The 54390-nt window shown below is 67.6% G+C and carries 57 protein-coding genes and 4 tRNA genes (2 of these 61 cut by a window edge); 26 read left to right on the plus strand and 35 right to left on the minus strand.

Annotated features, from left to right (window positions below):
• The 3 genes from cysS to ACCD06_RS13825 all read right to left on the minus strand — a co-directional run.
• Positions 1 to 502 carry the beginning of a cysteine--tRNA ligase gene (cysS, locus tag ACCD06_RS13815; RefSeq protein WP_413341284.1) on the minus strand. The gene continues 878 nt to the left of window position 1, outside the view, so the window shows 502 of its 1380 coding nt (coding positions 1-502); it begins with the start codon at positions 500 to 502; the stop codon falls past the left edge of the window.
• Between the two features lie 28 nt (positions 503 to 530).
• Positions 531 to 1874: a glutamate--tRNA ligase gene (gene gltX / locus ACCD06_RS13820; protein WP_413341286.1), complete on the minus strand. Its 1344-nt coding sequence runs from the start codon at positions 1872 to 1874 to the stop codon at positions 531 to 533.
• A gap of 90 nt (positions 1875 to 1964) precedes the next feature.
• Complete coding sequence (locus ACCD06_RS13825; protein WP_413341288.1) at positions 1965 to 2477, minus strand: MarR family winged helix-turn-helix transcriptional regulator; 513 nt, start codon at positions 2475 to 2477, stop codon at positions 1965 to 1967.
• A gap of 294 nt (positions 2478 to 2771) precedes the next feature.
• On the opposite strand from ACCD06_RS13825, the gene ACCD06_RS13830 reads away from it, so the two are divergent.
• The 4 genes from ACCD06_RS13830 (at position 2772) to ACCD06_RS13845 (ending at position 5505) form a co-directional block, all read left to right on the plus strand.
• Positions 2772 to 3605 (plus strand): alpha/beta fold hydrolase, encoded by an 834-nt coding sequence (locus ACCD06_RS13830; RefSeq protein WP_413342505.1) that lies wholly within the window; start codon positions 2772 to 2774, stop codon positions 3603 to 3605.
• 148 nt (positions 3606 to 3753) lie between these two features.
• On the plus strand, positions 3754 to 4422 hold the full coding sequence (gene elbB / locus ACCD06_RS13835; protein ID WP_109075613.1) for an isoprenoid biosynthesis glyoxalase ElbB: 669 nt from the start codon (positions 3754 to 3756) through the stop codon (positions 4420 to 4422).
• Between the two features lie 137 nt (positions 4423 to 4559).
• On the plus strand, positions 4560 to 5129 hold the full coding sequence (locus ACCD06_RS13840) for a hypothetical protein (RefSeq protein ID WP_109075612.1): 570 nt from the start codon (positions 4560 to 4562) through the stop codon (positions 5127 to 5129).
• Positions 5130 to 5280: 151 nt separating this feature from the next.
• Positions 5281 to 5505 carry a hypothetical protein gene (locus ACCD06_RS13845; protein ID WP_109075611.1) on the plus strand — a complete coding sequence of 75 codons (225 nt, stop codon included), beginning with the start codon at positions 5281 to 5283 and terminating at the stop codon, positions 5503 to 5505.
• Positions 5506 to 5559: 54 nt separating this feature from the next.
• Here ACCD06_RS13845 and nadE read toward each other — a convergent pair whose 3' ends face one another.
• Entirely contained in the window at positions 5560 to 7227 is a 1668-nt protein-coding gene (gene nadE, locus ACCD06_RS13850) for an NAD(+) synthase (protein WP_413341291.1), read from the minus strand.
• Here nadE and ACCD06_RS13855 point away from each other — a divergent pair.
• The 3 genes from ACCD06_RS13855 (at position 7226) to ACCD06_RS13865 (ending at position 9039) form a co-directional block, all read left to right on the plus strand.
• A complete protein-coding gene (locus ACCD06_RS13855; RefSeq protein WP_413341293.1) occupies positions 7226 to 7435 on the plus strand; it encodes a hypothetical protein in 210 nt (69 codons plus the stop codon). The two genes, nadE and ACCD06_RS13855, sit on opposite strands and share 2 nt — an antisense overlap.
• 56 nt (positions 7436 to 7491) lie before the next feature.
• On the plus strand, positions 7492 to 8475 hold the full coding sequence (locus ACCD06_RS13860; protein ID WP_109075609.1) for a hypothetical protein: 984 nt from the start codon (positions 7492 to 7494) through the stop codon (positions 8473 to 8475).
• Positions 8476 to 8628: 153 nt separating this feature from the next.
• A complete protein-coding gene (locus tag ACCD06_RS13865; protein WP_247871174.1) occupies positions 8629 to 9039 on the plus strand; it encodes a nuclear transport factor 2 family protein in 411 nt (136 codons plus the stop codon).
• A gap of 13 nt (positions 9040 to 9052) precedes the next feature.
• On the opposite strand, the gene ACCD06_RS13870 is transcribed toward ACCD06_RS13865, so the two are convergent.
• From ACCD06_RS13870 to ACCD06_RS13880, 3 genes are all read right to left on the minus strand, one after another.
• On the minus strand, positions 9053 to 10276 hold the full coding sequence (locus tag ACCD06_RS13870) for a serine hydrolase domain-containing protein (protein ID WP_109075607.1): 1224 nt from the start codon (positions 10274 to 10276) through the stop codon (positions 9053 to 9055).
• A gap of 170 nt (positions 10277 to 10446) precedes the next feature.
• Entirely contained in the window at positions 10447 to 12195 is a 1749-nt protein-coding gene (locus ACCD06_RS13875; RefSeq protein WP_413341295.1) for a glycosyltransferase family 39 protein, read from the minus strand.
• Positions 12192 to 13316, minus strand: a complete 1125-nt coding sequence (locus ACCD06_RS13880; RefSeq protein WP_413341297.1) for a glycosyltransferase — start codon at positions 13314 to 13316, stop codon at positions 12192 to 12194. The genes ACCD06_RS13875 and ACCD06_RS13880 overlap by 4 nt, the downstream gene beginning before the upstream one ends.
• A 414-nt stretch (positions 13317 to 13730) precedes the next feature.
• Here ACCD06_RS13880 and ACCD06_RS13885 point away from each other — a divergent pair, with 414 nt between their 5' ends.
• The gene (locus ACCD06_RS13885; protein ID WP_413341299.1) at positions 13731 to 15740 is read left to right on the plus strand and encodes a methyl-accepting chemotaxis protein; all 2010 of its coding nucleotides are present in this window, start codon (positions 13731 to 13733) and stop codon (positions 15738 to 15740) included.
• A gap of 160 nt (positions 15741 to 15900) precedes the next feature.
• Positions 15901 to 16575, plus strand: coding sequence for a hypothetical protein (locus ACCD06_RS13890; protein ID WP_413341301.1), 675 nt, complete (start codon positions 15901 to 15903; stop codon positions 16573 to 16575).
• A gap of 212 nt (positions 16576 to 16787) precedes the next feature.
• On the opposite strand, the gene ACCD06_RS13895 is transcribed toward ACCD06_RS13890, so the two are convergent.
• Positions 16788 to 16862, minus strand: a tRNA-Gly gene (locus tag ACCD06_RS13895).
• Positions 16863 to 17007: 145 nt separating this feature from the next.
• Here ACCD06_RS13895 and ACCD06_RS13900 point away from each other — a divergent pair.
• From ACCD06_RS13900 to ACCD06_RS13920, 5 genes are all read left to right on the plus strand, one after another.
• Positions 17008 to 17580 (plus strand): prolyl-tRNA synthetase associated domain-containing protein, encoded by a 573-nt coding sequence (locus ACCD06_RS13900; protein ID WP_413341303.1) that lies wholly within the window; start codon positions 17008 to 17010, stop codon positions 17578 to 17580.
• Positions 17581 to 17770: 190 nt separating this feature from the next.
• A complete protein-coding gene (locus tag ACCD06_RS13905) occupies positions 17771 to 18727 on the plus strand; it encodes a thioredoxin family protein (RefSeq protein ID WP_109153027.1) in 957 nt (318 codons plus the stop codon).
• Positions 18728 to 18784: 57 nt separating this feature from the next.
• Positions 18785 to 19453 (plus strand): LON peptidase substrate-binding domain-containing protein, encoded by a 669-nt coding sequence (locus ACCD06_RS13910; RefSeq protein ID WP_413341305.1) that lies wholly within the window; start codon positions 18785 to 18787, stop codon positions 19451 to 19453.
• Between the two features lie 46 nt (positions 19454 to 19499).
• Complete coding sequence (locus ACCD06_RS13915) at positions 19500 to 19730, plus strand: Trm112 family protein (RefSeq protein WP_109075600.1); 231 nt, start codon at positions 19500 to 19502, stop codon at positions 19728 to 19730.
• The gene (locus tag ACCD06_RS13920) at positions 19727 to 20110 is read left to right on the plus strand and encodes a gamma-butyrobetaine hydroxylase-like domain-containing protein (RefSeq protein WP_109075599.1); all 384 of its coding nucleotides are present in this window, start codon (positions 19727 to 19729) and stop codon (positions 20108 to 20110) included. The genes ACCD06_RS13915 and ACCD06_RS13920 overlap by 4 nt, the downstream gene beginning before the upstream one ends.
• A gap of 51 nt (positions 20111 to 20161) precedes the next feature.
• On the opposite strand, the gene ACCD06_RS13925 is transcribed toward ACCD06_RS13920, so the two are convergent.
• The 6 genes from ACCD06_RS13925 to ACCD06_RS13950 form a co-directional block, all read right to left on the minus strand.
• Positions 20162 to 21673: a UbiD family decarboxylase gene (locus ACCD06_RS13925; protein WP_413341308.1), complete on the minus strand. Its 1512-nt coding sequence runs from the start codon at positions 21671 to 21673 to the stop codon at positions 20162 to 20164.
• A 107-nt stretch (positions 21674 to 21780) separates the two neighbouring features.
• On the minus strand, positions 21781 to 22137 hold the full coding sequence (locus tag ACCD06_RS13930; protein ID WP_146207481.1) for a type II toxin-antitoxin system RelE/ParE family toxin: 357 nt from the start codon (positions 22135 to 22137) through the stop codon (positions 21781 to 21783).
• The gene (locus ACCD06_RS13935; protein WP_109075596.1) at positions 22118 to 22390 is read right to left on the minus strand and encodes a type II toxin-antitoxin system ParD family antitoxin; all 273 of its coding nucleotides are present in this window, start codon (positions 22388 to 22390) and stop codon (positions 22118 to 22120) included. Before ACCD06_RS13935 ends, ACCD06_RS13930 begins: the two co-directional genes overlap by 20 nt.
• A 182-nt stretch (positions 22391 to 22572) precedes the next feature.
• Positions 22573 to 23295, minus strand: coding sequence for an acetoacetyl-CoA reductase (gene phbB, locus ACCD06_RS13940; RefSeq protein WP_063635164.1), 723 nt, complete (start codon positions 23293 to 23295; stop codon positions 22573 to 22575).
• 148 nt (positions 23296 to 23443) lie between these two features.
• Positions 23444 to 24619 carry an acetyl-CoA C-acetyltransferase gene (locus ACCD06_RS13945; protein ID WP_109075595.1) on the minus strand — a complete coding sequence of 392 codons (1176 nt, stop codon included), beginning with the start codon at positions 24617 to 24619 and terminating at the stop codon, positions 23444 to 23446.
• Between the two features lie 113 nt (positions 24620 to 24732).
• Positions 24733 to 26049, minus strand: a complete 1317-nt coding sequence (locus ACCD06_RS13950; protein WP_413341311.1) for an alpha/beta fold hydrolase — start codon at positions 26047 to 26049, stop codon at positions 24733 to 24735.
• Between the two features lie 584 nt (positions 26050 to 26633).
• Here ACCD06_RS13950 and phaR point away from each other — a divergent pair.
• Together phaR and ACCD06_RS13960 are read left to right on the plus strand one after the other, a co-directional pair.
• Positions 26634 to 27281: a polyhydroxyalkanoate synthesis repressor PhaR gene (gene phaR, locus ACCD06_RS13955; RefSeq protein WP_109075593.1), complete on the plus strand. Its 648-nt coding sequence runs from the start codon at positions 26634 to 26636 to the stop codon at positions 27279 to 27281.
• Between the two features lie 208 nt (positions 27282 to 27489).
• Complete coding sequence (locus ACCD06_RS13960) at positions 27490 to 27708, plus strand: hypothetical protein (RefSeq protein WP_109075592.1); 219 nt, start codon at positions 27490 to 27492, stop codon at positions 27706 to 27708.
• Between the two features lie 83 nt (positions 27709 to 27791).
• On the opposite strand, the gene ACCD06_RS13965 is transcribed toward ACCD06_RS13960, so the two are convergent.
• From ACCD06_RS13965 to mepA, 6 genes are all read right to left on the minus strand, one after another.
• Positions 27792 to 28907: a glutathionylspermidine synthase family protein gene (locus ACCD06_RS13965; protein WP_413341314.1), complete on the minus strand. Its 1116-nt coding sequence runs from the start codon at positions 28905 to 28907 to the stop codon at positions 27792 to 27794.
• A gap of 448 nt (positions 28908 to 29355) precedes the next feature.
• Positions 29356 to 29727 carry a hypothetical protein gene (locus ACCD06_RS13970; protein WP_136704470.1) on the minus strand — a complete coding sequence of 124 codons (372 nt, stop codon included), beginning with the start codon at positions 29725 to 29727 and terminating at the stop codon, positions 29356 to 29358.
• Positions 29728 to 29965: 238 nt separating this feature from the next.
• A tRNA-Ala gene (locus tag ACCD06_RS13975) sits at positions 29966 to 30041 on the minus strand.
• Between the two features lie 38 nt (positions 30042 to 30079).
• Positions 30080 to 30166: transfer RNA gene (locus ACCD06_RS13980), tRNA-Leu, on the minus strand.
• 115 nt (positions 30167 to 30281) lie between these two features.
• Positions 30282 to 31223: a methyltransferase domain-containing protein gene (locus ACCD06_RS13985; protein ID WP_413341316.1), complete on the minus strand. Its 942-nt coding sequence runs from the start codon at positions 31221 to 31223 to the stop codon at positions 30282 to 30284.
• 205 nt (positions 31224 to 31428) lie between these two features.
• On the minus strand, positions 31429 to 32343 hold the full coding sequence (gene mepA / locus ACCD06_RS13990; protein ID WP_413341318.1) for a penicillin-insensitive murein endopeptidase: 915 nt from the start codon (positions 32341 to 32343) through the stop codon (positions 31429 to 31431).
• A gap of 362 nt (positions 32344 to 32705) precedes the next feature.
• Here mepA and ACCD06_RS13995 point away from each other — a divergent pair, with 362 nt between their 5' ends.
• On the plus strand, positions 32706 to 33296 hold the full coding sequence (locus ACCD06_RS13995; protein WP_109153770.1) for a hypothetical protein: 591 nt from the start codon (positions 32706 to 32708) through the stop codon (positions 33294 to 33296).
• Positions 33297 to 33316: 20 nt separating this feature from the next.
• On the opposite strand, the gene ACCD06_RS14000 is transcribed toward ACCD06_RS13995, so the two are convergent.
• Together ACCD06_RS14000 and ACCD06_RS14005 are read right to left on the minus strand one after the other, a co-directional pair.
• Positions 33317 to 34450 carry an ABC transporter permease gene (locus ACCD06_RS14000; RefSeq protein WP_413341320.1) on the minus strand — a complete coding sequence of 378 codons (1134 nt, stop codon included), beginning with the start codon at positions 34448 to 34450 and terminating at the stop codon, positions 33317 to 33319.
• 68 nt (positions 34451 to 34518) lie between these two features.
• Positions 34519 to 36312 (minus strand): ABC transporter transmembrane domain-containing protein, encoded by a 1794-nt coding sequence (locus ACCD06_RS14005; RefSeq protein ID WP_413342507.1) that lies wholly within the window; start codon positions 36310 to 36312, stop codon positions 34519 to 34521.
• Positions 36313 to 36545: 233 nt separating this feature from the next.
• On the opposite strand from ACCD06_RS14005, the gene rpmE reads away from it, so the two are divergent.
• Positions 36546 to 36770: a 50S ribosomal protein L31 gene (gene rpmE, locus ACCD06_RS14010; RefSeq protein ID WP_012974887.1), complete on the plus strand. Its 225-nt coding sequence runs from the start codon at positions 36546 to 36548 to the stop codon at positions 36768 to 36770.
• A 91-nt stretch (positions 36771 to 36861) separates the two neighbouring features.
• Here the strand turns inward: rpmE and ACCD06_RS14015 are convergent, their stop codons facing one another.
• Entirely contained in the window at positions 36862 to 37287 is a 426-nt protein-coding gene (locus ACCD06_RS14015; RefSeq protein WP_085090096.1) for a DUF1465 family protein, read from the minus strand.
• 278 nt (positions 37288 to 37565) lie between these two features.
• Here ACCD06_RS14015 and ACCD06_RS14020 point away from each other — a divergent pair, with 278 nt between their 5' ends.
• Positions 37566 to 38042, plus strand: coding sequence for an Hsp20 family protein (locus ACCD06_RS14020; RefSeq protein ID WP_136704476.1), 477 nt, complete (start codon positions 37566 to 37568; stop codon positions 38040 to 38042).
• 101 nt (positions 38043 to 38143) lie between these two features.
• Here the strand turns inward: ACCD06_RS14020 and ACCD06_RS14025 are convergent, their stop codons facing one another.
• From ACCD06_RS14025 to ACCD06_RS14035, 3 genes are all read right to left on the minus strand, one after another.
• Positions 38144 to 38743, minus strand: a complete 600-nt coding sequence (locus tag ACCD06_RS14025) for a PDC sensor domain-containing protein (protein ID WP_413341324.1) — start codon at positions 38741 to 38743, stop codon at positions 38144 to 38146.
• 154 nt (positions 38744 to 38897) lie between these two features.
• Positions 38898 to 39560, minus strand: coding sequence for a hypothetical protein (locus ACCD06_RS14030; RefSeq protein WP_413341326.1), 663 nt, complete (start codon positions 39558 to 39560; stop codon positions 38898 to 38900).
• Between the two features lie 235 nt (positions 39561 to 39795).
• Positions 39796 to 39885: transfer RNA gene (locus ACCD06_RS14035), tRNA-Ser, on the minus strand.
• A 208-nt stretch (positions 39886 to 40093) separates the two neighbouring features.
• On the opposite strand from ACCD06_RS14035, the gene rplU reads away from it, so the two are divergent.
• From rplU to ACCD06_RS14060, 5 genes are all read left to right on the plus strand, one after another.
• Positions 40094 to 40411, plus strand: a complete 318-nt coding sequence (gene rplU, locus ACCD06_RS14040) for a 50S ribosomal protein L21 (protein ID WP_012974890.1) — start codon at positions 40094 to 40096, stop codon at positions 40409 to 40411.
• Between the two features lie 55 nt (positions 40412 to 40466).
• Positions 40467 to 40754, plus strand: coding sequence for a 50S ribosomal protein L27 (rpmA, locus tag ACCD06_RS14045; protein ID WP_413341328.1), 288 nt, complete (start codon positions 40467 to 40469; stop codon positions 40752 to 40754).
• Positions 40755 to 40902: 148 nt separating this feature from the next.
• Positions 40903 to 42183 (plus strand): GTPase ObgE, encoded by a 1281-nt coding sequence (gene obgE / locus ACCD06_RS14050; RefSeq protein ID WP_413341330.1) that lies wholly within the window; start codon positions 40903 to 40905, stop codon positions 42181 to 42183.
• Positions 42173 to 43312, plus strand: coding sequence for a glutamate 5-kinase (gene proB, locus ACCD06_RS14055; RefSeq protein ID WP_136704479.1), 1140 nt, complete (start codon positions 42173 to 42175; stop codon positions 43310 to 43312). Before obgE ends, proB begins: the two co-directional genes overlap by 11 nt.
• Positions 43313 to 43317: 5 nt before the next feature.
• Complete coding sequence (locus ACCD06_RS14060) at positions 43318 to 43962, plus strand: HAD family hydrolase (RefSeq protein ID WP_413341333.1); 645 nt, start codon at positions 43318 to 43320, stop codon at positions 43960 to 43962.
• A gap of 22 nt (positions 43963 to 43984) precedes the next feature.
• Here ACCD06_RS14060 and ACCD06_RS14065 read toward each other — a convergent pair whose 3' ends face one another.
• The 9 genes from ACCD06_RS14065 to ACCD06_RS14105 all read right to left on the minus strand — a co-directional run bounded on the left by ACCD06_RS14065 (position 43985) and on the right by ACCD06_RS14105 (position 53387).
• Positions 43985 to 44563 (minus strand): hypothetical protein, encoded by a 579-nt coding sequence (locus tag ACCD06_RS14065; RefSeq protein WP_413341335.1) that lies wholly within the window; start codon positions 44561 to 44563, stop codon positions 43985 to 43987.
• Between the two features lie 136 nt (positions 44564 to 44699).
• Complete coding sequence (locus tag ACCD06_RS14070) at positions 44700 to 45869, minus strand: divergent polysaccharide deacetylase family protein (protein WP_109075578.1); 1170 nt, start codon at positions 45867 to 45869, stop codon at positions 44700 to 44702.
• 15 nt (positions 45870 to 45884) lie between these two features.
• Complete coding sequence (locus ACCD06_RS14075; RefSeq protein WP_109075577.1) at positions 45885 to 47306, minus strand: S41 family peptidase; 1422 nt, start codon at positions 47304 to 47306, stop codon at positions 45885 to 45887.
• Positions 47307 to 48890, minus strand: coding sequence for a murein hydrolase activator EnvC family protein (locus ACCD06_RS14080; protein ID WP_413341338.1), 1584 nt, complete (start codon positions 48888 to 48890; stop codon positions 47307 to 47309).
• A gap of 3 nt (positions 48891 to 48893) precedes the next feature.
• Positions 48894 to 50456 (minus strand): 2,3-bisphosphoglycerate-independent phosphoglycerate mutase, encoded by a 1563-nt coding sequence (gpmI, locus tag ACCD06_RS14085; protein ID WP_413341340.1) that lies wholly within the window; start codon positions 50454 to 50456, stop codon positions 48894 to 48896.
• A gap of 90 nt (positions 50457 to 50546) precedes the next feature.
• Positions 50547 to 51005, minus strand: a complete 459-nt coding sequence (gene rlmH / locus ACCD06_RS14090; RefSeq protein WP_109075575.1) for a 23S rRNA (pseudouridine(1915)-N(3))-methyltransferase RlmH — start codon at positions 51003 to 51005, stop codon at positions 50547 to 50549.
• Between the two features lie 48 nt (positions 51006 to 51053).
• Complete coding sequence (gene rsfS / locus ACCD06_RS14095; protein WP_014248611.1) at positions 51054 to 51500, minus strand: ribosome silencing factor; 447 nt, start codon at positions 51498 to 51500, stop codon at positions 51054 to 51056.
• A complete protein-coding gene (locus ACCD06_RS14100; RefSeq protein ID WP_413341343.1) occupies positions 51497 to 52132 on the minus strand; it encodes a nicotinate-nucleotide adenylyltransferase in 636 nt (211 codons plus the stop codon). The genes rsfS and ACCD06_RS14100 overlap by 4 nt, the downstream gene beginning before the upstream one ends.
• Complete coding sequence (locus tag ACCD06_RS14105; RefSeq protein ID WP_413341345.1) at positions 52113 to 53387, minus strand: glutamate-5-semialdehyde dehydrogenase; 1275 nt, start codon at positions 53385 to 53387, stop codon at positions 52113 to 52115. The genes ACCD06_RS14100 and ACCD06_RS14105 overlap by 20 nt, the downstream gene beginning before the upstream one ends.
• A gap of 166 nt (positions 53388 to 53553) precedes the next feature.
• Here ACCD06_RS14105 and ACCD06_RS14110 point away from each other — a divergent pair, with 166 nt between their 5' ends.
• Positions 53554 to 54297, plus strand: a complete 744-nt coding sequence (locus ACCD06_RS14110) for a sulfite exporter TauE/SafE family protein (protein WP_413341347.1) — start codon at positions 53554 to 53556, stop codon at positions 54295 to 54297.
• Between the two features lie 20 nt (positions 54298 to 54317).
• Positions 54318 to 54390, plus strand: partial view of an RNA pyrophosphohydrolase gene (locus ACCD06_RS14115; RefSeq protein WP_413341349.1) — the start only. 419 nt of this gene lie beyond the right edge of the window; 73 of the gene's 492 nt are visible here — the first part of the coding sequence; its start codon is at positions 54318 to 54320; its stop codon lies beyond the right edge, outside the window.

Here is a 54390-nt window from a genome sequence, read left to right on the forward strand (position 1 = left end):
GCGCGCCGGCGATCATGTCATCCAGCGAGCGGCGCGACAGCTGGCCATAGCTGGGCATCGACGGCACGGAGAACAGCACATGCCCCTCCGCCGCATAGGCGTTGCCGCGTTCGATCAGCGTGGCGATCAGCGCGATCATCTGGCCGATATGCTGGGTCGCCCGCGGCTCGATGGTCGGGCGCAGCGCGTTCAGCGCATCCATGTCGGCATGGAACAGGTCGGTGGTGCGCGCGGTCAGCGCGTCGATCGGCTCGCCGCTGTCCCGCGCCCGGTCGATGATCTTGTCGTCCACATCGGTGATGTTGCGGACATAGGTCACCGCCGGATAGAGCCGCGACAGCAGCCGGAACAGCAGGTCGAACACCACCACCGGCCGGGCGTTGCCGATATGGGCGGTGTCGTAGACGGTCGGACCACAGACATACATGCCGACATGGTCCGGGCGAAGCGGCTCGAAGCGCTCCTTACGGCGGGTCAGCGTGTTGTAGAGGTCCAACGGCACGGTCCGAACTCCTGAATGAATATGGGTGTCAGGCGGTTTCGCCGGCCAGTCGCCGGAGGCTGCGCGCCCGTCCGATCAGGGGTAGCAGGTTCTTCAATTCCGGTCCATGGTCGCGCCCGGTCAGCGCCCGGCGCAGAGGAAGGAAGAGATCCTTGCCCTTTCGCCCCGAAGCATTCTTCACCGCATTGGTCCAAGCGCCCCAAGTGCCGAGGTCCCACGGCTCGTCGGGCAGCAGCGCCGCCGCCTGGGCCAGGAAAGCGGCATCCTCCACCACCGGCGTCACCGGCGCATGGGTCACCGCCCACCAGTCGCGTGCGTCGCTCAGCCGCGCCAGATTGGGCCGCACCGCCTCCCAGAAGGCGGCATCGGCGCCGGTCAGGCCGAGATCTTCCAGCCGCGATGCCACCGCCTCGAAGGGCGTCAGGTGGAGGATACGGGCGTTCAGCCGGCCCAGTTCGTCCGGATCGAACTTCGGCGTGCCGCGGGCGATCTTCGACAGGTCGAACTCCGCCACCAGCTCGTCCAGCGTCAGCCGCGCCTCGATCGGGTCGGAGGTGCCGAGCTTCGCCAGCAGGCTGTTCACCGCCATCGGCTCGATGCCGTCCTCGTCGCGCAGGCTGCCGACCGACAGGCTGCCCAGCCGCTTCGACAGACCCTGCCCGCCGGCATCGGTCAGCAGCGGCAGATGGGCAAAGGACGGCACGGCGGCACCCAGCGCCTCGAAGATCTGGATCTGCACGGCGGTGTTGGCGACATGGTCCTCGCCGCGGATGATGTGGGTGATGGCGAAGTCGGCGTCGTCGACCACGCTGGTCAGGGTGTAGAGCGGCCGGCCATCCTCGCGGATCAGCACAGGGTCGCTCAGCGCCGTGCCTTCGAACCGCACCGGCCCGCGGACCAGATCGGTCCATTCCACCGGAGTCGGGTTCAGCTTGAAGCGCCAATGGGGCTTGCGCCCCTCCCCTTCCAGCCGCGCGCGGTCCTCGTCGGTCAGGCGCAGCGCGGCGCGGTCGTAGATCGGGGGGCGGCCCTGCGACACCAGACTGGCGCGCTTGAGGTTCAGCTCCTCCGGCGTCTCGTAGCAGGGATAGAGCCTGCCGGCGGCCTTCAGCGCCGCAGCCGCCTCGTCATACCGTGGATAGCGGTCGCTTTCGCGGGCGAAACGATCCCAGCTCAAGCCAAGCCACGTCAGATCGGCGGCGATGGCGTCGGCGAACTCCTGGGTGGAGCGTTCCTCGTCGGTGTCGTCCAGCCGGAACATGAAGCTGCCGCCGGTCTTGCGCGCGAACAGCCAATTGACGAGCGCGAGGCGCACATTGCCGACATGGATGCGGCCGGTCGGGCTGGGGGCGAAACGGACGGCGGTGGACATGGCAGGACTCGGGTTGGAGACGGGACAGGCGGGCAGTCCTAGCACGGCCGGCGCGCCTTCCGAAAGCGGTCCGCACTCCCGGATGCAGCCTCAGGGGCGCTCCCCGGCGTCCAGCGCGGCAGGGTCGGCCGACGCCGACTCGTCCCAATCGCCCAGCGCCCGGAGCAGCGACCGCACCTGCCGGTTCAGCGAACCGATCTGCGCCAGATCCATCCCCGACCGCTCGACCAGCGTCCGGCTCAGGCAGGTGCTTTCATCCACCATCGCACGGCCGGCATCGGTCAGCCAGACCTGAACCTGCCGTTCATCCATCCGGCTGCGCCGTCGTTCGACCAACCCCGCCTGCTCCAGCCGCTTCACCGGCGGCGTGACCGTGCTGGATTCCAGCGCCAGCCTTTCGGCGATCGCGCCGACGGTCGCGCCATCCGCCTCCCCCAGCACACTCAGGATGAGGTACTGCGGATAGGTGATTCCCATGGCGTCCAGCATCGGCTTGTAGGTGCGGGTGATGGCCATGCTGGTCATATAGAGGGCGAAGCAGAGCTGGTCGTCCAACGGAACGCGGTACGGGACCGGGGGGCGATTTTCGGACGGTGCGGACATGGGGCGTCCTCCTGGCTGATCGGGTCCGGCATTTTTATCACCGGAATAGATATCGCGATAACGATTTGTCTGGACAAGCCCCAGCCTAAGGCGTAGGGATTTGTTTATCGCGATAAACGATATCGCAAAATCATTCCTCGGGAGATCGACATGACCTCGTTGAAGACCGGCGCCTCGCGGCGCGGCATGCTGACTGCTGGCCTGGGCCTTTCCGCCACCGCCGCCGCCCTGCCCTTCGTCCAGACCGCCCAGGCGGCCCAATCAACCACGGCGGCCGCATCGGGCGCGAAGAGGATGGGCAGCGGCACGGTCACGGCAAAGGACGGCACGCAGATTTTCTACAAGGACTGGGGATCGGGTCAGCCGATCGTCTTCCATCATGGCTGGCCGCTGTCGTCGGACGACTGGGATGCCCAGATGCTGTATTTCCTGTCGCAGGGCTTCCGGGTCATCGCCCATGACCGGCGTGGTCATGGCCGGTCGACGCAGACCGCCACCGGCAACGACATGGACACCTACGCCGACGATGTCGCCAGCCTGGCCGCCCATCTCGGCCTGAAGAACGCCATCCACATCGGTCATTCGACCGGCGGCGGCGAAGTGGCCCGCTATGTCGCGCGGCATGGCGGCAATGGGCGGGTGGCGAAAGCCGTGCTGATCGGAGCGGTGACGCCGATCATGCTGAAGACCGCGGCCAATCCCGGCGGCCTGCCGCTGGAGGTGTTCGACGGCTTCCGCGCCGCACTGGCCGCCAACCGCGCGCAGTTCTTCCGCGACATCCCCTCCGGCCCCTTCTATGGCTTCAACCGTGACGGCGCGAAGGTTTCGCAAGGTTTGATCGACAATTGGTGGCGGCAGGGCATGATGGGCGGAGCCAAGGCTCACTATGATTGCATCAAGGCATTCTCCGAAACCGACTTCACCGAGGATCTGAAGAAGATCGACATTCCGGTCCTGGTGATGCACGGCGACGATGACCAGATCGTGCCCGTCGCCGATTCCGCCCTGCTGGCGGTCAAGCTGCTGCGGAAAGGGACATTGAAGGTCTATCCGGGCCTCCCGCACGGCATGGCCTCCACCCACGCCGACATCATCAACCGGGATCTGCTGGCGTTCATCAAGGGCTGATACCGTCCCGCGAAAGCTCCGGACAGCGTTCGGAGCTTTCGCAGGCTCCTGGCTCCGGCTCCTGGCCCCGGCTGCCCGAAGGGAGCGTTAGGCGAAGGCAAGACTCCTGGGGTAGCGTGGCGGCAAAGCCAACCCCCGGAGAGTTTCCATGGCAGAGAAAAGCTTGCGCATCGGCGTCGTGCTGTCGGGCTGCGGCGTGTATGACGGTGCGGAAATCCACGAGGCGGTCTGCACCCTGCTGGCCATCGCCAAAATGGGCGCGGTTGCGGTGTGCTACGCCCCCGACATTCCGCAGGCCCATGTCGTCAACCACCTGACCGGCCAGGAGACCGGTGAGAGCCGCAATGTGCTGGTCGAATCGGCTCGTATCGCCCGCGGCAAGATCACCGCGCTCAGCGAGTTCTCGGCCGGCGACGTCGATGCGCTGATCTTCCCCGGCGGTTTCGGCGCCGCCAAGAATCTCAGCGACTTCGCCTTCAAGGGCGCCGACTGCTCGGTCAACCCGCAGGTGGTGGCCGCGGTCGCCGCCATGCGCGCGGCCGGCAAGCCGATCGGCGCGCTGTGCATCGCGCCGGCCATCCTCGCCAAGATCCTGGGCCAGCAGAGCGTCGAACTGACCATCGGCAGCGATCCCGGCACCGCCGCCGCGCTGGAGTCGATGGGCGCCGTCCACCGCACCACCAGCCATGGCGAGGTCGTGGTCGACCGCGGCCTGAAGGTCGTCACCTCGCCCTGCTACATGCTGGACGCCAATCTTGCCCAGATCGCCGAGGGCGCCGAGAATACTGTCAAGGCTCTGGTCGATCTGGTGAAGTGACCAAGTGAAAATGGCGGACGAAGGGGGTAGCGATACCTCCTTTGTCACCAGCAATGTCACAAAGCTGAGCAATAATTCATTAACCGCCTTCCCACACCCTTTGCCTCAGCTTCTTTTCTGTCAGGCGAGGGTTGGCGATGACCTGCATTGTGGGATTGGTGGACGGCGACCGGGTGTGGATGGGCGGCGACAGCGCCGGAGTGAACGGCCTGGACATCACGGTGCGTGCCGACACCAAGGTGTTCCGCAATGGCGACAGCCTGATCGGCTTCACCAGTTCCTTCCGCATGGGCCAGCTGCTGCATTACCGGCTGGAGGTTCCGCCGCGTGAGCACGACGCCGACCTGTTCCGCTATATGGTCGTGGACTTTGTCGATGCCGTCCGCAACTGCCTGAAGGATGGCGGTTACGCCCACCGTTCCAACGATGTGGAGACCGGCGGCACATTCATGGTCGGGCTGGAAGGCCGGCTGTTCACCGTGCAGTCCGACTATCAGGTCGGCGAGGCGGTGCGCGGCTACCACGCCATCGGCTGCGGGTCGGACTATGCGCTGGGTTCGCTGGCGTCCACCATCGGCCAGCCGCCGGAAGAGCGTGTGCTGAAGGCCCTGGAATGCGCCGAGCTGTTCAACGGCGGCGTCCGTGCGCCCTTCACCATCCAGTCCAGCCTGCGCCGTCCGCAGCTGGCGCTGACCGAAGCGGCGTGAACTCCCGTGGCTTTCGCCCCCAAACCTTCGACCAAAGTCGAAAGCAGCGGCTAAGGCTGCGCTCTGGTCATCCAAAGCATCGTGGCGTATGAACCCGTGTCCTGCTGCAGTGCGGGACAGGGAATAACCACAAAAAACTTGGGTGATAGAGATGACGGACCAAGCGGTCACCGCCGATGCTTATCTCGGTGAAGACGAGAACCCGGCCGGGTTGCTGAGCAACTGGGGAAATTCGCCCCTTTTCGTCTTTCCGGCCATGCTGCTGATTTTCATCATGCCGCTGGCAATCATCTTCCACCCGACCTGGGTGGTGCTGCCGGCCGTGCTGTGGACCTTCGGCATGATCGCCACGATCATCAAGCTGACGCGCGGCTGAGGCCGGCGCGGACGCGAAGGGGGGAAGGGGGACCGCTCCCCCTCCCCGCCCGCACTACATCAAGTCGATGAAGCCGCCGGCAATCGGAAAGCGACGCAGTCGCGCGACCGACCGGCGGGAAATCCGCGGCCCCGGCGGAGCCCTGCGGCGGCCCGCTTCCGCCTGCACCACCAGCCGCCAGACCGTCTCCACCGTCTCGGCCGCATGGCCACGCCCGGCAAGGTCGGCCGGCGACAGCCCACCATCGAGCAGGCCGGCCAGCAGATCGTCCAGCGCCTCCACCGGCGGCAGTCCGGCCGGAGTCTCCGCCTTCAACCGGCGTGCCAGCACCCGTTCCGGAACCACCCGCCCCGCCGGCCCGCGCGATCCCGCCGGCTGGTTGGCATTGCGCCAGCGCGCCAGTTCCAGAACCGCGATCTTCGGCATGTCGGACAGCACTGCATAGCCGCAGCCCGCCTCATCCATCGCAAGGCCGAGCAGCCGGTCGGTCCGGTCCGCCGTGGACAGCAGCAGGGCGCCCATCCGCTCCGCCAACACCGCCAGGGTCGCGCCCCGCAGGCGGGCATGCAGCCGGTCGGCCGCCGCGGCCGACTCGCGCCCGGCAAAGGCCGGGGCCAGCAGCGAGTCGGCGGCCTTGAGCACCGGCGCCAGCGCGACATTGTCCAGGCGGCAGCCCAGCAACTCGACGACCTCCGCCGTATCGGCCAAGCTATCGGCTAGGCCATCGGACGAGGCCCCTGCCTCGCCGGCCGGCAGCGGAGCCCGCACGGCGAGCACCCGCTCCGGCCCCAGCGCGTCGACCGCCAGCGCCGCGACCAGCGCCGAGTCCAGCCCGCCGGTCAGCCCGACCACCACGCCCGGCGCGCCGCTTTTCGTTACGGCATCGTGCAGGCCCAGCATCAGCGCCATGTAAAGCGCCTCCGTCCCCTCGGCCGGAGCAATCGTTTCGGCCTCGGAACTGTCCCAGCTGTCGTCGGCTCCGCGTTCCCACCGGGTCAGCAGCAGATGCTCGGCGAACAGCGGAGCCTGGGCGACCAGCCGGCCACTTGGGGCGAGCGCGAAGCTGCCGCCATCGAACACCCGCTCCTCCTGCCCGCCGACGAGGTTCACCGCAACCAGCGGCAATCCGCCTTCCACCACCCGCGCGACGGCGGCCTGCACCCGCTCATCGGCCCGGCCGGGGGCGAAGGGGCCGGCCAGCATCGCGACCAGAAGTTCGGCCCCACTCTCCGCCAGCGTCTCCGCCACGTCGCCGGTCGCCAGATCATCGCCGATCAGCAGGCCGATCCGCACCCCGCGGACATTGACCGGGCCAGGCATCGGACCGTTATCGAAACGGTCATCCTCCGGCGCACCGATCTCGCCCGCATCCGTTACGGCCTGGAAACGAACGGCGGCGAGCTTGCCGCCGTCCAGCAGCAAAGCTGCATTGTGACGCCCCTTGCCCTCCCGCCAGGGGGCGCCGACCAGCAGGGCGGGGCCGCCATCGGCGGTGACTTCCGCCAGCACCCGCACCGTCTCCTCCACCGCGTCGAGGAAGGCGGGAAGTGCCGCCAAGTCGAGAAGCGGGGCGCCGGACAACGCGCCGGCGGGACAGATGACGAGGTCGGCGCCGCGGGCCTCGGCCTGCGCCCGCGCGGCACGGATCAGGCCGGCATTCGCAGTGAGGTCGCCCGCGGTCGGGTTGATCTGGGCGAGCGCAATGGACAGGCGATCGGTCATGATGGTCGGCTTCCTTCTGGCGGGTCCTTTTCCGGCAAGGGTAGCAGCGCCTCACCTGCGGCGAAAGCCGCCGCTCGTCGCAGGTCATCACGCAGGCGGAACAAGTGGCGGCAAGACATGGGATGAAGTTCCACAGTCGCGATCAATTAGTAAGGTAACGAATTTATTTCAATTATTGAAAGAAAATCGCGAAATTAAGAAATGGTAAAGGTTGCCGGCGCCATGCTTCCTCTTGCGCACAAACAACGCGATGCGGGGGCATCCATGTACTACGCGGAGCTCAGCGGCCCGAACGGCAAACCGTCGGTGCTGTCCACGGCTGTGCAGAACGGTTCGTCAAAGACGGCCGGCACGGCGAAGGACGGGCTGGCCAAATCGGACGCGAAACCGGTGGACGGCGACAAGAAGACACAGTCGCCGGCCTACACCATCAGCCAATCGATGGAATCGCTGCTGGACAGCATGACCGGCAAGGGCGGCGCCCAGGCTGCGGGCGGCGGCGGGCTGGCCTCCGCCAACAGCGGCGTGGACCGCGCCAAGCAGGCGCAGTCGCTGATGCAGTCGGCGCTGGACCACGGCAAGGGTCTGGCCGACATGTTCGGCAAGGGCATCGACGCGCTGAAGCAGGGGCTGGGCGATACGCTGAGCGCACTGGGCGTTCCGCAGAACCGCATCGACGATGCCGTGAAGGGGTTCGGCGACGGTCTGAAGTCCAAGCTCGACGGCATGAACCTCAGCGATGTGTCGGTGGACATGCAGGCCACCCAGTCGCAATGGTCGATCGAGTCGCATGGGATCGACCTGGAAATCCAGGACGGCGACCGCAGCGTCAAGATTTCCTTCGCGAAATCGACCCTGGACTTCCGCCGCGACGACCAACGTCTGCAGGCGTCGCTGGGCAAGGGCGGCGACATGGCGCTGAGCGCCACCGGCATGACCACCACCGCCACCGGCAAGTCCACCGGCATGATCGTCCGCTCCGAAGGTTTCAGCGAGGATGAGATCAAGGACATCCTCGGCAAGCTGAACGACATGGCCGCCAAGAGCGGCGGCGGCGATGGGATGAAGGGGCTGGCGGTGCTGAAACCGACCACGTCGAAGGACGGCGTCACCCACCTGACGCTCGACCTGTCCACACCGATCGCAGGGCTGTCGACCGGGAAGGCCGCTGCGGCGGCGGACGGTGCGGCGACCGCTGCGACGGCCGGCACGTCCGCGAAGCCGCAGGGCGTCAACCTGACCGCCTGATCCGGTTTCCAGCGTTTATTGTCACAGCACCGGCCCGGATCCGTCCGGACCGGCGCTTGCCCATGCGGGATGGCTTCTTTACAAGCGGTCGCGGTGGCGGCCCCAGGGCCGTGCACTGTCCGTCCTCCCGGAACCATCGCCCGGATGAACGCCATGACCGACCGCGACACACTGCTGGCCCTGAACCAAGCCTTCTACCGGGCCTTCACCAATCGCGACTCCGCCGCGATGGAAGCCCTGTGGGCGGAAACGCTGCCCGTCTCCTGCATCCATCCCGGCTGGACCGCCTTGTTCGGGCGCGACGCCGTGCTGACCAGCTGGCGGGACGTGCTGCGCGCGCCCAGCGGCATCGTCGTCGAGGCGCGGAACGAGCGTGTGACCCTGCATGGCGACACCGCCCTGGTGGTCTGCGAGGAAACGCTGGGCGACGCCGTGCTGGCCGCCACCAACCTGTTCGCCCGCGAAAAGGGCAGCTGGCGCCTCGCCCATCATCAGGCCGGCCCCATTGCCCACGCCCGCGCCGACGTCGAGATTCCGGCCAAGCCGCCGCGCCGCCTGCACTGATCGATTTCGGCCCTCAGGGCAGGCTCGCCACCTCCGGCCGCGCTTCCAGGCGGCGGACGAGGTCGATGACCACGTGGTCGGCGGTGACCTGATCGGGGTCGCTGTTGGTCAGCGCCACGACGCCCCAGCGGTGCGCCTTCGAGAAGGCGATATAGGCGTTGAAGCCGCCGGTGGAGCCGGAATGCCAATGGATCGGCGTGCCGTCCGTGGCCCAGGCGACGAACCAGCCGAGCGCCATCGCCCCGCTTCCCAGACTTCCCGGCTCGGCCAGCGACCGCCCGTCCACCTGCACCGCCTGCGCCAGCGCCAGGGTGGCCGCCACCGGCGGGGCGCAGCCATGGCCCTCCGGCCCGGCAGCCGCACCCGCCGGGCAGTCACCGAGATTGGCTGAAAGCCAGCGCAGCAGATCGTCGGCCGAGGAGTAGAGGCCGAAGGCGGGCAGCATCGCCGGCGCCTCCCAATCCGGAACGATCCGGCCGCGGGCATGGCCGGCCGCCTTGCGCGCCCGCTGCTCGGCGGTCGGATGCAGGGTGGTGTCGCGCATCCCGAAACGGTCGGTCACCACCCGCTTCAGCAGAGTCTCGTAAGGCTGGCCGGCCGCCGCCGACAGCGCCTCCCCCAGAACCGACATGCCGGCATTGGAATAGCTGAAGCGCACACCCGGCGGCACCGGCAGGTGATAGCCGGACAGCCACAGCGCCAGTTCGCCGCGCGACAGCGGCTTGTAGGGGTTGCGGGGGTCCTCCAGCCGGCTCCACGAGAAACGCGGAGTCTCCGGCACGTTGGGCAGACCGGCCGTGTGAGTGGCGAGGTCGCGCAGCCGGATCGGCCGGCCCTCATACTCCGGCACATGGGCGACAGGCACCGGGCCGACACGGCGCAGATGACGCTGCAGAGGGTCGGCGGGATCGACCCGGCCCTCCCGCATCAGCTCCGCCATGATGGTGCCGGTGAAGGGCTTGGTCAGCGAGGCGATCTGGAACAGGGTGCGCCCATCGGGCGGCCCGCCGTCCGGGCGGCCGGCATCGCCGCGCCCGATCACCAGCGTCCGGCCGTCGCGGATCACGCCGACCACCAGACTGCCGGCACCGGCCGGCGGCCGCCGGTCCTCCACCGCGCGGGTCAGGTCGTCCACCAACCGGTCGGAAATCCGGTCCAGGCCGATGGCCCCGGTCGGGCCGAACGGAACGCTCCACAGCAGCAGACACAAAACGCCCCAGAGCAGCCTGCGCCGCATCCCCACCTCCGCCCGGCCTCAATCGAGAGTACGGAGAGAGTGGGCGGACGTACGGCAGGCGGACAGGGCCGCGAAGGGCGATGCGGCGAAAGACGGGGCGGGAGCCGCCGGGGTACTCCCCAACCACCCCGCCACCGCCCGACCGGTCAGGCTTGGCAGGTTTGCGGGGGCTATTCGGTGGGAATGTCGGCCCTGGGCGGGCGGCGGTCCTTGACGATGGACAGCGGAACGTCGTCGGCCGCGATCTCCAGGATCGGATGGCCGTCCAGCAGTGACGGGCAGCGCTTCACCTGGGTGAAAGCCAGGAAGAAATCGGCCTTGCGCCAGTCCGGCTCGATCCCGTTCACCAAACGCAGCCAGGGCGGCAGTTCGAACCGCACCGCCAGCGTGTTGCCGCAGACGGTCAGCGTGTACTGGCGCGGCGGGGCATGGCCGTCATTCTCGCGCTCGACATACTCGACCAGCTCCTGCAACGCCTCGTGCAGCGAGTTGCCCCAGTAATCCAGCTCGAACTTGCCGTCGGCACCCCGTACGCCTCCGACGAACTGGTTGTAGTACACGTACTGGTTCGGGTGCATGGCGCCCAGCTGCCACGCGTACACCACGCCGACCACGGTCATCGCCGCGGCGAAGGTCTGCCCCAGCGCCCGGCCGCCGCGCTGGCACAGGCTCCACAGCCGGTCGGCGGCGATGGCGGCCATCACCACCATGGGCGGGGCCAGGAACAGGAAATGGCGGATGCCGTTGTAGACCGACGGCCGCATCAGAACGAACAGCAGGATCGGCAGGAAGCCCGCCAGAACCAGCGGCGTGTAGCGGACGACCGTGAAGGCGCCGGTCCGCCGCCAGCCCCCGCGCGCCAGCCAGACCGCCGCCATCACCACCGCCACCCCGACGCCGATCACCACCGCCTCCGGCAGCTTCACCGCCAGATAGACCGGCAGGTACAGCGCGGGCGGCGTGTTGGAATGGACCAGCTCGCCCATGAACAGCGTCTGGATGTCGATGGGGAAATGGGAGACGACCCGCAGGGCCTCCAGCGGGTTGCGGAACGGCCGCTGCACCACCCAGGGCCAGAACACTGCCATGATGACATAGGCGACGGGAACCGCCGGCCACAGCGAAAGGAAGGCGCGCCGCGCATCGACCAGCGCCCAGCGCCGGCCCTCCTGCTGCGTCACCAGCGCGAAATGCATCGCCATGGCGACCGCCAGATAGAAGCCGGCCAGCACCGCGCCAACGCGGATCGCCAGCGTCAGACCCAGCACCAGCCCGAACTTCAGCACCGCGCTGCGGCTCGGCCGCGGCATCTGCTTCAGGATGCGGGTGGCGAAATAGAGCGTCCACACCATGCCGGCCGCGAAGGGCACGTCCTTGGTGTTGTTGAACATGGCGCCGTAATAGACACCGCTCAGCGACAGCAGAGCCGCCGCGATGAAGCCGGCACGCGGACCGGCCAGCAGCCGGGTGTAGCGCCATGTCCCGGCGATGCCCAGCACGCCGACCAGCGCGCAGAGCAGGTGCCGCGTCTCATACTCCTCGAAGGGAGAGAAGGGCACGATCACGGCGGTGACGAGGTCGAACAGCCCGCCGTAATAGGCCAGATCCTTGAAATGGAAGGCCGACCGGTCCTGGAAGCCGCTGAGATAGTAGGACAGCAGCTTCTTGCCGTAGATGTGCTGCACCTCCTCGTCCGTGCTGATGCCGTAGCTGAGGAAGGTCAGGGCCGCGAGGATCAGCAGGCCGAGCAGAAGCGCGCGCGACAGCCCGTCCCACAGGGCCGCCTCTCCGCGCGGCAGCGCGATGCCGGCGGCGCTGGCGGTCGACGGCGCGGCCGTCGCGACGCCGGGGCGGCGGGTGGAAGTGGAGGCGCCGCCGACGGCATCCCCGTCGCCGCGCAGGCCGGTCTCGATACTCATCGACGCGGCTCCCGCCCCACCGTTCCGCCGACGGAATCGAACTCTTGCTCATCCCGGCCATCCGCCGGGCCGAAGCCGTGGGCCGATCGCACGATGAACAACGGCCGCCCCTTCACCTCGGCGAAGACGCGGCCCAGATAGTCGCCGATGATGCCCAGCGTGATCAGCTGGATGCCGCCCAAAAACAGCACCGCGACCAGCAGCGATTCATAGCCCGGCACATCGATGCCGTGGACCAGCGTGCGGACCAGGCGGATCAGGATATAGACGAAGGCGACGCCCGACACCGCCATCCCGACCAGGCTCCACACCCGCAGGGGGAAGGTGGAGAAGGCGGTCAGCCCGTCGAAGGACAGGCGCAGCAGCTTGACGAAGCCCCATTTGGTGTCGCCGCCGGCGCGCTCCCCCTGTTCGTAGGGGATCGCAGCCTGACGGAAGCCGACCCAGGCGAAGATGCCCTTCATGAAGCGCGTGCGCTCCGGCATCCGGTTGATGACCTCGACGACACGGCGGTCCATCAGGCGGAAATCGCCGACCTCGCGCGGCAGCTTGATCTCCGACAGATGGTCGAAGACCCAGTAGAACAGGCGGGCGAACAGCCGGTGCTTCAGGCTCTGCCCGACGCGGGCATGGCGCACCGCCACCACCACGTCGAACCCCTCGCGCCACTTGGCGATGAAGGATGGCAGCAGTTCCGGCGGATGCTGCAGGTCGGCGTCCATCGGCACCACGGCATCGCCGGTGGTGTGGCTCAGGCCGGCGGACAGCGCCAGTTCCTTGCCGAAATTGCGCGACAGATCGACCACCTTCACCCGCGCTTCACGGTCATGGACGTCCAGCAGCCGGTCGATGGTGTCGTCGCGGCTGCCGTCGTTGACGCAGACCACCTCCCAATCCATGTCCAGCCCGTCCAGCACCGGGACCAGCCGGGCGAACAGGGCCTCGATGTTCGGCCCCTCGTTGTAGAAGGGAATGACGACCGACAGGCAGCCGCGTCGCGGGCGACCCGACCTGTTCGCGGGAGGCCGGTTCGCCGATGGAACGACCTCGCCCTCAGGGCGGACGGGAGCGGTGCGGACCTCCGGGGAGGCCGCGGAAAGGGGCGCGTCGGGAATGGACATGGCCAGCCGTCGGGTCAAAGCGTCAGGGACCGGGAGATGAAGGGATCGGCGACGACCCCGGTCGGCCGCTGCGCCCTTCGGCATATATCACGATACGGGGGGATGTTCAAAATGCCTCTCCTGTGACCGCCACGGCACAAAAAATGGCCTGTCCGCCCGTGAAAGCGTCCGGGTGCCAGCCAGCCGCGGTCCGACGAAACAGGCAAACATCCCCCGTTGCCGTTTATTCCATTGCAGCGGAACGACCGCATTCCCCTACGTCATCCACAGGTCTCTCCGGTTGCCGGCACACGCAACCGCACCATACCGGGGCATGTGGCACGCTTTCTGAAAACAGGTCGTGATGCCTGACCTTTTCGGATCGCCCCCGAACGAAGGTTGGGCAACGTCCCTGTGCCGATGGAGGCCTCGACCATGAGCCTTTTCAATCGCTTTTCCGTAGGAAGCAAGATCACGGCGGCCAGCGCCGGCATCCTGGTGTTCCTGGTGCTGATCGGCGGTATCGGCATTGCTGCCCTGTCGGAGGCCGGCGGCGCCGTGGACACCTACCGGCGGCTCGGCCAGCAGACCAACGAGCTGGGACGCATCCAGGCCCTGATGCTGGAGATGCGCCAGCAGGCCACCCGTTTCCTGCTGACCGGCGATGCGGAGGTCGGCGCCACCGTCCGCCGCACCGCGGAGGACGCGGCACAGACAATCGACAAGGCCCGCGCCCTGTTCTCCGACCCCGCCCTGCTGCAGACCGCCGACCACATGGCGCAGGAGATCGCCCAGTACCGGGAGGCCTTCGCTGCCATGATGGATTTCCAGGACCAGCGCAGCAAGGCCATCGCGGATCTGGACGAGATCGGGCCGCGGCTGGAGACCGCACTGGATGGCATCATGGACAGCGCCGGCGCAGCGGGCGACACCGACGCCGCCTATCTGGCGGGCATGGCGCTGCGCCACATGCTGTCGGCCCGCATCTCGGCAACCCGCTACAATGTGGACGGCTCCCCGGCGCTGGCCGCCCAGACCCGGTCTCAGTTCACCGACGCCGCCGGCCGCGGCGGCGCGATGATGGCGAAGCTGACCGACATGGACCGCCGCAAGATGGCGATGTCCTACACCGCCATGCTGCGCGTCTACATCAGCGGCTTCAATGCCGTGGTCAAGGCCACCACCGAGCGTGACCGGCTGGTCAACGAGGTGCTGATCCCCGTCGGCGATTCCATCGCCAGGGAGGCGGAGCAGCTGACGGAGGCCAGCGTCGGCGCCCAGAAGAGCCTGGGCATGGCGACCGGCGCCTTCCTCGACAAGGCGCGCGGCGGGATGGTGCTTGCCTCGCTGATTGCCGTGGTCCTGGGTCTGGCGACGGCGCTGCTGATCGGCCGTGGCCTGTCGTGGCCGGTGGTGGCGATGACCGACCGCATGACCCGGCTGGCCGGCGGCGACCGCAGCGTCGACATCCCCGGCCTGGACCGCGCCGACGAGATCGGCGGCATGGCGAAGGCCCTGCAGGTGTTCAAGGACAGCCTGATCGAGAGCGACCGGCTGGCCGAAGCCCAGCGCGCCGACCATGCGGCGCAGCGTGGCCGCGGCGAACGCATCGACCGGTTGACCCAGGAGTTCGACCGGCTGGTGCTGGACGCGCTGGGCCGGGTGTCGGCGGCGGCGACCCAGCTTCAGGCGACCGCCCAGACCATGTCGGCCACCGCGGAGCAGACCACCCGGCAGGCCGATGCGGTCGCCAACGCTTCCCATGAGGCGACCGGCAATGTGGAGACGGTGGCCGCCGCGACGGAAGAACTGACCGCCTCCATCGCCGAGATCGGCCGGCAGGTGGCGGAGAGCACCCGCATCGCCGGACAGGCGGTCGCCACCGCGGAGAAGACCGACGGCACCGTCCGCGGTCTGGTCGACGCCGCCCAGCGCATCGGCGAGGTGGTGCAGCTGATCACCGACATCGCCAGCCAGACCAACCTTCTCGCACTGAACGCCACCATCGAGGCGGCGCGCGCCGGCGAGGCGGGCAAGGGCTTCGCCGTGGTGGCGTCGGAGGTCAAGAACCTCGCCAGCCAGACCGCAAAGGCGACGGAGGAGATCGGCAGCCAGATCGCCGGCATCCAGGAGATCAGTCGGCAAGCCGCCGGCGCCATCGCCGAGATCGGCCGCGTGATCGCCGAGATAAACCACATCTCCACCACCATCGCCGCCGCGGTGGAGGAGCAGGGCGCCGCCACCAAGGAGATCAGCCGCAACGTCCAGCAGGCGGCGCGCGGCACGCAGCAGGTGTCCGGCAACATCGCCGGCGTGTCTGAGGCCGCGGCCTCCACCGGCGATGCCTCGCGTGAGGTGCTGACCGCCGCGGACGGGCTGAACCACGAGGCAACCGACCTGCGCGGCTTCGTGTCGCGCTTCCTGGCCGAAATGCGCGCCGCGTAAGAAACGGTAGCGATCTTCAGCGCTGCGGTAACAGTTATGGCGCCGGCAGGGCCCGAATGGACCGGGGCTTGCCAGCGCCCTTCTTCTGGCGGGCAGCCCTGCTCCTTTGTCCGGTTACTTTCCCCTTGCGCCATGCCGCCCCCTTGGGCACATAGGCGCGATGATCCTGACCCCCATCGCCATCGACGACATGCCGAAGGCCATCGCCGCCTTCGACGCCCATCTGGACGGCCATGCCCAAGCGCGGGCCGCCTTCCGCCGCATCGCCTCCACCTGGCCCGTGCGGCCGGCGGACGAGCCGGGCGGCGGTGTCGATACGCCGGCCCACCGGGCGGACGCGGTGCGGCTGGCCCATGCCCACGGCATCGACACGCTGGACGAACCGCCCAGCCGCTCCTTCATGTGGGACGGCAAGGTGATCCGCACCGATGTCGAGGCGACGGTGATCGTGCATGAGGTGGCGCACTGGCTGTGCGCGACGCCGGAGCGGCGGACCCTGATCGATTACGGCCTCGGTCCCGGTCCGGAGACCACCGCCCGCCGGGAAGCACGTGCCGACAAGCGCCTGTGCTTCGAGGACTGCATGCATGAGGAGCAGCAGACCTCCCTGCTCGGCGTGCTGTGGGAGGTCGAACTGGGCCAGCCGGGGATCCTGGCCTTCCTGGAGCAGAACTGGATGGAGCATTGGGAGCGGCCGAGCACCGCCGCCTTCTTCATCCGCCACGCCGAGGAGTTGTTCACCCGGGGACTGATCGACGCCGACGGCCGCCCGACGACCGCGCGCGACTGGGCGGATGCGCGGCAGGGCGCCCGGGTGCTTTCCCCGCAGCTTTAGAAATCCATGCAGTGACAGCGTGCCGTCCGACGGGGCCCTGGCTCACGGACGGCCCCTTCGCGCCCGGGATGAGGTGCAGTCCGAAGAGCGGACTGTCAAAGCGCACTCTGTCACTGAGCAGAAATGCGTCACGGAGCCAAAATGCGAAAGGCCGGCACCCGAAGGTCCGGCCTTTTGAGATCGCATGCTCCGGTGCAAAGACCGGAGAAAAATGGAGCGGGCGAAGGGATTCGAACCCTCGACCCCAACCTTGGCAAGGTTGTGCTCTACCCCTGAGCTACGCCCGCGCTCCGTACCGTCGTTCAGCGCTTTGTCAGTGCCGTCCGGCGGTGTGCGGCGGACTATACTCATCGGCCGACGCAATGCAAGGGCCTTGTTTCAGATTTTTTCACCGGCTGGACGATTTTCCGAACAGCCGGTAAAAGGGCTGTCATGGACACCGCATCGCTCCCCCTTCCGGGCGCCTCCCTGCCAGATGGCGACGCGCCTCTGCCGACCTCTCCGGACCAGTTGCTGGCGCGGCTCGACGCGCTGGGCATCCAGGCGACCACGCACAGCCACCCGCCGCTGCACACGGTGGAGGAGAGCAAGGCCCTGCGCGGCGCCCTGCCCGGCGGCCACTGCAAGAACCTGTTCCTGAAGGACAAGAAGGACCAGCATTGGCTGGTGGTGGCGCTGGAGGATGCGCCGATCGACCTGAACCGGCTGGACAAGGTCATCGGGTCGGCGCGGCTGTCCTTCGCCTCGGCGGAGCGGCTTTGGCGCTTCCTCGGCATCCGGCCGGGGTCGGTCACGCCCTTCGCCCTGGTCAACGACACCGAGCGCAAGGTCCGCGTGGTCCTGCAGCAGGCGATGATGGAGCATGACCTGCTGAACTATCATCCGCTGTTGAACGACCGCACCACGGCGATCCGGCGCGACGACCTGCTGCGCTTCATCCGCGCCTGCGGTCACGAACCAGCGATCGTCGAGTTCGGCCGCATCGAGGTCGACAGGGCGGAGTGAGGGACCGGCGGTTCCGCGCAACGCCCGCCCATGCAATGCCTGCCCACGCAATGCTTGCTTGAGCCGACTTGCGCGCTCACATATGTCGGCAACGATTAGGGTCCGGGCCGCCAGCGGCCGGATCGGCAACTCCATGGCCCACCGGGATGTCCTAATGGGCCAGGCATCACCAACGGGACCGAAACACGCCATGTTCTCCATGCCCCCCGCCAACGGGTCCAAGCCCGCCGCTCCCGGTGCCGCCCCCGGTGCCGCCGACATCGTCAAGGACAGCACCGACCGCGCCTTCATGGCGGACGTGATCGAGGCCTCGGCCGACGTCCCGGTGATCGTCGATTTCTGGGCACCCTGGTGCGGCCCCTGCAAGCAGCTGGGTCCGATCATCGAAAAGGTGGTGCGCGCCGCCAAGGGCGCGGTGCGCCTGGTGAAGATCGACACCGACGCCAACCCGATGATCGCCTCGCAGCTGCGCGTGCAGTCGATCCCGGCGGTCTACGCCTTCTTCCAGGGCCGCCCGGTCGACGGCTTCATGGGCGCCCTGCCCGAATCGCAGGTGAAGGCCTTCGTCGACAAGCTGGTGGCGCTGGCCAAGCAGGCCGGTGCAGGCGGCGGTGCCGGCGAGATGCTGGAGGAAGCCTTCGCCCAGGCGAAGGAGATGATGGAGGCCGGCGACCTGCAGGGCGCGCTCGACCTCTACAGCCAGATCATGCAGGCCGAGCCGGAGAACGCCCAGGCCTATGCCGGCATCATCCGCTGCCTGATCGCCGCCGGCGACCTGGAGAACGCCAAGCAGATGCTGGCCCAGGCCCCGGAAGCCATCGCCAAGGACAAGGAGCTGGCCAACGTCCGCGCCGCTCTCGACGTGGCGGAGCAGGCTGCCAACGCCGGCCCGATCCCGGAGCTGATGGAGAAGGTCGCCCACGACCCGAACGACCATGCCGCGCGCTTCGACCTCGCCATGGCGCTGTTCGCCGCCGGCAAGCGTGAAGCGGCGGTGGACGAGCTTCTGGAGATCTTCAAGCGCGACCGGACCTGGAACGACGACGGCGCCCGCAAGCAGCTGGTGAAGTTCTTCGAGGCGTTCGGCCAGACCGATCCGCTGACGGTGAAGACCCGCCGCCGTCTGTCGACCATGATGTTCAGCTGACGCTTTTCCGAAAGCAGGACGGCTGTTCCATCGGCGAAGGGGTTCTATCTGATTGGCATGACCAGAAACCCCTTCGACGCCGAATTCGGCCAGTTGCCGGCGATGCTGCCGATCTTCCCACTGGCCGGCGTTCTGCTGCTGCCGCGGGCGCGGCTGCCGCTGAACATCTTCGAGCCCCGTTACCTCGCCATGGTCGAGGACGCGCTGGGCAGCGGCCGCATGATCGGCATGGTCCAGCCGCTCGACCCGGCCGGATGGGAGCGCGAGCCGGCCGTCTATCCCTGCGGCTGCGCCGGCCGCATCACCAGCTTCGCCGAGACCGACGACGGCCGCCTCCTGATCACCCTGACCGGAGTCGCCCGGTTCGAGATCGGACGCGAGGTGGAGGGAGCGCGCGGATATCGGCGGGTCGTTCCCGATTGGCGCCCCTTCCAAGCCGACCTGGAGCCCGAGTCCTGCGGCGACATCGACCGCAACCGGCTGCTCGGCGCGCTGAGAAGCTATTTCCGCGTCCAGGGCCTGTCGGTCGACTGGAAGTCCATCGAATCGACGCTGGACGAGCGGCTGGTCAACTCTCTGGCGATGATCTGCCCCTTCACGCCCGGCGAAAAACAGGCGCTGCTGGAGGCGCCGACCCTGGCCGAACGCGGGAAGCTCTTGATCGGACTGGTCGAGATGGCCATTCTCGACAGTCATGACGGGGACGGTCCGCCGCCCAAGCATTGACCTTCTTCCAATCACCGCCCTTCTTCCAATCATTACGAGACACGAGATGGCGACGCCCGAGGACAAGAGCAGCGAAGCGAAAACCAACGCCCGCGTCGACCCGAAGCTGCTGGAGATCCTGGTCTGCCCGCTGACCAAGGGTCCGCTGCGCTATGACGCCGAGCGCGCCGAGCTGGTCAGCGAGCGTGCCGGTCTGGCCTATCCGATTCGCGACGGCATCCCGATCATGCTGATCGACGAGGCCCGCAGCCTGGACAAGGCGGGGTCGCAGCGATGAGTGAAGATGGCTTCGGCACGGTTCACTGGCCGACCGAAATCCGCCTGAAGAAGGAGGAGAAGCGGCTGGAGGTCGATTTCGACGACGGCCGGACCTTCTCCTACCCGGCGGAGTTCCTGCGCGTGGTCAGCCCGTCCGCCGAGGTGCAGGGCCACAACCCCAGCCAGAAGCAGACGGTGGCCGGCCGCCGCCATGTCGGCATCATGCGGCTGGAGCCGGTCGGCAACTACGCCATCCGCATCGTCTTCGACGACCTGCACGACAGCGGCATCTACAGCTGGAAATACCTCTACGAGATCGGCACCGAACAGGAGACCCTGTGGGCCGAATATCTCGAAGAGTTGCAGGCCAAGGGCCTGAGCCGCGACCCGCGTCGGTGATTATTGCGAGCAATCCCTCTCCCGGCGCGGGAGAGGGCGCTCACTTTCACCTCACTTCCAGATCGGCTTGCCGCTGCCGGGCAGGCCGTACAGGTCCCATTTGCGGCTGACCTTCTCCACGACCTCGTCGGTCATGTGGAGCTTCTCGCCCCACTCGCGCTTGGTCTCCGGCGGCCATTTGTTGGTGGCGTCCAGACCGACCTTGCCGCCAAGCCCCGACTCCGGACTGGCGAAGTCGAGATAGTCGATCGGCGTGCCCTCGATCACCGTGATGTCGCGGGCCGGGTCCATGCGGGTGGAGATCGCCCACATCACGTCCTTCCAGTTCCGCGCGTCGATGTCGTCGTCCACGACGATCACCCACTTCGTGTACATGAACTGGCGCAGGAAGGACCAGACGCCCATCATCACCCGCTTGGCATGGCCGGGATAAGCCTTCTTCATGCTGACCACCGCAATGCGGTAGGAGCAGCCTTCCGGCGGCAGCCAGAAATCGACGATCTCCGGGAATTGCTGGACCAGCAGCGGGATGAACACCTCGTTCAGCGCCTCGCCCAGCACCGACGGCTCGTCGGGCGGGCGGCCGGTGAAGGTGGACAGGTAGATCGGCTTGCGCCGCATCGTCATGGCGGTGACCGTGAAGACCGGGAAGGGCTCGACCGAGTTGTAATAGCCGGTGTGGTCGCCGTAGGGCCCCTCGTCGGCATACTCGTCCAGGCTGACATGACCCTCCAGAACGATTTCCGCCTGGGCCGGCACCTTCAGCGGCACCGTCTTGCACTCCACCAGTTCCACCTTCTTGCCGCGCAGCAGGCCGGCGAACTGGTATTCGGACAGGGTGTCGGGCACCGGCGTCACCGCGGCCAGGATGGTGCCGGGATCGGCCCCCAGCACGACGGCGCAGGGCAGTGGCTCGCGCTTTCCACTCGCGGCCCAGCGGTGATGGTGCTGGGCGCCGCCGCGGTGCTTCAGCCAGCGCATGATGGTCTTGTTCTTGCCCAGCACCTGCATGCGGTAGATGCCGAGGTTGAAGTCGTCCTCGCGCTTCCCCGTCGGCCCCTTGGTCACCACCAGCGGCCAGGTGATGAGCGGCGCCGGCTCGCCCGGCCAGCAGCTCTGCACCGGCAGGCGGCCGAGGTCGATGTCGTCGCCGGTCAGCACCACCTCCTGGCACGGCGCCGAGCCGACGGTCTTCGGCTTCATCGACAGCACGGTCTTGGCGAGCGGGATCAGTTCCAGCGCCTCGCGGAAGCCGCCCGGCGGTTCCGGCTGCTTCAGGAAGGCCAGCGTCTCGCCGACGGCGCGCAGCTGGTGCGGCTCGCGGTCCATGCCCCAGGCGACCCGCTCCACCGTGCCGAACAGGTTGACCAGCACCGGCATCTCGGAGCGCGTGCCGTCGGCCTTGACGACGTTCTCGAACAGCACCGCCGGGCCGTTCTCGGCCAGCAGGCGGGTCTGGATCTCGGTCATCTCCAGCACGGTGGACACCGGTTCCTTCACCACCACCAGCCGCCCCGCCTTCTCCAGCCGGTCGATGAAGTCACGCAACGAGGTGTAGGGCATCGCAGGGTGTCCAATGTGGTGGTGCGTCCGAAACGGACGATAACCTTCAACTCGGCGGCCGGTCCGTCAAGTGCGGTGCACATCAATCCGATCAAGAAAATCAGGCACTATCGATGCCGAAGGCGATCGACAATCTGCCGCCTGTGATCCATGCCTCCGAAGAAAACGGCGACGACCAGAACCTCGGCGCGCTCTTCATGGACGCGGAAGTAGATAACGAATTTGTTTTTGGTCACCGTGCGAAGTCCGGGACGAATCCCTGGATGCTCGGTGCCGCGATATGGAAGAGCCGCTAATTCCTGCAAGTAGTCTGCGGCTTCGTCGACTCGGGCAGCAGCCCGGTCCGCCGCCCGCTCCTCATCGTCGCCCAAAGCTTGATACGCCTCGATAAGGTGAGCTTCGATAAGGTTGAAGTCACGGGCAACAGGAGCCGCGAGACGCACTTTATAAGGATGTGCCGGCATTTCTCTTGCGTCCCCTCAGCACACGGATCTCGGCTATCCCCTCTTCAAGATCGACAGATGGACCGGCAAGGCGCTGGTCGATCAGCAGCCGGAGAGCTTCAAGCTCCAAGTCACGGGCTTCCGTCTCGTGGCGCAGCACCTCAAGGCCCCGCTGAATGACGGCGCTGAGGCTTGGATAATGCCCGGCTTCGACAAGGCTGCGCGCGTAGGCTTCCTGCTCATCGGTCAGGGAAATCGAGGTTTTAACGGTCATAGGTCACCTCCCGTTCCAAATGGTACTACTAGGTAGCACCAACGGCAAGACCCAAGCCCCACCCAAAACAAAACCCCTCCCCCACCCCCGGCGGACCAAGGGTCCGGCCGGAAGCGGGAAAGGGGCTTCGTCACAGCTCATGAACCGGGGTGCGAGACCCGGCCAGGGATCAGGGCCCGGGATCAGTACATGTGCTGGCCGCCGTTGACCGACAGGGTCGAGCCGGTCATGAAGCCGTTGTCGTCGTCGACGAGGTACAGCACGGCCTTGGCGATCTCCGAGGCGCGGCCGAGACGGCCGACCGGGATGCGGGCGACGATCTTCTCCAACACATTGGCCGGCACCGCGCGCACCATGTCGGTGTCGATGTAGCCCGGCGCGATGGCGTTGACGGTGATGCCCTTGGCCGCGCTCTCCTGCGCCAGCGCCTTGGTGAAGCCGTGAATGCCGGACTTCGCCGCGGCGTAGTTGACCTGACCGTACTGGCCGGCCTGGCCGTTGACCGAGCCGATGTTGACGATGCGGCCGAAACCACGCTCGCGCATGCCGTCGATGACGTTGCGGCACATGTTGAAGCAGGAGGAGAGGTTGGTGTGGATCACCTTCTCCCACTGATCGTAGGTCATGCGGTGCATCACGCCGTCACGGGTGATGCCGGCGTTGTTGATGAGCACGTCGACCGGACCCAGGTCGGACTCGATCGCGGCGATCCCCTTCTTGCAGGCGTCGAAGTCCGCGACGTCGAACTTGTAGGTCGGGATGCCGGTGCGGGCGGTGAACTCCTCGGCCGCCTGATCGTTGCCGGCATAGTTGGCGGCGACCTTGTAACCGGCATTCTTCAGGGCGACGGCAACCGCCTCGCCGATGCCGCGGGTGCCACCAGTGACGACTGCAACACGAGCCATAGTTCTTCTCCCCAGATTTAGTGATGGTTGGTTGGTTTCTTTGACTTTTTATTTTTGGGCGCGAGACTCCCTCCGCAGGTCCGGCGGATGTCCCAAGCCTAAAGCGAAGCGGGCCGCTTCCAGAGTTGGAAAGCGGCCCGTCCGGTCATCAGTCGCGCTGGACGCAGAGGGCGATGCCCATGCCGCCGCCGATGCACAGGGTGGCGAGGCCCTTCTTCGCGTCACGCTTCTGCATTTCGAACAGCAGCGTGGTCAGCACGCGGGCGCCCGAAGCGCCGACCGGGTGGCCGAGCGCGATGGCGCCGCCATTGACGTTGACCTTGCTGGTGTCCCAGCCCAGGTCCTTGTTGACGGCCAGCGCCTGGGCGGCGAAGGCCTCGTTCGCCTCGATCAGGTCGAGGTCGTCGACGGTCCAGCCGGCCTTTTCCAGCGCCTTGCGCGACGCCGGGATCGGGCCGGTGCCCATGATCGACGGATCGACGCCGGCGGTCGCCCAGGAGACGATGCGGGCCAGCGGGGTGACGCCGCGCTTGGCCGCGTTCTCCGCCGTCATCAGCACCAGGGCGGCGGCGCCGTCATTGATGCCCGAGGCGTTGCCGGCGGTCACCGTGCCGTCCTTCGAAAAGGCCGGGCGCAGCTTGGCCAGCGATTCCGCCGTGGTGCCGTGCTTCGGATACTCGTCCTCCGACACGACGACGTCGCCCTTGCGGCCCTTGATGGTGACCGGAACGATCTCGTCCTTGAAGCGGCCGGCCTTCTGGGCGGCCTCGGCCTTCTGCTGGCTGGCGGCGGCGAAGGCGTCCTGCTCCTGGCGGGTCAGCTGCCACTTCTGGGCGACGTTTTCCGCGGTGTTGCCCATGTGATAGCCATGGAAGGCGTCGGTCAGGCCGTCGCGCAGCATGGTATCGAGCATCTCGGCGGTGCCCATCTTGGTGCCGTTGCGCAGGTGCATGACGTGCGGCGCCATGCTCATGCTCTCCTGGCCGCCGACGACCAGGATATCGGCGTCGCCGTTCTTGATCGCCTGATAGCCGAGCGCGACGGTGCGCAGGCCCGAACCGCAGAGCTGGTTGACGCCGATGGCGGTCGCCTCCACCGGGATGCCGGCGTTGACGGCGGCCTGGCGGGCCGGGTTCTGGCCCTGGCCGGCGGTCAGGATCTGGCCAAAGATGACCTCGTTCACTTCCGCCGCGTCGGTCTTGGCGCGGGCCAGCGCTTCGCGGATCGCGACCTCGCCCAGGACGTGGGCGGGAACGGAGCTGAGAGCACCGTTGAAGCTGCCGATGGGCGTACGGGCGGCACCGGCGATGACGACTTCGGTCATTGAACGCTCCTCGAAATAGGACAGTTTTATTATAGCGCTGGTGGGACGCTCGGAGTGATTGTTACCTTAAGTCGGGCAACATGACAGGTGCAAGCTGGCCGAAGGTCGCGGCGCTAACCTGTCGCAGCAAGCCATTCGGCCAGCGGATTCCACACTCCGGTCTCGGCGCCTGCACTCACAACCATTCCGATATGGCCAAGCGGGGGACGCAGAATCCGGGCGCCGGGGATCGCGGCGCCCAGCGCCAGGGCGGAGGCCGGCGGGACGATGCGGTCGCGCTCCGGGATCAGGGCCAGGGTGGGCACGCGGATGGCGCCGGGATCCACCGGCAGCCCCGCGACCATCCAGGTGCCGGCCATGGTGTCGTTGCGCCCGTACCAGCCGGCCAGCGCGTCGCGCGCCACCCCGGCCACCAGCGGCACCCCGTCGTTCAGCCAATCCTCCAGCGCGACGAAGGCCGCCGCGGCGCGGGAGTCCGGCGCCATGCGGGCGAAGCTGGTGAATTTCTTCAGCGCCAGCAGCGGGTCGAGCTGGGCGAACAGCGCCTGCAGCGCGTCGGTCGGCAACTCGCCCCAGCGGTCCAGAACCGGCCCCCAGGGCTGGATGAAGGTCGCGACCCGGCGTGCGGTGGCGGCGTCCTCCGCATGGAAATCCCAGGGCGTGGCCATCAGCACCAGCCCGGCGACCTCACGCGGCCGGCGCTGCGCCAGCACTGCCGTCAGCAGCCCGCCCATGCAATAGCCGGCCACCGGCACCGGCGCCCCCACCGCCTCGACGACGAAGCCCAGTGCCCGCTCCAGCCGGCCGGCGATGTAGTCGGTCAGGGTGAAGCGGCGCTCCAGCGGCCCCGGCCTGCCCCAGTCCAGCAGGAGCGGCCGGAAGCCGCGCGCCGCCAGCCAGCGCATCAGGCTCTTGTCCCGCGACAGGTCCAGGATATAGCCGCGGTTGACCAGCGACGGCACGAACAGCACCGGCCGGCCGCCTGCCTTCTCGCCATAATCCAGCAGGCGCGATCCGCCCTCCGTCCAGACCACCGGCGGGTCGGGCAGGTCGCGGCGGTAGGGGTGGCGGCGGTACCGCTCGATCCCGGTCAGGACGGCGTCGATGCGGCGGCGGATCTCGCGGTCGACTTCACCGGTCAGACGGTCGGCGTCGCCCGCCCCGCCGTCCCGATGCGGCCGGCCCCGGGTCATCCGGTCGGCCTGCGACATTTCGTCCCTGAGCGCCGCCGCCCGGTCCCGCAGGGCCGGACTCCAGGGAAGCAAGCCGTTCCTCAAGAGCGGCAATGCGGCCGAGGAGCTGAGCAAGCTGCCCAGAGCCGCCGTCAGATGCAGGGCCAGCGGGCGCGGCCCCTGCCGCATCCCCGGCCTTGTCCCTGGGCCGGGCGGAGTCCTCCCCGCCTGCCTGTCGTCCGCCAGACGATCGCTCATCGGAAGGCTGTCCGTGTTGGGGGGAGCCGGTGTTCGGGAATGGCCACGGGCGGGGATCCCAGCCGGTGCCGGCCATGGAGCCGGCGCCAAACCCGCCCATTCCGAGACCGCCCATTCCGAAACCAAAAGCCCCGGCGCCCTGCCCCATCATCTGGAACAGGCGGGTCATCATGTCCGCCATTTCCGGATCGGCGGCGCTGGCCGTCCATTGGTCCTGCCACAGGTCCAGATAGCGGCGCGCCAGCGATTCGTAGGAAGGAGGATCGCCGGACGATTGATCGGAAGGTCGGTCTGGGTTCGACGGGTCGGCCATGGCCGGATTATAGGGGCGGCGGGGCCGGATTGACCAGTCCGGCATGGCGGGTCACCTGACCTTTCGGGTATCGGCGGGAGTGGCCCGGGCGCGTTCCATGTCTCCGTCTGCACCGGCCGGACCAACGCAACCGCGGCGCTATGCCGCGGCGCAACGCTGGACAAATTGCTATCCCTTCGAGTAGTCCTAATGACGGAACATTTTCCGCCGCCTGTCCCGCGTGTTCCGGAACACCTGCCCTGGAACACGTCCCTTCTTGAAAGAGTCCGCGATGGCCGACAAGGAAGACCAGAAGTCCGCTCCGATCACGATCAAGAAGTACGCCAACCGGCGGCTCTACAATACCGCCACCAGCAGCTACGTCACGCTGGACCATCTGTGCCAGATGGTGAAGGACGGCTTGGATTTCGTGGTCTATGACGCGAAGACCGGTGAAGACATCACCCGGTCCGTCCTGACCCAGATCATCGTGGAAGAGGAAAGCAAGGGGCAGAACCTGCTGCCCATCAGCTTCCTGCGCCAGCTGATCGGCTTCTACGGCGACAACATGCAGTCGGTGGTGCCGCGCTATCTGGAATATTCGATGCAGGCCTTCTCCCGCAATCAGGAGCAGATGCGCGACTATTTCCAGAACACGCTGGGCGGCATCTTCCCGTTCGGCCGGCTGGACGAGGTCAGCAAGCAGAACATGGCGATGTTCGAGCGCGCCATGCGCATGTTCACGCCCTTCGGCGCTGCCGGCGCCCCGGACGAGACGCCCGGCGGCCAGCGCCCGGCCGGCCAGCCCGGCTCGGCGTCCACCAATCCGCCCGCCGGACCCGGCGGCGTGACGTTCGACGAACTGCAGAAGCAGATCGACGAACTGCAAAAGCAGATCGCCAGCATCGCCAGCCCGGGCAGCAAGTCGGACACAAAGTAACGGGACGGTCGGACGAATCCGGCGGAAGGTTTTTCCGACAAACTGGCGGCACAGAAGGCGGGGTCATACCCCGCCTTTTTCATTGCGCCGACCGGGACGGACGCGCAGGCTTGGATCTGTGCATAGGGGGCACCTTCTCGTCCACGGTGCCGGTCCGGCGGAATTGCCGGAATTGCCGGCCCGTCCAACCGTCAGGAGGGAACCGACCGTGACCACCGAACTGACCGTTTCGATCACCATGACCAGCGACGACCCGCGCGAGGTCACGCGTTTTGAAAACCTGTTGCGCGACTGGCTCAGCCATCAGCCGGGCGTGGCCGGCATGGCGATCGCCGACCGCGGCAACGACGTGGCGGCCGAGAATATCTGGCGCGCCGCCCGCAAGGCGACCTTTGGCCCGGCGCTCAAGAACCCCTTCGCCCCCTGACGGCGCTGTAGCTTTATGTTTGGCGATCGGATTCACGCTCCAAATCGATTCCGATTTTACGCGATCCGATCTAACCGGGGCGATCAGCCCCTGAACAGGTGCGGGATCATCGCCGAATCCGGGCCGACGCCGGAGCCCAGGCGCGGATCGGCCGATTCCCGCACCCCCATGCCCAGGCATTTGTCGCCGACGATCCAGGCGTGCAGGACGGCGCGCGTGTCCTCCTCGCGGAAGCAGGGCGGAGTTTCAAGCCAGATCGCGCCATGGACCGCGACATCCTCGCCGATGTCCGGACCGTCGTCGGCGATCACCGCCCCCTGTTCCAGGATGCGGCTCGACGCGCCGTCCAGCCCATGCAGGGCGCGCACGGTCACCATGTCGGCTCCGGCCACGCCGCTGGGGTCCAGCGCCGCACGGCACAGGTTCGGGTGGCGTGGATAGAGATAGGACAGCACCGCCAGCAGCCCGTGGTTCGACCACAGCCAGCACCACAGCGGCGACAGCACGCTCATGCCGCTGCTGCGCAGCCGCTGAAGGAACCCGTCGTCGGCCAGCCCGTCCCAGGGGTAGAGCTTCGCCAGCCAGGAGATCGGCTGCCCCTCGTCATCCACGAAGCGGCGGCCGTCCCAGGCGATGGACTGCAGCGGCAGCAGGCGGGTGTCGATGCCGGCCTCCGCCGCGGTGGCGGCGAGATAGACCAGTTCGCCCTCGCGCACCGGATCGGGGGTGGCGCAGGTCGCGTGCATGCGACCGCGACCGGGCACGCCCGTCGCCAATTCCTCCCACCGCTCCACCAGCGCCTCGTGCAGGCCGTTGAACTGGTTGGCGTCGGGAGCCATCGCCTCGCGCCAGTTGCGCTGGATCATCGAGGCGGCGAACAGCCCCTCGCAGGTGTCGTAATTGCAGCCCAGCAGCTTGACGCTGTCGCGCCCGTCATAGGCCAGCGTCAATCGCCCGGCGAGCCCGCCCGCCCGTTCGTTGCGCCTCCCACCGGCCCAGTAATCGAGCCAGGACGCTTCCAGCATGCGCGCGAGGTCGCCGCGGATGCCGAGCGAGGCGAACAGCTTGTGCTCCATCACATGACGCACGGCGACCGCGATCATGCTGTGCAGTTCGTCAGCCACGCTTTCGATCAGGTCGATCTGCGAAGCGGTGAACTCGTAGACGGTGTCCTCCCGCCAGGCGGCTCCAGCCGACATGGCGCGCACACCATAGGGATATTTGCGGAGACCCGGGCGCCAATCGGCCCGCGGCTTTATCGTCGTCCTGCGCATGCCCGTTCCGATCCCCGGAGGTCAGCGCCGGCGAGCCGGACGGCGCGCGATGGCGACGAGTCGGCGCGTGGAAAGGGAGACGGGCAGCAAGCTGGTCAACGGTCCACTGGTCAACGGTCAACTCCGGGGGAGGCCAATCCGACGCAGGCGCGGATGCTCGCGATGCAATCGCTGCGACGCAAGCACAGCCTTGCGTATGTAACCCGTCCCGCTGCAGCGCACCAGCGCGCATCCGCGATAGCTCACCCTCGCCGGAGAGCCTCGGAACCGTGCGGAATGGGGCCGCCCCCAATTGACTGGCCCCAATCAACCGAAGTGGCGACGGGCCCTGCGGCGAAAGGCGGCAGCGGCCCGTTCCGGAATGCGGCGCGCGTCAGATCAGCGGCACCGAGGGATGCCGGGCAAGCGACCGCATCGCCCACAGCGCCAGACGGCCGCGACGCGGCTTCATCGCCTCGGCCGTCCGATGCGCCGGCGGGATCGCCGCCAGGCCGGGGACGAGCAGCGGCCGGTCGTCGCGCGTGCCGCCGAGCCGCTGGAGCCGGCGTGCCGACAGCACGAGGCGCAACACCTCCTCCTCGGACACCGCACGACGGGCCGTGCCGGAGGCGAGGCTTGCCGCCTCGTACAATGCCGCCCGTTCGGCCAACAGCCCGGTCAGGCCCTTGGCAGCCGCCGTCAATGCAGCTTCATCGTAAAGGGCGAGGACAAGCGTCCTCAACCCGTGTTCCATCCGTGTGGACATGGCGGGGGCTCCGGAAAAATCGGAATGGCGTGCGGTTCTGGTGCGTGTGAATCGAAGCGAGCAGGCAAAAGCTCGCGGTTCGACAGGCGCAATTATCCGTGCGCGGCACCCGTTCGGCCATGCGCCCCAAGGTGGTAACACCCTGTCTGCGTCCTGCTGATGCAGGATAGCCACAGTGGCTGTACCGATAAATATCTGGGTTGGCCGGGAATTGTCCGCCCCGACAGGCGGGAAGAAATGGTGGAGCCAAGGAGGATCGAACTCCTGACCTCTACAATGCCATTGTAGCGCTCTCCCAGCTGAGCTATGGCCCCACTATATTTCTTCTACTCTTCACCAACACATGAGGTGTTGGTGCGCTTGGAGGGAGTCGAACCCCCACGGCCTTTCAGCCACTAGGACCTGAACCTAGCGCGTCTACCAGTTCCGCCACAAGCGCATCCGCGTTACTTGGGGTCACGCGGGGCGCTCTATGTACCCAGACCGGGCGCCGCGCTCAAGGAGAAAATGCGACCGCGCAAAAGTTTTTTGGGGCGGGGCCGTAACGCCTCCCCCTACTCCGCCGGCTTGATCGCGTAGAAGCGGTACACCCGCACGCCGGCCTCGATGGCGGCGACGCGGCGGGCCCACAACTCGACCTCCTCCATCACCGCCAGCTTGGTGGGGGTGTCGAGCTGGAATTTTTCCAGATGCTCGACCAGCCCCTGGATGGCGGACAGGATCAGGCTGCGGTGGGTGTCGGAGATGTCCTCGGCGATGCGGAGGTCGAGGTTGCGCTGGGCGAACGCGTTCGCCATGCGGTCCTTCGGCCACAGGTTCGGCGTCAACGGCTCCTTGTCGCACCAGTTCTGGATCGCCTTGGCGCCCATCACATCCGCTTCGGCGATATAGTCGGTGATCAGCAGGTGGCCGCGCGGCTTCAGCGCCAGTTCCATGCCGTCGAACATCTGTTCCTTGTCGCGGACGAAGAACAGGCCTTCCTTGTAGACGATGGCGTCGACGCGCTTGGGATAGCCGAAATGCTCGGGATTGAAGGTTTCGATCGGCGCCTTCTTCTCCAGCCCCAGCTTGAAGGAGCGGACCATGCCCTCCTTCGCCAGCAGTTCCGACGCCTCCAGACCGGTGACCCAGCAGCCGTATTTGCCGGCCATGGTGCGGCTGGTGCCGCCCAGCCCGGCGGCGAGGTCGAGCACGCTCATCGCCGGGTTCAGGCCCAGCGGCTTGACCAGATAGGGAATGTGATCGGCGCCGCCGGGGGTGTTGAAGCCCTCGCCCCACATCTTCTCCGCCACCTCGATGCGGGTTGCGGTCCACAGCGGCTTGCCCCAGCGGTTCATGCCGGGACCGGGTGCGGCAGGCTGCGGCTGTTCGGGCTGGCGCGGCTGCTCCTCGCCCTTCTTCGCCTTCAGACCGGAGAGGTCATAGCCTTCCCACCACGCATAGAGGCGAGTCTTCAGGCTCGGTCCATGCCCGGACGATCCGTCCTTGTCCGTCATCGCCCTTTGTCCGTCATCGCCGTGGCACCCCATCCGCCGATCGACCTGCCGCCGCCGAATTCCCCATCCGGCGCCGGACGGCGCAGCATTCTTCCGGTTGTTCGGCCGAGCCCAACCACACCGCCCGCAAGAATCCGTCCAGCTTCAGGTTAGACGGACGCTAATTGCATGCAAGTGGAAAAATTTCTCCGCGGAAACACATCCGTCAGCGCGCGGTTTTGGCAGGGGCAGCGCCCGATTCGGGCAGGGAGGCCATGCGCGTGCCCGCCGCGTTCAGCACCGGGGCGCAGGCCGCCGGCATCTTGCGGACCACCCGCGGCTCCGGCTTGTAACCCGGCGGATGCTCGATCGCGGGGGACGCGCTGTCCAGCCAGGACATCAGTTCGTCGCCGCAGCCGTCGCCGTCGGGCTGCTCCGCCTGCTGTTCGCACAGCGGGCTGCCGGCCGGGCAGTTCAACCGGATGTGCATGTGGCCGTCATGGCCGTGCCAGGGCCGCAGCTTGTTCAGGAACCCGCGGTCGGACCAACTGCGCTGGCACATCGCCAGCTTGATCGCCGGATTGACGAAGATGCGGGCGACGCGGGGGTCGCTGGCGGCGATCTGGATCATCCGGGCCTGCCGGTCCGACCAGTCGGCGGTGACGCGCATGCGGTCGTAATCGACATACTTGACCTCGTCCAGCCGCTCGCGCCCGGCACGGCCCATCGGCGGCAGGTCCAGCCGCAGCCAGACATCGGCATCCAGCCCGATCTGGTGGCTGGCATGGCCCGACGGCATCGGTCCGCCGCGCGCCTGCCCCATGTCGCCGACCAGCGCCGTGCCCAGCCCGGCATGCGCCACCCGCTGGCCGAAGTCACGGAGCATGTCGACCAGCACCGGATGGCCGTAGTTGCGCTGGCGCGACAGGCGGATCACCTGATAGCCGACGCCTTCCGGCGGCAGGGCGCGGGCACCGGCGATGCAGCCGGCCGCATAACCGCCGATGGATCTCGACGCCCCCAGCGAGGGGCCGGCCACCGCCCCCCAAGCGACGCTGGTGGCATAGGCCGGGATCGGAACCGGCTTATTCTTCTTCCGTGACTTGGCGTCGGCGTCGCCGGCCGCCAGCAGAGCGGCCACCAGTCCGACGCACGCAATCGCCTTGAAGGCACGCCCCCCGAAAGCACGAATCCCCGCAAGATTCCCCATGTCCGTCCCCCCGCCGTCTCCGGCACCGCGGTCGATACCGCTATAGCGGACCCGTGGTTAAGGAATGATGGAGGATGCATCCGGACCGCACAACCGGACCGTCAGGCACCGGCCGGGTCCATCCGGGCAGTCCATCCGGGGTGCGTCCGACGGTCCCGGTCGAGCCTCATAGCCGTACGGAAGCACTCCACCCTGGCTGACCGGACTAGCCGCTGCGAATATTGACAGCCCGTTATTAGCAATGGAAACGTCGAAGTATCATCAACAAGGAATTCGATAGAATGCCACCGACAATGAGCTACCGTATTGGCGACATCGTCAGTGTCCGCGGTTGCTTGACCCGGCTGATCGATATTATCAACCGTGATCCTATTCATTTGGAGGACCTGATCGGGTTCCACCGTGGGCGTCTCAGCCGCGGCTATTACCTGCTGCTGCTGAAGGAACCGATGGCTGCCGGGGAGTTCCAGTTCCTGGGCTACACCCACCTGTCCGGCGGCAAATACGGCCTGCCCAGCAACGACCCCGCGGCGGAGGCGGCACGGCCGACGGTGCAGGGGTCGCTGGAGCAGAAATTCGGGGTCGCTGGGGTGAACGGCCTTGCCCGCAAGATCGCCGGCGACATCCCGGCCACGGGGGAGCGCCGCCTTGCCAAGATCGTCCCGGTGATCGGCCACGATCAGGCGATGGGGCCGGCCGACCAGTATCCGGCATCCAAACACGGCATCGCGCAGTTCAACCTGACGGTGCCGAAGAAATTCCTGGTTTCCGCCTTCGTCGATCCCAACCGGCGCTTCCAGGGCGGCGGCCTCGACCTCGTCATGGACAAGGGAACGGCTTATGACAGCCGGCGGGCGGTGTTCCAGTATCTGTCGGCCGCCTGAGGGCCATCAGTGCAGGACGCTCAGTCAAGCGTCTGGCGGTAGCGCTTCAACGCCACCACCGTGACCACCGTCAGGAACAGGGCGAGCGCCAGCACCTCCGCCGCGATCTCGGCGAACCCGTTTCCTTTCAGCAGGATGCCGCGGACGATGCGCAGGAAGTGGGTCAACGGCAGGATCTCGCCCACCGCCTGCGCCCAGTCCGGCATGCCGCGGAACGGGAACATGAATCCCGACAGCAGCATCGACGGCAGGAAGAAGAAGAACGACATCTGCATCGCCTGCAGCTGGTTGCGCGCCAGCGTGGAGAAGGTGAAGCCGACGGCCAGATTGGCGGCGATGAACAGGATCAGCACGGCGGACAGCAGCCCCAGGCTGCCGATGATCGGCACGTCGAACAGCAGCCGCGCCGCCACCACGATCAGCAGCACCTGGACATAGCCGACGACGACGAAGGGCACGATCTTGCCCAGCATCACCTCGAACGGCCGGACCGGCATGGCCAGCAGGTTTTCCATCGTCCCGCGCTCGCGCTCGCGGGTAACGGCCAGCGCCGTCATCATCACCATGGTCATGGTCAGCACCACGCCCATCAGCCCCGGCACGACATTGTATTGGGTGATGCCCTCCGGGTTGTAGCGGCGGTGGACGCGCAGTTCCACCGGGTCCGGCCCGGCGCGCAAGGCCGTCAGCGGCCCGGTCAGGTCGGGGTTCAGCGCCTGCCGGGCGATGGTGGACAGCGCCGACAGGGCGTTGCTGGTCGCCGCCGGGTCGGTGGCGTCGGCCTCCACCAGCAGGACCGGACGGGTGCCGCGCTGGAGATCACGGGCGAAGCCGGTGGGGATGGTGACGGCGAACTGCACCTCCCCCTCCGCCAGCAGCCGGTCGATTTCGGCCTCCGACGCCGCGGTGCGGGTGATGGCGAAATAGCGGGAATTCTCCATCGCCGCGACCAGCGTGCGGGCGAAGGGGCTGGAATCGGCGACCAGCACCGCCGTCGGCAGCGCCTTGGGATCGGAGTTGATGGCGAAGCCGAACAGGATCAGCTGCAGGATCGGCACCCCCACCATCATGGCGAAGGTCAGCCGGTCGCGCCGCATCTGGATGAATTCCTTCACCATCACCGCCATCAGGCGGCCCGCCGATATCCGCGCCATCGCACTGCCTCACAGGGCTGGGGTGCGAGGAGGGTAGCGCGGATAGGCTTGGGCGTCGATGCCCCCTCCTACGCGACTCCGTCCGCCCGGTCGAACTGCAGCGCCGCCAGCCTCGCATAGAGGCCGCCCTGCGCCACCAGTTCGCCATGGGTGCCGGTCTCGACCACGCGGCCCTGGTCCATCACCACGATGCGGTCGGCGTTCAGCACCGTCGCCAGCCGGTGGGCGACGATCAGCGTCGTACGGCCATGCATCAGTCGGTCGAGCGCGTCCTGCACCATCCGCTCGCTCTCGGCGTCGAGCGCGCTGGTCGCCTCGTCCAGCAGCAGCACCGGCGGGTCGCGCAGGATGGCGCGGGCGATGGCAAGGCGCTGGCGCTGACCGCCCGACAGCCGCACGCCCTTCTCGCCCAGGAAGGTGTCGAACCCCTCAGGCAGCGCATCTAGGAAGTCCAGGGCGTGGGCGGCCTCGGCGGCGGCGCGCACCTCGGCGTCCGAGGCATCGGGCCGGCCGTAGCGGATGTTCTCCCAAGCGTTGGCGGAGAAGACCACCGGATCCTGCGCCACGAGGCCCAGACGGCGGCGCACCTCCACCGGGTCCGCGTCGCGCAGTTCGACCCCGTCGAGCCGCACCGAACCGGCCTGCGGGTCGTAATAGCGCAGCAGAAGCTGGAACACCGTCGATTTCCCGGCGCCCGACGGACCGACCAGCGCCACCCGCTCGCCCGGCTTCACATCCAGCGAGAAACCCTCCAGCGCCGCCCAATCGGGCCGCGACGGGTAATGGAAGCGGACGGCATCGAAGGACAGCGCCCCCGCCGCCGGAAGCGGCAGCGGCTTCGGCACGGCGGGAGCGCGGATCTCCGACTCGACGGACAGCAGGCTGAACAGCCGCTCGGTCGCGCCGGCGGCGCGCTGCAGGTCGCCGATCACCTCGCTGATGGCGCCGACCGATCCGGCGACCACGACGGAATAGATGACGAAGGCCGACAACTCGCCCGGCGTGAGCCGCCCGGCCACCACGTCATGGCCGCCGATCCACAGGATGATGCCGACGGCGCCGAACACCAGAACGATGACGATCACCGTCATCACCGCCCGCACCCGCACGCGGCGGATGGCGACGTCGAACGCCTCCTCCACCCGCTTGCCGAACAGCGCCCGGTCGATGGCCTCATGGGTGAAGGCCTGGACCGTGCGGATGGCGGCCAGCGTCTCCTCCACGAAGGATCCGATGTCGGCGATGCGATCCTGGCTGTCGCGCGACAGCTTTCGCACCCGCCGGCCGAAGAAAATGATCGGCGCCACCACCAGCGGAACCACCAGCGCCACCAGCCCGGTCAGCTTCGGCGAGGTGATCAGCAGCATGCCGGTGCCGCCCAGGAACAGCAGCGCGTTGCGCAGCGCGATGGAGGCCGACGAGCCGACCACCACCTGCAGCAGGGTGGTGTCGGTGGTCAGGCGCGACAGGATCTCGCCGGTCTTGGTCGTCTCGAAGAATCCCGGCGACAGGGTCAGCACATGGTCGTAGACGGCGCGCCGGATGTCGGCGACCACCCGCTCGCCGATCCAGCTGACCAGATAGAAGCGGCCATAGGTGGAGGCCGCCATCAGCGCGATCACCCCCAGCAGCACCAGCAGCGCACGGTCGAGCAGCGAGGTGTCGCCGCCGGCGAAGCCCTGGTCGATCAGCACCCGCATCCCCTGCCCCAGCCCCAGAACGGTGCCGGCGGCCACGGTCAACGCCACCATGGCGCCCAGGATGCGCCATTTGTAAGGAAGCAGGAACGGCACCAGACGGCGCAGCGGTCCAAGGTCGCGGCGGCGGGTATCCGCCTCGCCACGGGCGGAGGCGGCGATCATGTCGGGGGAGGGTTGGCGAGCCACGCGGTTCCCGCTTGTCTGTTGGGGGTATTGATGCGGATCGCTGGCATATAGCGCGGTAAAGGAATGCCAACAAGGCGACGAACAGGCGAAACCGCCCCGAAAATGGCCACGGAGCCCGTCGCGGACATCCTGAACGAGGCGAGATTCCGGGGTTGCGCCGGGGAGGGGGTTTTGGTATAGACGCCGCTCGCTTTGCAGGAACCCCGGCCATGAAGACTGACATCCATCCCGACTATCACGAGATCACCGTGGTCATGACCGACGGCAGCTCGTTCACGACCCGCTCCACCATGGGCAAGCCGGGCGACACGCTGCGCCTCGACATCGACCCGAAGTCGCACCCGGCCTGGACCGGTGTGCAGAAGCTGTTGGACACCGGCGGGCAGATCGCCAAGTTCAACAAGCGCTTCGCGAACTTCGGCCTCAAGAAGTAAGCGTTACCGCGCTTCTATCCTGCCGATGCGAAAAGGGCGTCCGACCGGTTCGGACGCCCTTTTCGTTTGCGCATGATCCGCAGTGAAACCGTTACCCCACCGCCGCCGCAGCCTCGCGCTCCACATCGGCGCGGACCATGGCGTCGAGCCGGTGGACGCGCATGTACAGGCTGTGGCTGCGCTCCAGCAGGCTGCGCAGGCCGGACGGCAAATCCTCGTTGTCGGGGCCGCTGGGGTCGGAACAGATCTCGCCGCCGGACAGCGCGAAATCCTCGCTCGCCGCCTGCTCCTTCGTCATCTCGCCGGCATGCACGGCCTTCTGCGCCAGCAGCCACGCCATCACCTGGGTCAGGCGGCTGGTCACCCGCATGGATTCGTAGGAGATCTGAAGACGCACCTGCGGCGGCAGCTTCCGGTGTTCGGCCGCATCATGATAGGCGATGTAATTCCGCGCCTCGATCAAGAGGGCCATCGTCTCGTCGTAGGGACCGTTGAAGAAGAAGGTGTGCGAAGTCATGGTCGTCGGCCCCCTCCTGCGGACTTACGGCCCTAGCGTGAGCCTTGCCGCAACTGATTAACAATTGGTGACCGGGCGGCACCCGGCAACCCCAGGCGGGGATTGACCGGTCTTGGTGGGTCCGCCCTCTTGAACAGGGAAAAGTGTCGATTATCTCTCGCTCGTCCGGCGGATGCCCATACGGGGTCCGCCATCAAACCGGCCCTTGGGCCAGCCCTCAGAGGACCGACCGATGCCGTGGTCCTCGACGGCCGTATCGCTCTTTCGGAGGATATGTCATGCGTAGCTACGACCTTTCGCCGCTGTTCCGTTCCACCGTCGGTTTCGACCGCCTGTCGCGTCTGCTGGAGACCGCGACCACCGGTGACGAGGCGGCATCCTACCCGCCCTACAACATCGAAAAGCTGAGCGAGGATTCGTACCGGATCACCATGGCCGTCGCCGGCTTTGGACTGGACGACCTCAACATCGTCGCTCACCAGAACTCGTTGACCGTCACGGGTAAAGCTAAGAAGGACGAGCCGACCGGCCAATTCCTCTACCGGGGTATCGCCGGCCGCGCGTTCGAGCGCCGCTTTCAGCTGGCCGATTTCATCAAGGTGACCAACGCGTCTCTTCAGAATGGCCTTCTGCACATCGAGTTGGCGCGCGAGGTACCCGAAGCGATGAAGCCGCGGAGCATTCCGATCGTCACCGCCGCCGGCAGCGACGCGGTGGAGGTCGAGACTCCCGCGCTGACCCAGCAGGCGGCCTGACGCCTGACACGGTCCGTCCGCCCCTGACGCGGACATGAGAACGGCGCCCCGGACCATCCGGGGCGCCGTTTCCTTTGCCGATCAATTGGTGTTCGTAGCGCCTATTGCCCCAGCTTCGCAGTATCCAGCACGATCATCGCGACGCCGATCTTCTGCTTTCCGGCGGGATCGAGGACCGGAACGCTGGCTTCGGACAGCATGGCGCCGCTTTTGTCGTCCTTCTCCGGATCGGTCATGTAGAGATCGGCATTGCCGGTGAAGACCTTCTGCCATTTCGGCTCGTCACCCTGCCAGTAGTCGGAGGTTCCGTCGGTCTGGCCGACATTCAGGCCGTGATCGTCCATCAGCAGGATTTCGACGATCCGGCCGTTGCTGCCCGCCACGACCTGCTTCAGCTGCTTGGACACGGCATTCGACGAGACCGCATCGAAGGCCGGGTTGGCGCCGCCGGCCTTGGCCGCCGCCTTCCACTGGTTGTCCATCTCGTCGATCTTGGACTGGGCGATACCGGCATGCTTCGCATTCTGCGTTTTCACCGCCCCGACCACCGCCGGATCGGACAGCCAGCTCTGGGCCTGCGGACTGACCGCCTTGCGCACCGCTCCTTCCAAAGCCGGGTCGGCGGCGGACGCCATGGACAGCGTGCCCACGCACAGCAGGGAAATCGCACAGCCGGCAATCCAGTATCGAGTCTGCGTCATGTGATGTCCTCCCAGTCGTTTGACCCGTTCGTGGGCGGGGCGATGGTCGGACGAGCGGAACCGATGCCACAGCATCGGGCGTTGTTTTTCCGTCAAACGGAAGATCAGCAATGCTGATAAAATGCTTTTTACCGACCTGCCGGCCGGAGCGGCATCACCGCCGTGGAAAGCTGTCCGGGGGCGCCAGCACCCACTCCGCATACCCAGCGCGCATCAGTTCATAGGCGGCGACCAGCCCGGCCGCGCCGGCATAGGCGGTGACCAGCACCTGCTCCGGCGACACCTGCGCCCCGAATCCGATCAGCAATGCCCCCAGGAACGGCCCGCCGAGCAGAAATGCCGCCAGCCACAGCGGTTCGGCCGACAGCCAGGCGCCGAGCACCGCGCGGGTTCTTTGCGACAGGCGCAGCAGCCCGCCGGCCTTGGCGTCGAGCGCTTCCAGGCTGCCGGCGCGCAGTTCCGCCAACCGCCGGCCGTCGGCGTCGATGAAGACAACCTCCACCTTCATGCCGTGACGGCGAACCGAGGCCCGCACCGAGTCGCCGAGCCTCGTTTCCAGCAGGATCGCATTGCCGCCCAGCGCCGGCAGAGCATCGCGCACCTCCTCCGGCGGCTCGCCCCACTCGCGCAAAGCTTCCAGGATGACCCGGGGATCGTCGCAGGGGATCGCATCCATATGAATGACCCGTCCCTGCGGCGCCGTCACTTTCAGGATCAGCACCTGCTCCGCCGGATCGTGCGTCCCTTCGACGCGCAGGCCGCCCTCCACGACATAGGAGAATCGCAGGCATCCATCACGGCGGCTGAGCGTGTTCATGGCGGCACCCCTCCGGTCGCACCCCTGGCGGATCGCACCAAAGGGATTTTGAGCGTTGGTTATCTGGGCGTTGGCGTTGACATGACCAACAAACCAGCCGGGGGAACGGCCATCGCGACGGACCGGCTAAAATGGGGAAACCCGACCGGCCGAGGCGGCATCCGGGCATGAAAAAAGCGCCTAGCCGGTCCGGCTGGCGCTTTCCGCTATCTTCTCTCTCTCAGAAGAGAGAGAATGGCGGATGGGGGGAGATTCGAACTCCCGATACCCGTGAGGGTATGCCGCATTTCGAGTGCGGTGCATTCAACCGCTCTGCCACCCATCCGCTGCCCCGTTTGGCGGGGTGGGCGGAACCTATATAAACGCCTTCGGGCGTGCAAGCCTTTTTTGCAGAAAAATGCGAAGGCGTTGGCCCGCAACCCTGTTGACTCTCAGCCCCTCCTGAGTATAGATCGTCGCTCCCATGAACGGGCTTGCGCATCGAACGGTGGGCGAGAAGCCCGCCGTTTGTTTTGACATAGGCAGTGACGACAATGTTTGCAGTGATCCGCACCGGCGGCAAGCAGTACAAGGTCGCCAATGGCGACGTGATCCGTGTTGAGAAGCTCGAGGCCGATGCTGGCGCCTCCATCACGCTCGATGACGTGCTGATGGTCGGCGACGCAGGCAACACCACCATCGGCACCCCGACCGTGGCCGGCGCCTCGGTCGTCGCCGAGGTCGTCGCCCAGGACCGCGGCCCGAAGATCATCGTCTTCAAGAAGAAGCGCCGCCAGAACTACCGCCGCAAGAACGGCCACCGCCAGGACCTGACCGTCCTGCGCATCACCGGCATCAACGGCGCGGCCTGATCCGGGTTCTCCGGTCGGGCTTCCAGGCGCATCTTCAGTTTAGGAGCAACACCCCATGGCACACAAAAAGGCAGGCGGCTCGTCCCGCAACGGCCGTGACTCCGCCGGTCGCCGTCTCGGCGTGAAGCGTTTCGGTGGCGAGAACGTCATCTCCGGCAACATCATCGTCCGTCAGCGTGGCACCAAGTTCCACCCGGGCGAGAACGTCGGCATCGGCCGCGACCACACCCTGTTCGCGATGGCCAATGGCCAGGTTTACTTCAAGCACAGCTCGAACGGCCGCACCTTCGTGAACGTCGTTCCGGCCAACGACCAGGAAGTTCCGGCCGTCGCTGCCGAGTAGCCTCTAAGGTCGTTGCGCGGCCTGTGTCGCAGGCCTGCACGCTTGTGGGATAAAATCGGGGGACCGGGCGACCGGCTCCCCGATTTTCGTTTTCAGTCCGGTGCCGTCCCGCCGCCGGTTTCCCTTCCGTTTACGGGCAGGTTCCCCGATGAAGTTTCTCGATCAGGCCAAGGTGTTCTTGAAGAGCGGTGACGGCGGCCCCGGTGCCGTCGCGTTCCGGCGCGAGAAGTTCATCGAGTTCGGCGGCCCGGACGGCGGAGACGGAGGTCGCGGCGGCGACGTGATCATCGAGGCGGCGGACGGCCTGAACACGCTGATCGACTACCGCTACAAGCAGCACTTCAAGGCGCAGCGCGGCCATCACGGCATGGGCAGCAACCGCAACGGCGCGCGCGGCGAAGATGTCGTCCTGCGCGTGCCGGTCGGAACCCAGATTCTCGACGAGAACCAGGAAACCGTGCTGTGCGACCTGACCGAGGCCGGTCAACGCCGCGTTTTCCTGCGCGGCGGCGACGGCGGGCACGGCAACGCGCACTTCAAGACGCCGACCAATCGGGCGCCCCGCAAGTTCCACCCCGGCTGGCCGGGGCAGGAGCAGTGGGTGTGGCTGCGGCTGAAGCTGATCGCCGACGCCGGCCTGCTGGGCCTGCCCAACGCCGGCAAGTCGACCTTCCTGGCCGCCACCACGGCGGCCAAGCCGAAGATCGCCGACTACCCCTTCACCACGCTCGCTCCCAACCTGGGTGTCGTCCGCGCCGGTGACGAAGAGTTCGTCATCGCCGACATCCCCGGCCTGATCGAGGGAGCGCACGAGGGCCACGGGCTGGGCGACCGTTTCCTTGGCCATGTCGAGCGCTCGCGCATCCTGCTGCACCTGATCGACGGCACGGCCGACGACGTCGTCGCCTCCTACCGCACGATCCGGAACGAGCTGGAGGCCTATGGCGGCAACCTCGCTGACAAGCCGGAGGTCATCGGGCTGAACAAGGCCGACGCCCTGCTGGACGAGGAGATCGAGGAGAAGAAGAAGGCATTGGAGGAGGCGTCGGGCGCCGAGGTCATGGTGCTGTCCGGTGCCACTGGCCAGGGCGTGAAGCAGGTGCTCTACCGGCTGCTGACGGTCATCAAGGAGTCCAAGTCGGAAGAACCCGAGGTCATCCACGCCCCCGCGACCCGGTCCATCCCGCGCCCGCCGGTCGGTCAGAAGCTGCCCGACGACAGCGAGATGCAGTGGGACGATGAAACCGGCGAATGGGTCGGCGGCGAAGACGAAGAGTTCGAGGAGGACGACCTCGAAGAGGGCGAACTCGAAGAGGGTGAGGAGCTGGAGGACGGCGACTCGGACGAAGCCCTTGACGGAGAGGAGCCGGAGGGCGAAGAGGACGGCTCGGACGACGATACGGACGGAACCTCCCGCCATGGCGCTTGACGCCCCTACCCTTCTCGAATCCCGCCGGCTGGTCGTAAAGATCGGCTCGGCCCTTCTGGTCGATGGGGAGACCCGGCAAATCCGCCGGGACTGGCTCGACGCGCTGGCCGACGACGTCGCCGCCTGCCGCAAGCGCGGGCAGGAGGTGGTGATCGTCACCTCCGGCGCCGTTGCCTGCGGGCGGGAGCATCTCGGCCTCGTCGGCCGGGCGCTGAAGCTGGAAGAGAAGCAGGCCGCGGCCGCCACCGGCCAGATCCGCCTTGCCCACGCCTATCAGGAAACGCTGGCCCGCCACGACGTCACCGTCGCCCAGGTCCTGGTGACGCTGGAGGACACGGAGGAGCGGCGGCGCCACCTGAATGCCCGCAACACCATCGACACGCTGCTGAAACTGGGCGCCGTTCCGGTCATCAACGAGAACGACACGGTCGCCACCGCCGAAATCCGCTTCGGTGACAACGACCGGCTGGCCGCCCGCGTGGCGCAGATGGTCAGCGCCGACACGCTGGTGCTGCTGTCGGACATCGACGGCCTCTATACCGCCGACCCGCGCAAGGACCCGAACGCCCGCCATATCCCCACCGTGCGCGAGTTGACGCCGGAGATTGAGGGCATGGCCGGCGAGCCGCCCCCCGGCTACAGCAGCGGCGGCATGGTGACCAAGATCGCGGCGGCGCGAGTCGCCCTGTCGGCCGGCTGCCGCATGGTCATCGCCAAGGGCAAGCGCATGAACCCACTGGCGGCGCTGGAACGGCGGCCGGAGGATGGCGGCGCGCTCTGCACCTGGTTCCTGCCATCCGCCGAACCGACCAGCGCCCGCAAGGCCTGGATCGCCGGCCATGTGAACGCCACCGGCGTGCTGGTGGTGGATGACGGCGCCACGCGCGCCCTGTCCCACGGCGCCAGCCTGCTGCCCGCCGGCGTCAGTGCCGTGCAGGGCGACTTTGACCGCGGCGACGTGGTGATCGTCCGCACCCAGGAGGGGCGGGAAGTCGCCCGCGGCCTCGTCGCCTACAGCGCCGACGACGCCCGCAAGATCCTGCGCCACAAGAGCACCGAAATCCCGGAGATCCTGGGGTACCAAGGGCGTGACGAGATGATCCACCGCGACGATCTGGTGGTGCGGTGACCGTGATGTCGCGCACCCCGATCCGCGCCATCCTGTGGGACATCGACGGCACGCTGATGGACAGCGAGCCCTGGCACCAGCAGATCACCGTCGACGTCTGCCGCGGCTACGGCCATGAGCTGAGCGACGAGGATTGCCGGTCGATGCATGGCGTGGCGTTCCGCGAGATCTACGCCGCGCTGCACGCCCGCCGTCCCTTCCCCATCGACCTGCACGCCTGGGCCGACGAGATCAACGCCCAGTATGTCGCCCGCGTTGATCAGGTTCGTCCGCGCGACGGCGCCTTCGCCCTGGTTGAGGCCTTCGCCGCCCGCGGGCTGGCGCAGGCCTGCGTGTCGAACGGCGGGCGCATGATCGTCGACGCCAACATGCGCGCGATGTCGATCCCGCATTTCCGCTTCAGCATCGCCCGCGAGGACGTCGCCAACGGCAAGCCCCATCCGGAGCCCTACCTGCTGGCCGCGAAGATGCTGGGGTTGGCACCGGAAGCCTGCGCGGTGATCGAGGACAGCCCCACCGGCGCCCGCAGCGCCAAGGCCGCCGGCATGCTGACCATCGCCTGGCCCCAGCACCCCGCCGTGGTCTTCGACGCCGTCGACCATCTGGTGGAGGATCCCGGGTCGCTGGATTGGGATGCACTTTGCGGGTGAGGGATTTCCGCAGGTTTCCCCCTCAATCCAACGTCCACTTTGCCATCTGCGGAAACGGCGCCAGCCCGTTGTCCCCCATATAGGCGAACATTCCCGCATAGCCGGTGAAGCCGGCCTGCGCCAGATTGATCAGGCCGAAATGGGTCCCCTGCTCGATCCAAGCCTGCATCGGGTGTGTGCCCTGATAGTCGTGGTATTGGTAGGATCCGGGGAAGAACAGGCATTCCTGCGGCAGGCCCAGATTCTGGACCACGGCATAGGACCAGGCCTGCGACATGAACTCGCCCTGGCGGGCGGCACGGGTCAGGATGGGATCGGGGGTGCCGTCGCGCGCGGTCTGGTCGGCGAGGATGGCGTCGATGTCCGTCTGCACGTCGCGGTTCAGCAACGGCCAATACCGGCGCGGCATGACCATGATGTGGCCGGCCTCGTGCAGCAGGTCGCCCGGTCCCTTCAGGGTCTCCGGATCGACATGGAGCGCGCCGGCTTGGATGATCACGCCGGGCAGGAAGCCGTCGCGCCCGCCCTCGCCATATTCCACCTGCATGCCGATCCCGCGCAGGAAGGCGACGATGGGTTCCAGCGCTTCGGGGTGATACATCCGCCCTCTCCACCAATTCGAAATTCGGTCGAGATATTCGCGCAACGGACGTAATCAGGCAAGCCGCACACGGAAAGTCGCCCGATGCGCGTTGTCGCATCGGGCGGTTCCGTCGCAACCTCTATTTCTGGGGCCGCTATTTCTGGATGTTGACCACCGCCGACGCCGGGGCCAGCGCGATGCCGCGGTCGGCCAGCGAGGTCAGCCACAGATTGAGGCGCTCGATCGTCGTCGGATAGGGAGAGGCGAAACCGACGGCGGCGCCGTTGGTCTTGGCCAGCTCCTCCAGTTCGCGCAGCTGGTCGTCGATGGCGCCGCGCGACAGGTCGCGGTCGATGACGCGGTCGCCCAACGCCCGCGGCACGCCGGCCAGATTGGCGAGCGGCCCGGCCACGCTCTTCGGATTGACCCGCGAATCGACCAGCAGCAGGCCACGCGCCTTCAGCACGTCGATCACCGGCTGCATCGCCGCCGGGTTGGCGGTGAATTTGCTGCCGGTGGTGCTGGTGATCCCGACATAGCCGACCGCCTTGCCCAGCGACCATTCCAGCCGTTCGATATTGCGGTCGGGTCCGAGCATGGTCAGCAGCGCGTTCGGACCGGGATCGTCGCGCGGGTAGTTCAGCGGCTCCATCGGCACCGACAGCATCACCTCGTGCCCCTTGGTGCGCGCCCGCTCGACCCAATCGTCCAGCCGCTCGGCATAGGGCAGGAAGGCCAGCGTGATGCCGGGCGGCAGCTTCGCCAGCGCATTGCCGGTGGTGACGCCGCTGAGCCCAAGATCGGACATGACGATGGCGATGCGAGGCCGCTTGTCGGTCGCCGGGAAGGGCCGGGCATAGACCTGCCAGGGCTTGCGCCCATCCTGGGCGATGCGCGGCAGCGGACCGTTGCGGCTGTCCTCCACCAGACCCGGCACCGGCGCCGGGACCAGCGTCACCGCCGCCGCCGGAACGCCCGGCAGGGGCAGCGGGGCGGCGTCGGTGGGCAAAGGCGCCGCCGGCGCGGCGGCCTTGGGTTCCGGCACCGGTGGCGGCGGCAGCGGAGCGACCGCCACCGTCGCTGCCGGAATCGATGCCTGCCAGGCCTCCCGCGTCGCCTCGCCGTTCAAGGCCAGCCAGCCGGCCAGCCCGCTACCGGCGACCGCCACCAGTGCGACGGCAGCCAGCAACGGCTTGGACAGCGGTTTGCGCGGCCGTCCCGCCGAATCGCCTCCATTGCGGCGGAAACGGCGCAGCCAGCCGAGTCCGGGGCGCAGACCCCGGACATCGAACCGCAAACGACCCAGCAGGGCGGGAGCCTTCACCGTCGATTGCTCCGGTCAGCGCGCCGCGGCGCGCTGCTGGAACAGGGCGACGCCACGCAGCAGATCCAGCGCGCGGGCGAGCTGGAAGTCGAAGGGCGGCTCCGCCCCCTCCGCCGCCGCACCCTCTGCCGGAGCAGGCGCGGCACCCGGAGCGGCACCCGGTGCAGCCGGAGCAGCACCGGCGCCCGGCCCCGGAGCGGGCGCTGCCGGGTTCGGGGCCGCCGGCGTGCCGGGAGCGGCCGGGTTGGTGGTGGCCGGACGCGGCGCCTTGCTGGCGTCGGGGTTGACCAGCGCACCCTTCAGGTCGGCTTCGCGGCGGCGGACGACGTTCTTGTCCAGGTCCTCCACCTTGGCGACATGCACCTCGATGTCCGGGGTGATGCCCAGCTGCTGGATCGAGCGGCCCGACGGCGTGTAGTAGCGCGCGGTGGTCAGGCGCATGGCGCCATGGCCGGGCAGCGGGATGATGGTCTGCACCGATCCCTTGCCGAAGCTCTGGGTGCCCATGATGATCGCGCGCTTGTGGTCCTGCAGGGCGCCGGCGACGATTTCGGAAGCCGAAGCCGACCCGCCGTTGACCAGCACCACCATCGGCAGGCCCTTGATCAGGTCACCCGGCTTGGCGTTGAAACGGGTGCCCTCCTCCGCCCGCCGGCCGCGGGTCGACACGATCTCGCCCTTCTCCAGGAAGGTATCGGACACCGACACCGCCTGATCGAGCAGGCCGCCCGGATTGTTGCGCAGGTCGAGCACGAAGCCCTTCAGCTTGTCGCCCAACTGCTGCTGGATGGAGGAGATCGCCTTCTCCAGCCCGCTCTGCGTCTGCTCGTTGAAGCTGGTGATGCGGATGTAGCCGATGTCGCCTTCGGTGCGGTAGCGGACCGACTGCACCTTGATGACGGCGCGCGTCAGCGACACGGTGAAGGGCTCGCCCGCCTCGCCGCGGCGGACGGTGACCTTCAGCTCGCTGCCCACGGGGCCGCGCATCTTCTCCACCGCCTCGTTCAGGCTGAGGCCCATCACCGCCTCGCCGTTCAACTGGACGATCAGGTCGCCCGGCTGCAGGCCGGCGCGGAAGGCCGGGGTGTCGTCGATCGGGGACACGACCTTCACCAGGCCGTTCTCCATCGTCACCTCGATGCCCAGCCCGCCGAACTCGCCACGGGTCTGGACCTGCATGTCCTGGAAGCTTTTCTTGTTCAGATAGCTGGAATGCGGGTCGAGCGAGGTCAGCATCCCGTTGATCGCCGATTCGATCAGCTGTTCGTCGGTGACCGGCTCGACATATTCGGCGCGGACGCGCTCGAAGACGTCGCCGAACAGGTTCAGCTGCCGGTAGGTGTCCGACGAATTGCTGGACTGCGCGGTGACGGTGGCGACGCCGGCGCCCAGAAACACCAGAGCAGCCGCCGTGGCGGCGCGCTTGATCATCCTCATCTACCCTTGTCCTTTCCCCTCCGGGGCGCCGAACCCGCGTTGCGGGTTGATCGGCTGGCCGTTTCGTCGCAGCTCGAAATAGAGATCCGGATTGCCGTCCGGCGGCATGACCGCCAGCGGTTCCCCGCTGGCCACCTTACGCCCGACAGCCGTGTCGATCCGGCCCAAACCCGCAATCAAACTATGATATCCGTTGCCGTGTTCCACGATCAAGATGAGGCCATAGCCCTTGAACGGACCGGCGAACACGATCGTGCCGCCGCGCGGCGCCACCACGGCCGCACCAGGGCGGGTCTGCACCGTCACGCCGCGGCTGGTGGCACCGAAGCGGTCGGCCTCGCCGAAGCGGGTGGTCAGCTTGCCGGCGGCGGGCAGCACCATGCCGGCGACCGCCGGCGGGCCGTCCGGGGACTTCGCGGCCAGTTCGCGCTCGCGCGCCGCTTCCCTGGCGGCTTCGTCCTTCGCCCGCTTTTCCTCGGCGGCCTTCTCTTCCGCGACCTTCTGCTCCGCGGCGCGCAGTTCGGCCAGCTTGCGTTCGGCCGCCTTGCGCTCCGCTTCCTTCTGGGCGGCAAGGCGACGTTCGGCCTCGCGCTTTTCCGCCTCCCTGCGGGCGGCTTCCTTGCGTTCCGCTTCGCGCCGTTCGGCCTCGCGGCGGGCGGCGGCCTCGATGGCGGCGCGGCGTTCGGCCTCGATCCGCTCCATCAACTGGCGCAGGTCGGTGGCCTGACCGGACAGGTCCGCCATGCGCTGGCCGACCTGGACGCGCTCCTCCTCCGTCTGACGCGACAGCTCCTCGCGCCGGGCGATCAGGCGGTTCATCTCGTCCTGCTTTTCCGACAGCGACACCCGCGCCGCCAGCGCCTTCGCCCGCTGGTCCACCAGTTTGCCGCGGGTGTCGGCCAGCGCGGTCAGCGCCTGGGCCAGCGCATCGGCCCGCGCCTTCAGCGCCGGGACCGCATCGCGCAGCAGCAGGGCGGAGCGCAGCGTGTCGACCGGGCTTTCCGGCCGGGCCAGCGCCGCTTCCGGCGGGATGCGCGCCAGCCGCTGCAGGGCGGCCAGCAGGGTGGCGATCTGCTGCCGCTCGGCGTCGAGACCGGCGGAACGTTCCCGCTCCTCCGCCTCCAGCGCGGCCAGCGAGTCTTCCAACTGGTCGAGCGACTGCTCCTGCCCGCGCGCCTGGTCGGCCAGCGCGATGAGCCGGCCGCGCAGGTCGTCGAGTTCGGTCTGAAGCGCCTGCGACTGGCGTTCCAGCTGCTGCTGGCGCTGCTTGCCGGTCTGAAGCTGCTGCTCGACGCGCTTGAGCGTGTCCTTGGGCGCTTCGGATTGAGCATTCGCCGGCAGGGCGAGGATCAGGCCGGCGATGACGACGAAGCCTGCGAGGAAACCCTCTCCCGTCCCGGATACCCTCTCCCCAGCGGATACCCTCTCCCCCCTGGGGAGAGGGCTGGGTGAGGGGGATGCGCTGCGGGATGTAAGTCGAAGCGCAGGAATTCCCGCGACTCCACGCCACGCGCCCCCCTCACCCCGACCCTCTCCCCGGGGGGGAGAGGGGGACTCGAGCGCAAAGGGAACGCCCCGCGCCATCCGTTACTCCGCCGCCGCGCGGGCGGCGGTGCGGACCAGCAGGTTGCGGCCGGTCATCTCGACCGGCTTCGGCAGGCCCAGCAGGTCGAGCAGAGTCGGCGCGATGTCGGCCAGACGGCCGCTCTCGATGCGCGCACCGGCCGGGCCGTTGATCAGGATCAGCGGCACCTTGTCCAGCGTATGGGCGGTGTGCGGGCCGCCGGTCTCCGGATCCTTCATCAGCTCGCAATTGCCGTGATCGGCGGTGACCAGCATGGTGCCGCCGGCGCGGCGCACCGCGGCCTCCACCTGCCCCAGGCTGCCGTCGACCGCCTGCACCGCCTTGATGGCGGCGTCGAGCATGCCGCTGTGGCCGACCATGTCGGGGTTGGCGAAGTTGACGACGATCAGGTCGTACTTGCCCGAATCGATGGCGCCGACCAGCTTGCCGGTCACTTCGGCGGCGGACATCTCCGGTTGCAGGTCATAGGTGGCGACCTTCGGCGACGGCACCAGGATGCGGTCCTCGCCCTCATAGACCCGCTCCTCGCCGCCGTTGAAGAAGAAGGTGACGTGCGGATACTTCTCCGTCTCGGCGATGCGCAGCTGCTTCATTCCGGCCTCGGAAACCACCTCGCCCAGCACCTTGGTGAGAGATTTCGGCGGAAAGATGGTGGTCATCAGCTTCGCCAGCGCCGACGAATATTCGACCATGCCGACGGCGGCGGCCAGCTTCGGCGCACCATCCACCGGGAAGCCGTCGAAAGCCGGATCGACATTGGCGGCCAGGATCTCGCGGGCGCGGTCGGCGCGGAAATTCGCCATCAGGATGGCGTCGCCGTCCTTCATGCCGGCATAGTCGCCGATCACCGTCGGCAGGATGAACTCGTCATGCTTGTCGGCAGCGTAGCTCTGCTCGATCGCCTGGATCGGATCGGCGGCGCGCTCGCCCTCCGCCTTGGTCATCGCGGCATAGGCCTTGGCGACACGGTCCCAGCGCTTGTCGCGGTCCATGGCGTAATAGCGGCCGATGACGGTCGCGACCTCGACGCCCGGCAGCTCGAAGACGTCGGCCATGAACTCGGCGACCTGATCCTTGGCGCTCTGCGGCGGCACGTCGCGGCCGTCGGTGAAGGCATGGACCGCCACCGGCACGCCCTCGCGCGACAGCACGCCGGCCAGCGCCGCGATGTGGTCCTGGTGCGAGTGGACGCCGCCCGGCGACAGCAGACCCATCAGATGGACGCGCCCGCCGGTCTTGTGCATCGCCTTGACCAGATCGTTCAGCGCGGCGTTGCGCTCAAGCTCGCCCTCGACGATGGCGTGGTCGATCATCACGAGGTCCTGCATGACGACCCGGCCGGCGCCGAGATTCATGTGACCGACCTCGGAGTTGCCCATCTGACCCTTGGGCAGGCCGACCTCCTCCTCGCTGGCGTCGAGGAAGGCCGTCGGCTCGGCCGACCACAGGCGGTCCCAGTTCGGGGTGTCGCCCAGCGCAATCGCGTTGTCGGACCGCTCCTCGCGATAGCCCCAGCCGTCCAGGATGCAGAGGACGACGGGGCGGGGTCGGGTGGTCTCGGTCATCGCGCTTACCTTTCTCGAAAGGTTGTGGTCTCGGAGTTTTGTGTTTTTCGGCTCCGGCGCTTTTCCGCGCGCCGGATGCGACGCAGGGAATCAGGATCTGTGATAGGGGTGACCGGCAAGAATTTGTTGGGCGCGATAGAGTTGCTCCGCAAGCATGCCGCGCACCAGCATGTGGGGCCAGGTCATCGGCCCGAAGGCGAGCAGGAAGTCGGCCCGCGCGCGCACCGCGTCGCCATGGCCGTCGGCACCGCCGATCAGGAAGGCGAGATCGCCGGCGCCGCGGTCGCGCCAGTCGCCGATCTTGGCGGCGAAGGCTTCGCTGGGCAGCGCCTTGCCGCGTTCATCCAGCGCCACGACTATGGCCCCAGCCGGCACGGCGGCGAGCAGCAGCTCCGCCTCCTGCCGTTTCAATTCGTCGGAGGAGAGGCGTTTTTTCACCTCGACCTCCTTCAGGGTAAAGGGCCACCCGAGCCGTCCGACATACTCGTCGAACAGGTCGCGGGTCGGTCCGCCCCGCGACCGCCCGACGGCGGCGAGCCACAGACGCATGATGCGGCCCTCCGCCCTCGTTTCGCTCTCGTTTCCGCCCTTGGCCCGTCAGGCGCTCAGCCGCGCCGTGCCCGACGGCGTCGGCAGCTCCAGACCCCACATCTTCTCGATGTTGTAGAAGGTCCGGACTTCCGGCTTGAACAGGTGGACGATCACGTCGCCGGCATCGACCAGGACCCAGTCGCACTGGGCCATGCCTTCCATCTCGACGCCGCGGACGCCGGCCTGCTTCAGCTTTTCGGCCAGCTTCATCGCCATGGCGGCGATGTGCCGCGTGTTGCGGCCCGACGCCACGATCATGTAATCGGCGAAGGTGGTTTTCCCGGCGAGATCGATGACGGTGACGTCATCCGCCTGATCGGCGTCGAGCGACGCCTGAATGAGCGCCTTCAGGTCCTGCGGTTCCAGGATCTGGGGAACGGCGGCTGGCCGCGGAGCGGTCGCGGCCGTTTCGGTGTGCGTGGTGATGGCTCCAACCTCTTGCAACGGTTTCACGACCCGGCGGCCCGTGCCTGCCGGATCGCCGTCGCCGAGGCCGGGTGCAAGGGGTTGCGTAAGAACGCCCAGGCCGGCCGCCTGCGGCGCGCCAGCCCTTTGACCCCCGACACCGACACCCGTCGACGGGTGTAGCGTTGGGCGGCCTTGCCGCTCAACGCACTAAGAGAATAGGTGGGGCGGGCGAAAACCGCAACGGCCACCGAGTCGAAGATTCGATTCCAATGCTTCCAGCGCGGAATTTGTCGCAAATTGTCCGCCCCCATCAACCAAACGAAGCGGGTTTTCGGGAAGCGGCGCTGAAGCTTGGCCAACGTATCGGCGGTGAAGCGGGTGCCGAGCGCGGTCTCGATCGCCGTCACCTCGATCCGCGGATGGGCGGCGACCGCCCGCGCCTCCGCCATCCGGTCGGACAGCGAAGCCATGCCGGACGCCGACTTCAGCGGGTTCTGCGGGCTGACCATCCACCAGACGCGGTCGAGCCCCAACGCCTTCAGCGCGAACAGGCTGATGTGCCGATGCCCGGCATGGGCCGGATTGAACGACCCGCCGAGAATGCCGACGGTGAGCCCGGCATAGAGCGGGCCGGAATAGAGGTGGGGTGCTTTTTCCTTACGGTCGCGTCTGGCCATCGCCGCGCACGACATACTTGTAGCTGGTCAACTGCTCGGCACCCACTGGGCCGCGGGCGTGGAACTTGTCGGTGGAGATGCCGATCTCCGCCCCCATGCCGAACTCGCCGCCGTCGGCGAACTGGGTCGAGGCGTTCCACAGCACGATGCCGCTGTCGACGCGGGACAGGAACCGCTCCGCCGCCGCCGGATTCTCGGTGAGGATGGATTCGGTGTGGTGGGAGCTGTGGGCGTTGATGTGGTCGATTGCCGCATCCACCCCGTCCACCACGCCGCAGGCGATGATGGCGTCGAGATACTCGGTGTCCCAATCCTCCGGCGTCACCGCCGTCACCCGCGGGTCGACCGCCTGGGCTGCCGCATCGCCGCGCACGGCGCAGCCGGCGTCCAGCAGATCCTTCACCAGCAGCGGCAGAGCCTTGTCGGCGATGGCGCGGTCGACCAGCAGAGTCTCGGCGGCACCGCAGATCGAGGTGCGGCGCATCTTGGCGTTCAGCACCACCTTGCGCGCCTTTTCCAGGTCGGCACCGGCATCGACATAGACGTGGCAGTTGCCGTCCAGATGCTTGATGACCGGCACCCGGCTTTCGTCGGCGATGCGCTGGATCAGCGACTTGCCGCCGCGCGGGATGATGACGTCGATATAGTCGCGCATCGTCAGCATATGGCCGACGGCGGCGCGGTCGGTGGTCGGCACCAGCTGGATCGCCGCCTCCGGCAGGCCCGCTTCGCGCAGGCCCTGGACCAGACAGTCGGCAATGGCGCGGGACGAGCGGATGCTCTCCGACCCGCCGCGCAGGATGGCGGCGTTGCCCGACTTCAGGCAGATGCCGCCGGCGTCGGCCGTCACGTTGGGCCGGCTTTCATAGATGATGCCGACGACGCCCAGCGGCACGCGGACGCGCTGGATGCGCAGGCCGTTGGGCCGCGTCCATTCCGCCAGCACGCCGCCGATGGGATCGGGGAAGTCGGCGATGTCCTCCAGCCCCTTGGCCATTGCCTCGATGCGCTTGTCGTCCAGCATCAGCCGTTCGCGCATGGGGCCGGACAGGTCGCGGGCGTTCGCCATGTCATCGGCGTTGGCGGCCTTGATCTCGGCCGCGCGGGCGCGGATGGCCGCCGCCGCCGCCCTCAGCGCCCGGTCCTTCGACGGTCCTGGCACGGTCGCCAGCGCGGCCGCGGCGGCGCGCGCGGCGCGGCCGAGGGTCAGCATCTGGTCGTGCAGGGCGTCGGTGGTGTCGAGCAGGGCGGACATGGAGGTCTCCAGACACTCTATCCGTTGAAGGGACGACGACCTTAACGAATTGTTCGGGGTTGCGAAAGCCGCGCGGTTGTGGGACTTCGGCGTTGCGGTATGGGCGGGCGTGTGCAAAACGCAACGCGGCATCCGCAGTGCCGGGCCAGGTTTCGGGTAGGGTGACATGCTGACGCTGCTGCTGATCGTCTCCGCTTTCTTCGCCGGCGTGCTGAACGCCGTGGCCGGGGGCGGCAGCTTCCTGACCTTTCCGGCGCTGATCCTCGCCGGGGTTCCGCCGCTGAACGCCAACGCCACCAGCACCGTCGCGGTGTCGCCCGGCGCGCTGGCCAGCGCCTTCGGCTATCGGCGGGAACTGGGCCGCATCCGCGACATCCACCTGCCCTCCTTCCTCGGCATCAGCCTCGTCGGCGGGCTGCTGGGCGCCCTGCTGCTGCTGTGGACGCCGCAGAAGACCTTCGAGATCATCGTGCCGTGGCTTCTGCTGTTCGCCACGCTGCTGTTCGCCATCGGCCCGACCGCGTCGGCCTGGGTGCGGCGCAACGTCACCATCGGTCACGGCACGGTGCTGGCGGTGCAGTTCCTGATCGCCGTCTATGGCGGCTATTTCGGTGGCGGCATCGGCATTCTGATCCTGGCGACGCTCGGCGTCTTCGGTCTGACCGACCTGCACGCCATGAACGGGCTGAAGTCGCTGGTCTCCGGCTGCCTGAACGCCGTCGCGGTGGCGGCCTTCGTCGCCGGCGGGGCGGTCTATTGGCCGGAAGCGCTGATCATGCTGGTCGCCGCCATGGCCGGCGGCTATGCCGGCGCGTCGGTCGCCCGCCACATCCCGCCGCCGGTCCTGCGCAAGATGGTGATCCTGGTGGGAGCCGGCATGACCGTCTATTTCTTCATCACCAAGACCTGACCCCAACGGAGCCCCCCGGCATGACCGCCCCCATCGACCGTGACGCGCTGCCCTACCGCCCCTGCGTCGGCATCATGCTGCTGAACGACCGCG

Origin of the sequence: Azospirillum sp. CT11-132 (genome assembly GCF_047302835.1) — a bacterium.
In the GTDB taxonomy this organism is placed as follows: domain Bacteria; phylum Pseudomonadota; class Alphaproteobacteria; order Azospirillales; family Azospirillaceae; genus Azospirillum.

What these genes read in the sequence shown, in the direction of transcription:
- gltX (WP_413341286.1), bottom strand. Translation starts at nt 1,874, where the DNA reads ATGTCCACCGCCGTCCGTTTCGCCCCCAGCCCGACCGGCCGCATCCAT.
- ACCD06_RS13825 (WP_413341288.1), bottom strand. Translation starts at nt 2,477, where the DNA reads ATGTCCGCACCGTCCGAAAATCGCCCCCCGGTCCCGTACCGCGTTCCG.
- ACCD06_RS13830 (WP_413342505.1), top strand. Translation starts at nt 2,772, where the DNA reads ATGGGCAGCGGCACGGTCACGGCAAAGGACGGCACGCAGATTTTCTAC.
- elbB (WP_109075613.1), top strand. Translation starts at nt 3,754, where the DNA reads ATGGCAGAGAAAAGCTTGCGCATCGGCGTCGTGCTGTCGGGCTGCGGC.
- ACCD06_RS13840 (WP_109075612.1), top strand. Translation starts at nt 4,560, where the DNA reads ATGACCTGCATTGTGGGATTGGTGGACGGCGACCGGGTGTGGATGGGC.
- ACCD06_RS13845 (WP_109075611.1), top strand. Translation starts at nt 5,281, where the DNA reads ATGACGGACCAAGCGGTCACCGCCGATGCTTATCTCGGTGAAGACGAG.
- ACCD06_RS13855 (WP_413341293.1), top strand. Translation starts at nt 7,226, where the DNA reads ATGATGGTCGGCTTCCTTCTGGCGGGTCCTTTTCCGGCAAGGGTAGCA.
- nadE (WP_413341291.1), bottom strand. Translation starts at nt 7,227, where the DNA reads ATGACCGATCGCCTGTCCATTGCGCTCGCCCAGATCAACCCGACCGCG.
- ACCD06_RS13860 (WP_109075609.1), top strand. Translation starts at nt 7,492, where the DNA reads ATGTACTACGCGGAGCTCAGCGGCCCGAACGGCAAACCGTCGGTGCTG.
- ACCD06_RS13865 (WP_247871174.1), top strand. Translation starts at nt 8,629, where the DNA reads ATGACCGACCGCGACACACTGCTGGCCCTGAACCAAGCCTTCTACCGG.
- ACCD06_RS13870 (WP_109075607.1), bottom strand. Translation starts at nt 10,276, where the DNA reads ATGCGGCGCAGGCTGCTCTGGGGCGTTTTGTGTCTGCTGCTGTGGAGC.
- ACCD06_RS13875 (WP_413341295.1), bottom strand. Translation starts at nt 12,195, where the DNA reads ATGAGTATCGAGACCGGCCTGCGCGGCGACGGGGATGCCGTCGGCGGC.
- ACCD06_RS13880 (WP_413341297.1), bottom strand. Translation starts at nt 13,316, where the DNA reads ATGTCCATTCCCGACGCGCCCCTTTCCGCGGCCTCCCCGGAGGTCCGC.
- ACCD06_RS13885 (WP_413341299.1), top strand. Translation starts at nt 13,731, where the DNA reads ATGAGCCTTTTCAATCGCTTTTCCGTAGGAAGCAAGATCACGGCGGCC.
- ACCD06_RS13890 (WP_413341301.1), top strand. Translation starts at nt 15,901, where the DNA reads ATGATCCTGACCCCCATCGCCATCGACGACATGCCGAAGGCCATCGCC.
- ACCD06_RS13900 (WP_413341303.1), top strand. Translation starts at nt 17,008, where the DNA reads ATGGACACCGCATCGCTCCCCCTTCCGGGCGCCTCCCTGCCAGATGGC.
- ACCD06_RS13905 (WP_109153027.1), top strand. Translation starts at nt 17,771, where the DNA reads ATGTTCTCCATGCCCCCCGCCAACGGGTCCAAGCCCGCCGCTCCCGGT.
- ACCD06_RS13910 (WP_413341305.1), top strand. Translation starts at nt 18,785, where the DNA reads ATGACCAGAAACCCCTTCGACGCCGAATTCGGCCAGTTGCCGGCGATG.
- ACCD06_RS13915 (WP_109075600.1), top strand. Translation starts at nt 19,500, where the DNA reads ATGGCGACGCCCGAGGACAAGAGCAGCGAAGCGAAAACCAACGCCCGC.
- ACCD06_RS13920 (WP_109075599.1), top strand. Translation starts at nt 19,727, where the DNA reads ATGAGTGAAGATGGCTTCGGCACGGTTCACTGGCCGACCGAAATCCGC.
- ACCD06_RS13925 (WP_413341308.1), bottom strand. Translation starts at nt 21,673, where the DNA reads ATGCCCTACACCTCGTTGCGTGACTTCATCGACCGGCTGGAGAAGGCG.
- ACCD06_RS13930 (WP_146207481.1), bottom strand. Translation starts at nt 22,137, where the DNA reads ATGCCGGCACATCCTTATAAAGTGCGTCTCGCGGCTCCTGTTGCCCGT.
- ACCD06_RS13935 (WP_109075596.1), bottom strand. Translation starts at nt 22,390, where the DNA reads ATGACCGTTAAAACCTCGATTTCCCTGACCGATGAGCAGGAAGCCTAC.
- phbB (WP_063635164.1), bottom strand. Translation starts at nt 23,295, where the DNA reads ATGGCTCGTGTTGCAGTCGTCACTGGTGGCACCCGCGGCATCGGCGAG.
- ACCD06_RS13945 (WP_109075595.1), bottom strand. Translation starts at nt 24,619, where the DNA reads ATGACCGAAGTCGTCATCGCCGGTGCCGCCCGTACGCCCATCGGCAGC.
- ACCD06_RS13950 (WP_413341311.1), bottom strand. Translation starts at nt 26,049, where the DNA reads ATGAGCGATCGTCTGGCGGACGACAGGCAGGCGGGGAGGACTCCGCCC.
- phaR (WP_109075593.1), top strand. Translation starts at nt 26,634, where the DNA reads ATGGCCGACAAGGAAGACCAGAAGTCCGCTCCGATCACGATCAAGAAG.
- ACCD06_RS13965 (WP_413341314.1), bottom strand. Translation starts at nt 28,907, where the DNA reads ATGTCGGCTGGAGCCGCCTGGCGGGAGGACACCGTCTACGAGTTCACC.
- ACCD06_RS13970 (WP_136704470.1), bottom strand. Translation starts at nt 29,727, where the DNA reads ATGTCCACACGGATGGAACACGGGTTGAGGACGCTTGTCCTCGCCCTT.
- ACCD06_RS13985 (WP_413341316.1), bottom strand. Translation starts at nt 31,223, where the DNA reads ATGACGGACAAGGACGGATCGTCCGGGCATGGACCGAGCCTGAAGACT.
- ACCD06_RS13995 (WP_109153770.1), top strand. Translation starts at nt 32,706, where the DNA reads ATGAGCTACCGTATTGGCGACATCGTCAGTGTCCGCGGTTGCTTGACC.
- ACCD06_RS14000 (WP_413341320.1), bottom strand. Translation starts at nt 34,450, where the DNA reads ATGGCGCGGATATCGGCGGGCCGCCTGATGGCGGTGATGGTGAAGGAA.
- ACCD06_RS14005 (WP_413342507.1), bottom strand. Translation starts at nt 36,312, where the DNA reads ATGATCGCCGCCTCCGCCCGTGGCGAGGCGGATACCCGCCGCCGCGAC.
- rpmE (WP_012974887.1), top strand. Translation starts at nt 36,546, where the DNA reads ATGAAGACTGACATCCATCCCGACTATCACGAGATCACCGTGGTCATG.
- ACCD06_RS14015 (WP_085090096.1), bottom strand. Translation starts at nt 37,287, where the DNA reads ATGACTTCGCACACCTTCTTCTTCAACGGTCCCTACGACGAGACGATG.
- ACCD06_RS14020 (WP_136704476.1), top strand. Translation starts at nt 37,566, where the DNA reads ATGCGTAGCTACGACCTTTCGCCGCTGTTCCGTTCCACCGTCGGTTTC.
- ACCD06_RS14025 (WP_413341324.1), bottom strand. Translation starts at nt 38,743, where the DNA reads ATGACGCAGACTCGATACTGGATTGCCGGCTGTGCGATTTCCCTGCTG.
- ACCD06_RS14030 (WP_413341326.1), bottom strand. Translation starts at nt 39,560, where the DNA reads ATGAACACGCTCAGCCGCCGTGATGGATGCCTGCGATTCTCCTATGTC.
- rplU (WP_012974890.1), top strand. Translation starts at nt 40,094, where the DNA reads ATGTTTGCAGTGATCCGCACCGGCGGCAAGCAGTACAAGGTCGCCAAT.
- rpmA (WP_413341328.1), top strand. Translation starts at nt 40,467, where the DNA reads ATGGCACACAAAAAGGCAGGCGGCTCGTCCCGCAACGGCCGTGACTCC.
- obgE (WP_413341330.1), top strand. Translation starts at nt 40,903, where the DNA reads ATGAAGTTTCTCGATCAGGCCAAGGTGTTCTTGAAGAGCGGTGACGGC.
- proB (WP_136704479.1), top strand. Translation starts at nt 42,173, where the DNA reads ATGGCGCTTGACGCCCCTACCCTTCTCGAATCCCGCCGGCTGGTCGTA.
- ACCD06_RS14060 (WP_413341333.1), top strand. Translation starts at nt 43,318, where the DNA reads ATGTCGCGCACCCCGATCCGCGCCATCCTGTGGGACATCGACGGCACG.
- ACCD06_RS14065 (WP_413341335.1), bottom strand. Translation starts at nt 44,563, where the DNA reads ATGTATCACCCCGAAGCGCTGGAACCCATCGTCGCCTTCCTGCGCGGG.
- ACCD06_RS14075 (WP_109075577.1), bottom strand. Translation starts at nt 47,306, where the DNA reads ATGAGGATGATCAAGCGCGCCGCCACGGCGGCTGCTCTGGTGTTTCTG.
- ACCD06_RS14080 (WP_413341338.1), bottom strand. Translation starts at nt 48,890, where the DNA reads ATGGCGCGGGGCGTTCCCTTTGCGCTCGAGTCCCCCTCTCCCCCCCGG.
- gpmI (WP_413341340.1), bottom strand. Translation starts at nt 50,456, where the DNA reads ATGACCGAGACCACCCGACCCCGCCCCGTCGTCCTCTGCATCCTGGAC.
- rlmH (WP_109075575.1), bottom strand. Translation starts at nt 51,005, where the DNA reads ATGCGTCTGTGGCTCGCCGCCGTCGGGCGGTCGCGGGGCGGACCGACC.
- ACCD06_RS14100 (WP_413341343.1), bottom strand. Translation starts at nt 52,132, where the DNA reads ATGGCCAGACGCGACCGTAAGGAAAAAGCACCCCACCTCTATTCCGGC.
- ACCD06_RS14105 (WP_413341345.1), bottom strand. Translation starts at nt 53,387, where the DNA reads ATGTCCGCCCTGCTCGACACCACCGACGCCCTGCACGACCAGATGCTG.
- ACCD06_RS14110 (WP_413341347.1), top strand. Translation starts at nt 53,554, where the DNA reads ATGCTGACGCTGCTGCTGATCGTCTCCGCTTTCTTCGCCGGCGTGCTG.